The sequence below is a fragment of the Mycolicibacterium pyrenivorans genome (assembly GCF_025821625.1).
Taxonomy (GTDB): Bacteria; Actinomycetota; Actinomycetes; order Mycobacteriales; family Mycobacteriaceae; genus Mycobacterium; species Mycobacterium pyrenivorans.
Map to the genome: position 1 here is coordinate 1 of NZ_JACKSH010000248.1, position 47613 is coordinate 47613.

Consider the following 47613-nt stretch of genomic DNA (forward strand, 5'->3'; position numbering starts at 1 on the left):
CCATACCGCCACGGACCGGTGGTGTCGCCGTCGCAGCGGCGACCGCGAGCAACACGGGTGCAGCGGCCGACGCGCCCCCCCGCAGGCCCGCCCACAGTGCCGGCGGGCGCAGCCCCAGCGGGGCCCGGGCCAGCGCAGCCGCCGCGGTGCCGAACGCTGCGTGCGGCGCCGGGTGCCACCGCGACGGAATCCGAGGGGCCACCGCGCTCCATCCGACGAGCACACCGGCCAGCGTGACCGCGCGAAGTTTGTCGCGCACTATTGCGCGCCGTCGGCGGACGCGGTCTCCTCCAGGGCGACGCGGATCCGCTCGGTGTCGGACGCGGTCCACCCTTGCGGCGGGGCGACGCCCGCCCACCCGTCGAGGATGAAGTCGCCGTAGTTGTGTCCGTGCCCACCGGGCATCGTCGCGGCGTTGGTCAGGTCGGCGGCGACCTGCGCGAACGTGATGAACGGATACCACCGCATCGATGCGGTCCGGTCGCGCCCCGGTGGCTCGTCGAGCCAGTCCGGCCGGTTGAACAGCAGGTCCTGCGACCACCAGACGATCGGGTCCGACGAATGCTGCAGGAACAGCACCCTGGTGCCGTCCCACGGCGCTGCGGTATCCCTGGCGATCTGGGCCGCGTCGTTGCCCTGCGAGAACCGCACGGTGCGGCCGTTGTCATACCGCGGCTGGACCTCGGGGGTACCGGGGTCACGGCGCACCGTGATCGCGTGCCACAGCGGGCTGGGATTGGGCGGGCCGACCCACAGCACCGAGGAGAACCCCATCCTGGAGATGTCGGGCAACCAGTCGAAGGCACCCTGGCCGGCCATCGACCCGAGGCTCTCGCCGTAGAGCAGGAGCCGTGGACGCCGGTCGGCGGGCAACCGTGCCCACCGTTCGTGCACGGCGTCGATCATCATCCGGCCCGATTCCATCGACTTCTGCTGGTCGCCGAGAAACGAAATCCAGCTCGGCAGATACGAATACTGCGCTGCGACGATCGCCGTGTCGCCGTTGTACATCAGCTCCAGCGCTCTGGCCGCGATCGGGTTGACCCATCCTGTCCCGGTGGTCGGCGCGATGACGAGCACCTCGCGTTCGAAGGCGCCGGTGCGTTCCAGCTCGCTGAGCAGCACCGCCATTCGGGCTTCGTCGGTGTCGGCGGTCTGCAGACCCACGTAGGCGCGGATCGGCTCCTTGGCGGGTCGCCCGTTGATCCGGGTCAGTTCGTCGGCGTCCGGTCCACCTGCCACGAAGCTGCGCCCCTGGTATCCCAGCGAGTCCCAGTCGGCGAAAGAGTCTGGGCTGCCCGATCTTTCGGGTAGGTCAGGCTGGACCACCCCTTCGGCGGTCGTGGTGTTCTGCGGCTGGAACACCCGGTTGGCACCTGCCAGGAAGCCGCGCACCAATACGCCGTTGACCAGCGTGATCACCAGCACCACCACGATGGCGGTGCCGATGAAAAGCGCCACCTCGTCGGACAGTCGCCAACGGCGGATGAGGAAGCGGGCCATCGTCTTGATGATCTCCAGCAACACCCGCGCCACCGCCACGCAGATCGCACCGACCGTCACGGCGATGACGAGGGTGCGAAGATAACCCACCGTGCCGGGGCCCTGCATACCCATCAGCGCAGACACCTGGCGCTGCCACCCGGCGGCGGGGATCACCATCAGCACGCAGGCGGCGACCGAGATCGCGACGGTGGCCGCTTTCAGCGCGTAGGACGTGCGTGCCGCCGGCGGCCACCACCGTCGACCCTCCAGCACGAACCGCCGGATCATCTTGGCCACGAACACCCCGATGCCGTATCCGATGGCGGCGATGAGGCCGCCGATCAGGCCCTGGAACAGCCAATCCCTCGGAAGCAGCGAAGGGGTCATCGACAGGCAGAAGAACAGCGCGCCGAAGCCGATTCCGGTGAAGTCCAGGCGCAGCAGACTCCACGCCCAGAGATGGAGGCGGGGTGTCGGGGGCGCCTGCGAGGTCACCCGAACAACCCGGGAAGCACGCCCTCCGACGTGCGCCGCAACTCCTCCAGGGTCACCGTGAACAAGCCCTGCACCTCGACGGCCGCCGCGCCGCCCTCGGGCCCCTGATCGACGACGCCGATGCGGGCGGCGGGCAGGCCACGCGCCTGGCACATCGCGGTGAACCTGCTCTCCTCCGTCCGGGGCACCGCGACGAGCACCCGGCCCGACGACTCGCTGAACAAGAAGACAAACGGAGCCGTGCCTTCTTGCCACCCGTCGGGAAGCACGATGCGGCAACCGGTTTCGCCGGTCAGCGCGGCCTCGACGACCGCCTGGATCAGCCCGCCCTCGGACAGGTCGTGCGCGGCGGACACCAGGCCGTCGCGGGACGCGGCGGTGAGCACCTCGGCGAGAAGCCGTTCCCTCTCGAGGTCCACCGCGGGCGGCAGGCCGCCGAGGTGGTCGGCGGTGACCTGTGCCCAGATCGAGCCGTCGAACTCGTCGCGGGTGTCGCCGAGCAGGATCAGCGTCTCGCCGGGCTCCGAACCGAGTCCGGTGGGGATGCGCCGCTTGACGTCATCGATGACACCGAGCACGCCGACGACCGGTGTTGGCAGGATCGGCGTGGTCCCCGTCTGGTTGTAGAAGCTGACGTTTCCACCGGTGACCGGAATGCCAAGTGCCGCAGCACCGTCGGCGAGACCACGGACCGCCTGCGAGAACTGCCACATCACACCCGGGTCCTCTGGGGAGCCGAAGTTCAGACAGTTGGTCACCGCGACCGGGGTGGCTCCGGTGACGGCGACGTTGCGGTACGCCTCGGCCAGGGCAAGCTGGGCGCCTGCGTAGGGATCGAGCGCCGTGTAGCGGCCCGAGGCGTCGGTGGAGATGGCGATGCCGCGGCCCGATTCCTCGTCGACGCGCAGCACGCCGCCGTCGGCGTTCTCGGCCAGCACGGTGTTGCCGCGCACGTAGCGGTCGTACTGCTCGGTGATGAACGCGCGACTGCACAGATGCGGGCTGCCGACCATCGCGAGCAGCGTGGCGCGCAGCTCGTCCCCGCTCGACGGTCGAGGCAGCGACGCCGAGGTGTCCGCGTTGAGCGCATCCTGGGTGTCGGGTCGCTGCACGGGCCGTTCATAGACGGGACCCTCGTGCGCGACGGTGCGTGGCGGCACGTCGACGACGGTCTCGCCGTGCCAGGTGATCTCGAGGCGGTCGCCGTCGGTGACCTCACCGATGACGGTGGCCAGCACCTCCCACTTGCGGCACACCGCGAGGAAAGCCTCGACGTTTTCCGGGGTGACCACCGCGCACATGCGTTCCTGGGACTCGCTGGAGAGGATCTCGGCGGGCGTCATATTGGTCGCCCGCAGCGGCACCGTGTCCAACTCGACCCTCATGCCGCCGTCGCCAGCAGACGCGAGTTCGGAAGTGGCACAGGACAATCCAGCGCCCCCCAGATCTTGGATGCCGACCACGAGGTCGTTGGCGTACAACTCGAGGCAGCACTCGATGAGCACCTTCTCGGTGAACGGGTCACCGACCTGGACGCTGGGCAGCTTCTTGCGTCCGGCGCCGCTCTCGTCGCCGCCGAAGGTTTCCGACGCCAGCACCGACACGCCGCCGATCCCGTCGAGACCGGTGCGGGCACCGAACAGGATGATCTTGTTGCCGGTCCCGGACGCGAACGCCAGGTGCAGATCCTCTTTGCGCAGCACTCCGACGCACAGCGCGTTCACCAGCGGATTGCCCGCATAGCTGGCGTCGAACACCGTCTCACCGCCGATGTTCGGCAATCCCAGCGAGTTTCCGTAACCGCCGACGCCGCGCACCACACCGTCGAGGACTCGCCGGGTGTCGGGAGCGTCGGCGGCGCCGAACCGCAACTGGTCCATGACGGCGACCGGGCGGGCGCCCATCGCCATGATGTCGCGGACGATGCCGCCCACTCCGGTGGCGGCGCCCTGGTAGGGCTCGATGTAGGACGGGTGGTTGTGGGACTCCACCTTGAAGGTGGCCGCCCACCCGTCGCCGATGTCGACGACGCCGGCGTTCTCGCCGATACCGGCGAGCATCGCCTCGCGCATCTTCTCGGTGGTGGTCTCGCCGAAGTACCGCAGATGCACCTTCGAGGACTTGTAGGAGCAGTGTTCGCTCCACATCACCGAGTACATGGCCAACTCGGCGTCGGTGGGCCGACGACCGAGGATGTCGCGGATCCGCTCGTACTCGTCGTCCTTGAGCCCCAGCTCACGGAAGGGCTGGGGGTGGTCGGGAGTGGCGGCGGCGTGCTCTACGGTGTCTACCTCTTGGGTCAGCCCAGATGTCACGCAGACAGTTTACGGTTCGCGACCGGTCATCCCCCGGCGACGCAGAAGGCGTTGCCCTCGGGATCGGCCAGCACCACCCAGTCGAACTCCGGCCCGAAGCTGTGCCGCCCCGTCTCCCGAGCCCCGAGACCGACCAGGCGGGCCACCTCGGCGTCCTTGTCGGCGGAGTGGAAATCGAGGTGCACCTTGTTCTTCCCGGGCGTCGGGTCGGGAACCTTCTGGAACCCCAACGCCGGCCCGCCCTCCCGGGCGACCATCACGAAATCGCCTGGGGCAACCGCGTTCACCTCACCGCCGACGGCCTTTGACCACCAATCGGCCAGGCCGTCGGGATCGACACAATCGATGGTGATCATCGCTACATCAAGTGACATGCCCAGACCCTAAATCAGCCCGGTGACAGAAAGGCCGCGAGTGCGGCCGAATAGTCGGCGACATCGGCGGCGCCCATCACCTCGCGGGCGGAGTGCATCGCCAGTTGCGCCGCCCCGACGTCGACGGTGGGGATTCCGGTCCGCGCCGCGGTCATCGGCCCGACCGTCGATCCGCAGGGAAGGTCGGCGCGGTGCTCATAACGCTGCAGGGGCACCCCCGCCTGTGCGCAGGCCAGGGCGAACGCCGCCGCGGTCCGGCCGTCGGTGGCGTAGCGCAGATTGGGCTGCACTTTCAGCACCGGACCGCCGTTGACCTCGATCAGGTGTCCCGGCTCGTGGCGATCCGGGTAGTTCGGATGGGTGGCGTGGGCCATGTCACCGGAGGCGACCATCGACTCGGGCAGCCGGCGCAGGAAGTCCTCCCGCCCGCCCCCGGCAGCCAGCGTGATCCGCTCCAGCACCGTCAGCAGCAGCTCGGACTGGGCGCCGTGGTCGGACTGCGACCCGACCTCCTCGTGGTCGAAGAGCACCAGCACCGGGACCACGTCGGGTGCGGCTGCCGCCCCCAGGAACGCCTCCAACCCCGCGTAACACGTCGCCTGGTTGTCCAGCCGGGGCGCGCTGACCAGCTCGCCGTCGACGCCGGCCAGCCGCGACGGGTTGATGTCGTGCGTCATCAGGTCGAAGCCGAGCACATCGTCGGCACCGGCACCGGCGCGCGCCGCCACGTAGGCCAGGAAGGACCTCGCCTCGGTACCGACGCCCCAGACGGCGTTGACGTGCCGCTGCGGGTTCAGCTCGACGCCCTTGCGATCCTCGGCGAGGTGGATCGCCAGTTGGGGCACCCGCAGGATCGGCTCGTCGATCCTGATCAGGTGGTGCTCGACGGTGTTGCCGGTCCGGACCGAGAGCCTGCCGCTGAGCCCCAGGTCGCGGTCCAGCCAGGAGTTCAGCCAGGCCCCGCCGTAGGGCTGCAGCGCCACCACCTGCCATCCGGAGACGAACCGGTCCGGGTGCTGCTTGACCCTCAGGTTGGGGCTGTCGGTGTGGGCACCGACGATACGAAAGGGCCCAGGGGTTCCGGCGGGGTCGTCGGTCGACCGCCACGCGATCAGCGACCCGGACCGCACCGTGAAGTGGTCCCCCGAAGCGGGCCACGGGTCACTCTCGGACAGTTCGGTGAACCCCGCGGCGAGCAGTCTCGCCGCGGCTGTTTCACAGACGTGGAACGGCGACGGCGACGCGTCGATGAACTCGCAGAGGCCCAGCGGAGTCGCAGACATGGTTATCCATCTTCGTCGATCATCGTTGGTGATCTTGATCTAGGGTCAGACGGTGCCCGCACCTTCGCCCCAGCCGGTCCTCGCGCCGCTGACACCGGCGGCCATCTTCCTGGTGGCGACCATCGACGAGGGTGGCGAGCAGACCGTTCACGAGGCGCTCGGCGACATCTCCGGGCTGGTGCGGGCGATCGGCTTTCGAGATCCGACCAAGCGGCTGTCGGTGGTGACGTCGATCGGGTCCGAGGCCTGGGATCGGCTGTTCTCCGGACCCCGCCCCGCCGAGTTGCATCCGTTCATCGAGATCGACGGCGGCCGCCACCACGCCCCGTCGACGCCCGGGGACGTGCTGTTCCACATCCGCGCCGAGTCGATGGATGTCTGCTTCGAGCTGGCGACCAAGCTCGTCGACGCGATGGGCGCGATCACCGTGGTCGACGAGACGCACGGGTTCAAGTTCTTCGACAACCGCGACCTGCTCGGCTTCGTCGACGGCACGGAGAACCCCGATGGCCCGCTGGCCGACAGCGCCACCCAGATCGGTGACGAAGATCCCGACTTCGCGGGCGGCTGCTATGTGCACGTGCAGAAGTACGTGCACGACATGCCTTCCTGGAACTCGCTGTCGACCGAAGAACAGGAACGGGTGATCGGCCGCACCAAGCTCGACGACATCGAACTCGACGACGCCGAGCAGCCCGCGAATTCGCATGTGGCGCTGAACGTGATCACCGACGAGGATGGCAACGAGCTGAAGATCGTGCGGCACAACATGCCGTTCGGCGAGGTCGGCAAGGGTGAGTTCGGCACCTACTTCATCGGTTACTCGCGAACGGCCGCGGTCACCGAGCGGATGCTGCGCAACATGTTCATCGGCGACCCGCCCGGCAACACCGATCGGGTCCTTGACTTCTCCACCGCCGTCACCGGATCGATGTTCTTCACGCCGATCGCGGATTTCCTCGATGACCCACCGCCCCATCCGGATTCGGCCACCGAGGACGACGCACCGGCGATCACGGTGGCTCCCGTGAGCAGCAACGGATCGCTGGCGATAGGCAGCCTGAAAGGACAACCGCAATGAACAACCTGTACCGGGAACTGGCGCCGATCACCGACGTCGCGTGGGCGGAGATCGAGCAGGAGGCGACGCGCACGTTCAAGCGTCACATCGCCGGCCGCCGAGTGGTCGACGTCAGCGATCCGGGTGGGCCGGTGACCGCCGCGGTGAGCACGGGACACCTCGTCGATGTCGCGGCCCCCGGTGACGGTGTGGTGGCCCACCTGCGCGACGCCCGCCCGTTGGTGAGGCTGCGGGTGCCGTTCACCGTGAACCGGATCGACATCGACGACGTGGAACGTGGATCGCAGGATTCGGACTGGGATCCGGTCAAAGACGCGGCCAAGAAGCTGGCCTTCATCGAGGACCGGGCCATCTTCGAGGGTTACGATGCCGCCCACATCGGCGGCATCCGCAAGTGCAGTTCCAACACCGCACTCGCGCTTCCCGACGATCCCAGCGAGATCCCGGACGTGATCAGCCAGGCGCTGTCGGAGCTTCGACTGGCCGGTGTCGACGGGCCGTACAGCGTGCTGCTGTCGGCCGACATCTACACCCAGGTCAGCGAGTCCACCGCGCACGGTTATCCGATCCGCGAGCACATCAACCGACTGGTCGACGGTGACATCATCTGGGCGCCCGCCATCGACGGTGCTTTCGTGTTGTCCACCCGCGGAGGCGATTTCGACCTGCAACTGGGCACCGACGTGTCGATCGGCTATCTGTCCCACGATGCCGACGCCGTGCAGTTGTACCTCGAGGAGACGATGACGTTCCTGTGCTACACCGCCGAGGCCTCGGTCGCCCTGTCCGCCTAGTCATTCGCTCCGCGAGCTCGCGCGTTTGCACGCTGACACGCCGCATTCAATGGCATTTCGCGCATGCTCGCGGCTCGCGAGGGTGACGACCGTGACCAGAGCGATGACCGTGACGGAGGGCTCAGGACACCAAAACTGCGTCCAGCGCGGAGTAGAAGATCCCTAGGCCGTCGTCGGACGGGCCGGTCAGCGCCTCGGTGGCGTGCTCGGGGTGTGGCATCAGACCGACGACGCGGCCGTCAGCCGAGCTGATGCCCGCGATGTCCCGCATCGAGCCGTTGATGTTGTCGCGGTAGCGGAAGACCACCCGGCCCTCGCCCTCGAGTTCGTCGAGCACGTTCGCGCTCGCGACATAGCGGCCCTCGCCGGATTTCAGCGGCACCAGCAGGTCGGCCCCCTGCTCGTAGCGCGTCGTCCACGCCGAGGAGTTGGAGGCGACCTCGAGCCACACGTCGCGGCACACGAAGTGCAGGTTGGCGTTGCGGGTCAACGCGCCGGGAAGCAGACCGGCCTCGCAGAGCACCTGAAACCCGTTGCAGATCCCCAGCACCGGCATACCGCGGCCTGCGGCGGCGACGACCTCGCCCATCACCGGAGCGAACCGCGCGATCGCCCCGCAGCGCAGGTAGTCGCCGTAGGAGAAGCCGCCGGGAACCACCACCGCGTCGACGCCCTTGAGGTCGGCGTCGGCGTGCCAGAGGCTCACCGCTTCGGCGCCGGCCAGCCGCACGGCGCGCGCGGCGTCGATGTCGTCGAGCGTGCCCGGGAATGTGATGACCCCCACACGGGCGCTCACGCGTTCTCCTCCGAGGCTTCCCTGGTGACCGTCCAGTCCTCGATGACGGTGTTGGCGAGAAGCGATTCGGCGATCTCGGCGAGCTTGCCGTCGTCGATGTCGTCGGCGACTTCCAGCTCGAATCGCTTGCCCTGCCGCACATCTGAGATGCCGTCGAAGCCCAGCCGGCCGAGGGCGCCGACGATGGCCTGCCCCTGCGGGTCGAGGATCTCGGTCTTCGGCATGACGTGTACCACCACTTTTGCCACGACGATCACTCTACCTGCGGTGACTTCGTTGCCGTGTCACCGGCACGAGCCCAGGTAGGCGGCACACAGCGGGGCCGCCAGCGCGTCGAACACCTGCACGTCGGGAACCGCAGGCCATTCGACCAGCACGGGCACGGTCGCCCACAGCGCCAGTTCGACCACGGTGCTGCTGTTCGGATCGGCGAGCAGATAGGCGTGCATGACCCGCCCGCCCCCGTCGCTGATGACCGTCGCGAGCCGCTGTGCGTCGCTGGTGGTGATCGACGGCGAGATCCCGGCGGCGGTGTCCTGGCAGGTCCGCAGCGCGAGCCGGGCTTTCTCCAGCACCTCCAGGGCGGTGCGGCCCCCGGTCACGGTGTCACCGCGCCAGTGAATCACCTGCGCCCGCAGATTCCACTGGCCGGCCGGGCTCGGCACCACCGCCCGGGCCGCCACCGAATAGTCACGGGACTCGTCCGCGGCGGCCGGACCTGCGCACCACTCCTCGAACCCGAACCTCGGTGTCGTCGCGGTGACGGCCACCCCGGCCAGCCCCGGCCAGCGGTAGACCGGGAACAGCGGGATGGAGCTCGGCGCTATCCACGCCGAATCCGGGATCGCGTCGCAGATCGGCGGACAGTGTCCCGGCACCGGCCGGGCGACACCGGGCGTGACCACCAGTCCGCATACCGCCAGTGCCACCGCGAGCATCAATCGCACGTGTTCCTACCCCCTACGCGCCACAATATAGGGATGCAGCTCACACACTTCGGCCATTCATGCCTCCTGGCGAGCTTCAAGGGGCAATCCGATGACGGCTCGGGCGCAGAGACCACGGTGCTGTTCGACCCGGGCAACTTCTCCCACGGCTTCGAGGGCGTCACCGGCCTGTCGGCGATCCTGATCACCCATCAGCACCCCGATCACGCAGACACGGAGCGGTTGCCTGCGCTCATCGCCGCGAACCCGCAGGCCGCCCTGTACGCCGACCCGCAGACCGCCGCTCAGCTCGGAGCACCGTGGCAGGCGGTCCAGGTCGGCGACGAACTGTCCATCGGTCACCTGAAGGTACGGGGAGTCGGCGGCCAGCACGCGGTGATCCACCCGGAAATCCCTGTCATCGACAACATTTCGTACCTGATCGGGGACGGCGAGCACCCTGCGCGGCTGATGCATCCCGGAGACGCGCTGTTCGTTCCCGGTGAGCCGGTCGACGTGCTCGCCACACCGGCCGCGGCGCCGTGGCTGAAGATCTCGGAGGCGGTGGACTACCTGCGTGCGGTCGCGCCGACGCACGCGGTGCCGATCCACCAGGCGATCATCGACCCGATCGCGCGGCCCATCTTCTACGGCCGGCTCTCCGAGATGACCGACACCGACTTCCAGGTCCTCGAACCCGAGAGCGGCACCGAGTTCTGAGCTCCGCCTGTCAGCCGACGTCTCGTGCGGCGGCGCGACCCGCGGCGCGGCCGGAGAACACGCATCCGCCCAGGAACGTCCCCTCCAGCGAGCGGTAACCGTGCACCCCGCCACCGCCGAAGCCGGCGGCCTCCCCGGCGGCGTACAGGCCGGGGAACACGGAGCCGTCGCCGCGCAGCACGCGGGAGTCGAGGTCGGTTTCCAAGCCACCCAACGACTTCCGTGTCAAGATGTGCAGCTTGACCGCGATCAGCGGACCCGCCTTGGGGTCGGTCAGCCGGTGCGGGGCGACCACCCGGCTGACGCGGTCGGCCAGATAGGCGCGCGCGGCGCGAATCGCGGTGATCTGGCTGTCCTTGGTGTACCGGTTGGCCACCTCACGATCCCGCGCGGTGACCTCGGCCTCGACCACGCTGAACTCGAGCGGCTCGACGTCGGGCACCGCGTTCATCCGCGCCACCAGCTCCCGCAACGAGTCCGCGGTGACGAAGTCCACGCCCTTGTCGACGAACGCATGCACAGGTGCGGGTCCCTTCCGGGCCCTTTCCACCACACCACGCACGCTGCGACCCGTCAGGTCAGGGTTCTGCTCCTGCCCGGACAGGCCGAACTCCTTGTCGACGATGCGCGAATTGAGTACGAACCACGTGTAATCGTGCCCGGTCCCGGCGATGTACTCCAGCGTGCCCAGCGTGTCGAAGCCGGGATACAGCGGCGCGGGCAGGCGCTTACCGGTGGCATCCAGCCACAACGACGACGGTCCCGGTAGTATCCGGATGCCGTGGCGTGGCCAGATCGGGTCGTAGTTGGTGATGCCCTCGGTGTAGTGCCACATCCGGTCGCTGTTGATCACGCTGCCACCGACGGCCGCCGAGATCTCCAGCATCCTGCCGTCGACGTGGGCCGGCACCCCGCTGAGCAGCTGCTCGGGCACCCGGCCCATGCGCGCGGGCCAGTACTGGCGGACCAGGTCATGATTGCCGCCGATACCCCCGCTCGCGACGACCACCGCCTGTGCCCGGAACTCGAACTCGCCCTGAATGTTTCGCGACGAAGCGACACCGCGCGCCGCCGTCGACGGCTCCAGCACCGCACCGCGGACCCCCGCGACCGTCCCGTCCTCGACGATGAGTTCGTCGACTCGGTGCCGGTGTGCGAAGCGCATCCCGGTCAGCCGGCGCGCGAAGATGTCGACCAGCGCCGGGCCGGTCCCCCAGGTGATGTGGAATCGCGGTACCGAGTTGCCGTGCCCGCGGGCGTCGTAACCGCCCCGCTCGGCCCACCCCACCAACGGGAACGTCCGCAGCCCCCGGTCCCGCAGCCAACTCCGCTTCTCCCCCGCGGCGAAGTCGACGTAGGCGTGCGCCCACTGCCGGGGCCAGTGGTCCTCGGGTCGATCGAACCCGGCGGCGCCCAGCCAGTCCTGCAACGCCAGTTCGTGGCTGTCGCGGATGCCGAGGCGCCGTTGCTCGGGGCTGTCGACGAAGAAGAGCCCACCGAACGACCAGTACGCCTGGCCGCCGATGTTGGCCTCGTTCTCCTGGTCGACGATCAGGACTCGGCGACCGCGGTCGACGAGTTCGCAGGCCGCGACCAGCCCCGCCAGTCCGGCCCCCACGACGATGACATCAGCGTCAGCCATGGGCCCAATCTACGACCCACGGCGCTCAGGCAGCGGCAGACAGCGCAGGCCGGGCGTGCCAGTCGTAGACGGCGGGTACGCACGAGTGCATCAGCGCCAGATCGACGGCGTCGATCATCGCTTGCCTGGGGCCCGGACGGCGCAGGTGACGGGCGGCCACCGCCACCCGCACCACACCCGCACGCCGCGCGGTGCGCTCGGCGGACAGCACCACCGTGCGGCACCACCACGGCTCGGACAGGAAGCCCTCGCCGATTCCGAGTACCCGGGCCCGCACGGTTTCCCGACGCACCAGGTCGGTGATTCCGGCCAGTCCGGCGACCAGTCGAAACCCGTTGCGGGGCAGGGCGGTCATCGCCCCCTGCGAGATGTTCCACCCGGGCGCGGCGAACAGCCGGGTGCGCAGGCCGAGGTGTTCGAGAATCCGGTCGGCGGCCATCAACCGCAGGTTCGCCTCGTGCGCCTGCAGTGTCGCGAACTCTCCGCGGCGCGTCTTGGTGGCCGCTTCGTCGAAACCGTGCAGCACGATCGCGTCACCGTGGCCGCGGCGGCGGCGCAGCCAGTCCACCGTGGCGGCGTCTCGGTCGAGCCGGTAGCCGCCCTTGAGGCGCGGCGCCACGAGGAAGGACACGGGCACCCGACGTTCGTCGAGGCGAGCGCGGAACGCGATGACGTCGTCGAGTGTGCGGTCGCTGACACCGGAGATCGAGACGATCAGTTGTCCTGCCACAACCGCAGTGTGGCAACGTCAGGTGTCGGGACGGTGGCGAACACTGCGACTGCAGGTGTCCGTTCGGCTAGCGCGGCAAGACGGCTTCGATCGCCGAGATCACCTCGGGTGCGTCGGGCTCGGTGCGGGGCCGGAACCTCCTGACCTCGGTTCCACCCGGGGCCAGCAGGAACTTCTCGAAGTTCCACTGCACGTCACCCGCCTCGCCCTTGTCGTCGGCGGTCTTGGTGAGCTCGGCATACAGCGGGTGCCTGCCCGGTCCGTTGACCTCGGTCTTGGCGAGCAGCGGAAAGGTCACCCCGTAGGTCGTGGAGCAGAACGTCTGGATCTCCTCGGCGCTGCCGGGTTCCTGGCCCATGAACTGGTTGCACGGCACGCCGATCACCGTGAGGCCGCGGTCACCGTAGTCCTTGGCGAGCTTCTCGAGCGCGCTGTACTGCGGCGTCAGGCCGCACTTGGAGGCGACGTTCACCACCAGCGCCGCGCCGCCGGCCAGCTCGGCCAGCGTCGTGTCACTGCCGTCGAGTGTGGTCAGCGCGATCTCGGTCAAGGGTGTGTCGGTCATGGGCTCGACGGTACCCGCGGCTCACGCGGTGAACAGCATGCGGGCCACCCGCTGCGCGGTGGCCACCGGGTCGGAATCGGTGTCGATGGCCTGATTGAGCCAGAGCATCGCGAAACCGTGTACCAGCGACCAGGCGGCGAGTCCGGCCGCCTGCGGATCTTCCTTGGCGCGTGCGTCGTTCAACGTCCCGACGCCGGTCGCCAACTCCGCACCTGCGGCATCCTGGGCCGCGATCAGCTCGGCGTTGCCGGGGTCGACGAGTGAGCGGTCGAACATCACCTCGTAGTGACCGGGGTGGTCGAGCGCGAACGTGACGTAAGCCAGTGCGGCATCACCGAATTCGGGTCGGGCGTCGGCCAGCGCAGCCGCCAGCTTCCGCCAGCCCTGGGCTGCCAGCGCGGTGAACAGGCCTCGCCGGTCGACGAAGTGATGCGCCGGTGCGGCGTGCGAAACCCCTGCGGCGCGCGCCAATTCCCGCAACGAGACCCCGTCGGCCCCGCGCTCGGCCACCAGCTGTGCGGCCTGCCCGAGAATCACGGCCTTCAGGTCGCCATGGTGATACGTCCCCTTGGTCATGACACCATCGTAGCCTGCAATCTTGACACTGCCTAGATCATTGCCTAGCCTGCATCTTGACAACGACTAGATTGGAGCCCGACATGGTTGTCATCGCCACCCTCGTCCTGGGCACCCTCGGTGCCCGTCTGCTCGGCTGGTTCGGTCCCGACAGCTGGGTTTACATCGACAGCTGGCCCGACGCGGTGGCCGTCGGGTTGGCTGCCATGTTCCTGCTCACAGGGGTCGCACACTTCGTCGACCCCCTGCGGCGGGACATGCTGTCGATCGTGCCGCCCTGGCTGCCCGCCCCTGGGCTCCTGGTGACCATCACCGGCGGGCTCGAGCTGCTGGGCGCTGCCGGGCTGCTCTACCCGCCGACCCGCGTGGCCGCCGCCGGAGGTCTGTTCGTGCTGATGCTGGCGATGTTCCCGGCCAACGTCCACGCCTCACGGATGCCGAACCCGCCGAAGTCGATGACCACCCGGCTCGACGTCCGGACCGCCGAACAGGCGCTGTATCTAGCGGCCGCCGCCGTGGTGGTCGGCCTTGGCGGTGTTCAGTAGCCATGCGTACTGGAACGCCGCTTCCTTCCAGCGCTCGTAGCGCCCGCTGATTCCGCCGTGGCCGGCGTTCATCTCCGTCTTCAGCAACACCTTGGCGGCGTCGTTGGCGGGGTCGACCTGGGCGTGGCGCAGCGCCGCAACCCATTTCGCCGGCTCCACGTAGTACACCCTGGTGTCGTTCAGCGACGTCATCGCCAGGATCGCCGGGTAGCTCTTCGTCTCGACGTTCTCGTAGGGCGAGTAGGACTTCATGTAGCGGTACACTTCGGGGTCCTCCAGCGGGTTTCCCCATTCGTCCCACTCGGTGACCGTCAGCGGCAGCGACGGGTCGAGGATCGTGGTGAGCGGGTCGACGAAGGGCACAGAGGCCAGGATCCCGGCGAACAGATCGGGTGCCAGGTTGGCCACCGCCCCCATCAGCAGACCCCCGGCGCTGCCGCCGTAGGCCACCAGATTCTCCGGGCGGGTGACGTCGGTGCCGACGAGGTGTGCTGCCACGGAGATGAAGTCGGTGAAGGTGTTGCGCTTCTCCAGCATCTTGCCGTGCTCGTACCACGGCCTGCCGAGTTCACCCCCGCCGCGCACGTGGGCGATCGCGAACACCATCCCGCGATCCAGCAGCGACAGTCGCGCGATGGAGAACCTCGGGTCCTCGCAGGACTCGTAGGCACCGTAGCCGTACAGCAGCATCGGCGCCGGGTACCGCAGGCCGGCCCGGTGGATGATCGAGATCGGCACCCGGGCGCCGTCGGACGCGACCGCCCAGTCGCGTCGCTCGACGTAGTCCTCGGGCCGGTAGTCACCCAGCACGGGTTGCTCGCGCAGCAGCGTCCGCTCACCGGTGCCCAGATCGAGGTCGTAGATGCGTACCGGGGTGACGAACGACGTCGCGCCGATCCGCAGCTTCGGCGCACTCCAATTGGGATTGGCCGACAGCCCCACCGACATCAGCTCCGAATCGAAGGTGATGTCCTGGGCCTGCCCGTACCCGGCTTCCTCGATGGGCCACAACTGGATTCGCGGTAGCGCATCCTTGCGGTAGCTGACGACGAGGTGACCGCCGAACGCGTCGACGGAGTCGAGCCGCACGTCGCCGCGGTGTCCGATGAGGGTGCGGCATTGCGTGGGATCGCTGACCGGCGCCTCGACGAGGGTGAAGTTCTCGGCGCCGTCGTTGTGCAGGATGAGGAAACGATCCTGCCCGTCGACGACGGCGTGGTCGACGGAGTACTCGACGTTCTCGCGACGCGGCCAGACGGTGGCGAACTCGGCCTGCGGGTCGGTCGCATCGCCGTAACGCAATTCCGAGGTGACCGCACTGCCCGCAGCGATGATGACGTACTTGTTGCTGCGCGTTCGCCCGGCCGCGACCCAGAACCGCTCGTCGGGTTCGTGGTACACCCGCTCCGCGGGCAACCCGGCTCCCAGCCGGTGGCGCCACACGGTGTCCGGGCGCCAGGCGTCATCAACGGTGACGTAGTAGACGGTGTGGTTGTCCGCGGCCCAGGTGGCGCCCGCACCGATCCCGACGATCTCGTCGTCGTAACGCTCACCGGTACGTATGTCCTTGAACCGCAACGTGTAGCGCTCGTCGCCCTTGACGTCCACGGAGTAGGCCAGGGTGCTTCCGTCGATACTGACGGTGGCCGCACCCAGGGAGAAGAAGTCGTGCCCCTCCGCCTCGACGTTCTCGTCGAGCAACACCTGCTCGCCGGGTATCTCGGTGTTCTCGTCGAACTGCGGCGGCGTCCAGTCGTCGGGGTCGGCGACGGGGCAACGGCATTGCACGCCGTACTGCTTGCCCTGGAAACTGCGCCCGTAGTACCACCAGTCGCCGCGGCGGGTGGGCACCGACAGATCGGTCTCCTTGGTCCTGGCCTTGATCTCGTCGAAGATCTGCTGCCGCAAGTGCTCCAGATCCGCGGTAACACCCTCGGTGTAGGCGTTCTCCGCCTCGAGGTGATCGATGACCTCCTGGCTGGACTTGTCACGCAGCCACTCGTAGGGGTCGATGAAGACGTCGCCGTGGTGCTCACGGCGGTGCTCCGCCCGTTTCGCGATCGGTGGCTTCACGCGGGTGCTCCGATCCAGTCGTCGAACTTGAGGCCCGAAATCCGTTCGTAGGCTTCGATGTAGCGCGCCCTGGTCGCCTCGACGATCTCCGTGGGCAGCGGCGGCGGGGGTTCGTCGCCGTTGCGGTCCCAACCGGACTCCGGACTTGTCAGCCAGTTGCGGACGAACTGCTTGTCGAAGCTGTTCTGCACCACGCCCTCGGCGTAGTCGTCGGCCCGCCAGTAACGGGACGAGTCGGGGGTGAACACCTCGTCGGCCAGCTTGAGTTCGCCGTGCGCGTCGACGCCGAACTCGAACTTGGTGTCGGCGACGATGATGCCCTTGGTCAGGGCGTGCTCGGCGCCCTGGAGGTAGGTGCGCAGGGTGCGGTCGCGCAGCTGCTCGGCCCGCTGCGCGCCGACGAGGGCGACGACGTCATCGAAGGTGATGTTCTCGTCGTGCTGACCCAGCTCGGCCTTGCTCGCCGGTGTGAACAGCGGCTCGGCGAACTTGCTCGCCTCCACCAGCCCCGGTGGCAGGTAGATCCCGCAGACGGCGCCCGTCTTCTGGTAATCGATCAACCCGGAGCCGGTGAGGTAACCGCGGGCCACCGCTTCCACCGGGAGCATCTCCAGCTGCTCCACCACCAGCGCCCGCCCCAGCACTTCGGCCGGGATGCGCTCGTCGTCGGGTGGACCGGCCAGGTGGTTGGGCGCGTCCACATGATCGAAGAAGAACACGCTCATCGCGGTCAGGACGCGGCCCTTGTCGGGTATCTCCGAATCCAGGATGTGGTCGTAGGCCGAGATGCGGTCGGAGGCGACGAACAACAGGTGCCCGTCGTCGACGCGGTACAGCTCACGAACCTTGCCGCTGGCCAGATGCCGGTAGTCGGACAGAGCGGGACGCATCGGGCCAGCCTATCGGGCCGCGAAACAGGCTCTGTGTGCTGTGATCGAACACATGAAATCGCGGTGGGTTCCCTACGCCACAACGCCCGGGCGGCTGATGACGCAACTGTTCAGCGATGCGGTGGTGATCGCCTGGACGGCGATCTGGGTGTTCGTCGGCATCGCGGTGCACTCCGCGGTGGCCACGATCGCCGAGTTCGGCTACCGGGTGGAGAGCGGCGCCAACGGGGTGGCGGGCAATCTCGACTCGGCAGGCGAGAACGCCGGGGGCTTCCCGCTCATCGGCGACGATCTGGCCAAGCCGCTGACCGCGGCCGGTGACGCGGCCCGCGAGATCGCGGGCGCCGGGCAGACGCTGGGGGTCACGGCGGGGTGGCTGGCCTGGCTGCTCGCCCTTGCGGTGGCCGCACCACCGATCCTGGCGCTGATGATGCCGTGGCTGTTCCTGCGGGTGCGGTTCTTCCGGCGCAAGTGGACCGCCGTGACGCTGGCGTCCACGGCGGCGGGCGAGCAACTGCTGGCGCTGCGGGCGCTGGCCAACCGTCCGCTGACCAAGCTCGCGGCGATCAGCACCGATCCGGTGGGCGCGTGGCGGGATCAGGATCCCGTCGCCATCCGCGGGCTGGCCGCTCTCGAGTTGCGTGCGTCGGGCATCCGGGCCGCCGGCCTGAAACGGGCCCAGTAACCGCCGAAATGGCATTCCGGCAGGGCCCCTCTCGTACTTTCACTGCGTGGATGCAATCTCGGCGCGAACCAACTGGCTCACCGACCCCATCAGCTTTCCTCAGCTGAGTAATCGCCGCAGCGTGGTGCCCAACGGATGCCGCGCGGTCAGCGACCCGAACCGAACCCGGCCGGTGACCACGACGTGCAGCCGAGGCGACGGCGGGCTCGTCGCCACCTTGACGTCAGTGGACGACGCGAAATTGCCCACTCCGTTGATGTCGGCGGTCGCGCCGTCGGGAAGGATCAGCTCGGTGGAGCCGAAGTAGTCGTCGATCTCGATCTCCACGACCGGTCTCTGCAACACCGCGGAGGTGAAATCGAGGGTGGTCGAGCACATCCGGGTGACCAGCTTCAATCGCGGCGGCACGGTCCACTGTCCCTTGCGGGTGATGCTCGACATCCAACTGCGCAGCACGTCCTGCTGGACGAGGGCCGGTTCGCGGCGGACGTGCGGAAGGTCAGCGATGACGACGTCGAGTTCGCGACGGGTCCGCGCGGCCAGCACCACATCAACCCTCTCGGTGAACTCGTCGAGGGTCAACATGCCCTGGCCGACGGCCTGCTCGAGGATCTGGTTCACCGCGGCACGATCGGCGTCCGAGGCTCTGATGTCGCTCATCGCTTCAGCTCCACCACCAGGTGCCGGATCCCGGTGTGCCGATTGCTTCGTGCCCACTCCACCGGCTCGACGAGCTGCACCGACGCGAACCGGCCGAGCAGCTCCTCGAAAAGCACCCGCAGCTCCAGGCGGGCCAGATTCGCCCCGAGGCAGTAGTGCAAACCCTGACCGAAACCCAAGTGCGGGTTGGGTTTACGAGAGATGTCGAACCGATCCGGGTCGGTGAACGCGGCGGGGTCGCGGTTGGCCGAGCCCTCCCACACCAGCACCTTCTGACCCGGCTCCACGGCGTGTCCGCCCAGTGTGGCCGCGCGGGTCGCGGTGCGCCGCTTCGACGGCGACGGTGAGGTCCACCGCACCATCTCCTCGATGGCCGTCGGCAACAGCGCGGTGTCGGAACGCAGCGCCTCGAACGTCCCGGGATGTTCGGCCAGCGCGAGCAACCCGCCGGCGATCGAGTTGCGGGTGGTCTCGGCGCCCGCGCTGAACAGCAGGTTGAAGAACAGATAGCTCTCGATGTCCGACAGCGTGGGGTCCTCGGAGTTGACCACCAGCGACAGCATGTCGTCGGTGGGCTGTGCCCGTTTGGCGGCGATCAGCTCCTGGCCGTAGGCGTACATCCGCGAGCCGGCCTCCTCGACGGACAGCCGGGTGATGGACGCCTTGCGCGAGCCACCGAAGTCGAAGCTGGGCTCGATCGCCTCGAACAGCCAATGCCGTTCGGAATCAGGCACTCCCAGCAGGATGCAGATCATCTGCATCGGCACCTCGGCCGCGATGTCGGTGAGGAAATCAAAGGGCACGCCCGGTTCGACCTGGTCCAATAGCCGGCGGGCCCTGGAACGGAGGTCGTCTTCGACGCGGCGGATCATGCGTGGCGTCAGCCCCGAGCTGACCAGCCGGCGCACCGCGGAGTGTCGCGGGTCGTCCATCATGTTCAGCAGCTGACCCGCGATCGACAGGTCCTGCAGCAGCGTGCCCCCGAACGGCCGGTCACCGCCGGTCACCGACGAATAGGTCTCCGGATCCCGAAACACCGCAAGGGTTTCCGCGTGGGTCGCGACAGACCAGAAGCCCTCGCCGTCGGGTGTGTTCTCGGTGGGCTCGTGCCAGTAGACCGGTGCTTCGCGGCGGTGCACGGCGAACAGGTCGTGCGGGAAGCCGTTCGCGAAGTTGTCCAGATCGGTGAAGTCGATCCCGGCCAGCTCCACGGCAGCGCTCACAGGATCGCGTCCGACGTGTACTTGGCGGCTTCGGGATAGCGGCCGATCAGGTCGTCGACCGCCGCGGCCACCCGGTCGACCTGATCTCCCGCGGCGCCGCTGAACACTTGCTTGTCGGCGAGCGCGTCGTCGAGCGCCACCCGGTCGAGCGGCAGCCGGGGATCGGCGGCGAGCCGGTCCAGTAGATCGGGCTCCGCTCCGCGCTCGCGCATCGCCAGCGCGACCGCGACCGCGTGTTCCTTGATGACCTCGTGGGCGGTCTCCCTGCCCACTCCCGCCCGGACCGCGGCGATCAGGATGCGAGTGGTGGCCAGGAACGGCAGATAGCGGTCGAGCTCGCGCTGGATCACCGCGGGATAGGCGCCGAATTCGTCGAGCACCGTCAGGAAGGTCTCCGTCTGGCCGTCGAGCGCGAAGAACGCGTCGGGAAGCGCCACCCGGCGCACCACCGAGCAGAACACGTCACCTTCGTTCCATTGCGCGCCCGCGAGTTCGGCTGCCATCGAGGCATATCCGCGCAGCACCACCTGCAGCCCGTTGACGCGTTCGCAGCTGCGGGTGTTCATCTTGTGCGGCATCGCCGACGAGCCGACCTGCCCGGGGGCGAACCCCTCGGTCACCAGTTCGTGGCCGGCCATCAGCCGGATCGTGTGCGCCAGCGACGACGGGCCCGCGCCGAGCTGCACCAACGCCGACACCACGTCGTGGTCCAGCGAGCGGGGATAGACCTGTCCAACGCTGGTGAGGATCTCGGTGAAACCCAGGAACTGCGCGATGCGCCGTTCGAGGTCTGCCAGGCGCTCGGTGTCGCCGTCGAACAGGTCGAGCATGTCTTGGGCGGTGCCCATCGGGCCCTTGATGCCGCGCAACGGATAACGGTCGATGAGCTCGCTGATCCGCTGCAGGGCGATGAGCATCTCCTGGGCTGCGGAAGCGAAACGCTTGCCGAGGGTGGTGGCCTGCGCAGCGACGTTGTGGCTGCGACCGGCCATCACCAGGTCCCGGTAGAGCACCGCCCGCTCGGCGAGGCGGGCGACCACCGCGACGCCGTGGGCGTGCACGAGCTGCAGTGACCGGCGAATCTGCAGCTGCTCGACGTTCTCGGTGAGGTCGCGGCTGGTCATGCCCTTGTGCACGTGCTCGTGGCCGGCGAGCGCGTTGAACTCCTCGATGCGCGCCTTCACGTCGTGACGCAACACCCGTTCCCGGGCGGCGATCGACTCCAGGTCGACGTCGGTGAGGACCCGTTCGTAGTCGTCGATGACCGTCTCCGGGACAGAGATTCCCAGCTCGGCCTGAGCCCGCAACACGGCAAGCCATAACCGCCGCTCCGTGACGATCTTGGCCTGCGGCGACCAGATGTCCACCATCTCGTCACTGGCGTAACGAGTGGCCAATACGTTCGGGATGCTCACGAATACACAGCCTATCGGTCCGATGAAATACGACGGCGAGCCATCGATAAGGCACAGTTGCCCCATGTTCTTCGTCGGACTCGACCTGGCCTGGGGCCAGCGCAAGCCCACGGGCGTCGCCGCCGTCGACGATGCCGGACGGCTGGTGTACGCCGGATCGGCCACCGACGACACCAGCATCCGGGCGGCGTTGGCGCCGTACACCGAAGGTGACTGCCTGGTGGCCATCGACGCCCCGCTGATCGTCACCAACCCCACCGGCCAACGCCCCGCCGAGCGTGAGCTCAACGCCGACTTCGGCCGGTTCCAGGCCGGTGCGCACCCCTCCAACACCGGTAAACCCGAATTCGCCGACGTTCCACGGGGTGCGCGACTCGCGCGCGCGCTCGACCTCGACATGGACCCGCACTCGACGGCGCGGCGCCGGGCGATCGAGGTGTACCCGCATCCCGCGACGATCGCGCTGTTCCGGCTCGGCCGCACGCTGAAGTACAAGGCCAAGCCCGGCCGCAGCGTCGCGCAGCTACGCGCGGAGTTGCTGCGCCTGATGGAACACATCGAGGAGCTCACCCAGGGCGACCCGGCGCTGCGCCTCGCCGACAGCGAGAGCTGGACGCACCTGCGCGGCATGGCCGAACGCGCCGAACGCAAGAGCGAACTGCGTCGCGTCGAGGATCCCGTGGACGCGGTGATGTGTGCCTATGTGGCGATGTACGCCACCCACAGGCCGGCAGACGTGACCGTGTACGGCGACGGGGAGACCGGCTACATCGTCACACCGTCGTTGCCCGCCGACCTGGAGCCGGCACCGCCGGAGCCGACGCCCGGCGCGATCCACGACGCCATCGCGACCTATGCCCAGCGCCGAACATCGCTCACGGCTTCGACCGGCCACTACCTGACGGCGGTCACCGGCCTGCTCGACGACGCCGGCATCAACTACCTGAGTGTCACCGCGCGCACCAAGACCGTGGCGTCCTTCGCCGCGAAGGCGGACCGCACCGTCGACGGTCGCCGCCTCTACACCGATCCGCTCTCCGAGATCACCGACCAGATCGGCGTCCGGGTGATCACCTACCTGCGCGACGACGTCGCCGCGGTCGCCAACCTCCTCGGGGAGGAGATGCGGCTGCTCGACGACCGCGACATGGGGGTCGAGACGGCGAGCGAGGGCCGGTGGGGGTATGCCAGCAGGCACCTGCTGGTCGCCGTCGAAGGTGAACAGCAACCGGCCTCGGTTCAGGTCCGGACGATCCTGCAGCACGCATGGGCGGAGTTCGAGCACGATGTCCGGTACAAGGGTTCGGTTCCCGAGGAGGACGCACCCGACCTGGACCGGCGCTTCACGCTGGCCGCCGGCCTGCTCGAGTTGGCCGACCGCGAGTTCTCGGCGATCCGCGAACGTCTCCGGTCGACCGTGCCCTCGGAGCGCGCGCCGCAGACCACCAGTGATCCCAGGATCCCGACGCCGGTGCTGGCCACGTATCTGAGCAACCGCTTCCCCGACGCCGGTTGGTCACGCACCGAGCACTACGCCTGGATCGCCGGCCTGCTGCTCGAGCTCGGCATCGACTCCGTCGACGGCGTGGAGGCCGTCCTCAGCCGCATCGACACGACCGCGGTCAACGAGGCGATGGGTTACCGCTTCCCCGCGGGTGCGGTGCGCCGGCTCGACGACGTGCTGCTCGCGGCGTTCGGCACCCGGTATCTGCAGCTGGCAGGCAACGACGACCGTAGTGCCCTGTTGGACAACAGATTCCAGCGACTACAGCAGGCAATGCCCTAGTCCGGACCCGCCCCTAGATGCGTGGGATCGGTGATCCGGGCGTCGCGGATGCCCAATTGCCGGTTGATCAGCTGGGTGAGGAAGAACAACGCCACACCGATGACGACCAGACCGCCGGCCACGATGTACTGCTGAACGGGACGCCCCGACAGCGGGGTGACCAGGTACAGCGATGCCAGGAACCCGATGACCGGCAGCGCGGTCGGCGTCTTGAAGTGCCCGCCGGCCCGTACCACGTCGCGTCGCAGCGCGAGCACCGCGACGTTCACCACCGCGAACACTGCGAGCAGCAGCAGGGACGTGGTGCCGCCCAGCACCGCTATCGAGTCACTGCTGGCGAACGCCGACACGTAGATGATCAGGCCGAAGGCGATCAGCGTGGTGAAGACGATCGCCACCCACGGGGAACGGCGGGTGGGATGCACAGTGCCCAGCACCTGCGGCAGCACCCGCTGGCGGGCCATGCCGTAGATCAGCCGGCTGGCCATCAGCATGTTGATCAACGCCGTGTTCGACACCGCGAACATCGTCATGAACGGCAGGATGTCGTCGATCGGCAGTCCGGGGGCCCCTGCCTTGACGACCTCGACGAGCGGGGTGTCGCTGTCCTTGAGCTCGCCGACCGGGACCAGCGCCACCGCCACGATGGAGACCATGACGTAGACCACGCCGGCGATCGACAGCCCGCTCAGCAGGATCTTGGGGAACGTCTTGACGGGATCCTTGGTCTCCTCGGCCATGTTCACCGAGTCCTCGAAGCCGACCATCGCGAAGAATGCCAGCGACGTGGCCGCCGTGACCGCCATGAAGGTGCTCTTGTCCTCGCCCGTCTCGAACGCGACGATCCGGGAGAAGTCGACGTCCCCGCCGCCGGCGAAGCCGGTGAAGGCCCAGAAGCCGACCATGATGACGATCACCAGGCCGGTGATCTCCACGATGGTCAGGATCACGTTGAGCCGGACGCTCTCCCCGACTCCGCGGTAGTTGATCGCCGCCAGCGCGGCCATGAACGCCAAAGCCAGCAGCGCCACAACGAGTTTCGGCGCCTCGACGTCGACGCCTTCGAAGAAGTTCGCCGCGAATGCCCTGGAAGCCGTTGAGGCCGAGGTGATCCCGGAACACATCACGATGAACGCCACCAGGAACGTGATGAAGTGGATTCCGAAAGCCTTGTGCGCGTACAGTGCTGCGCCGGCCGCCTGCGGGTACTTGGTGACCAGCTCGAGATAGCTGAACGCGGTGATCGTGGCGATGGCGAATGCGATGAGGAACGGAAGCCACGCCGCCCCACCGACTTCGCCGGCCACGTCGCCGAGCAGCGCGTAGACGCCGGTGCCCAGGATGTCGCCGACCACGAACAGCAGGAGCAGGCCGGGGCCCATCACCCGCTTCAGCTCGGGCTGTTGGTCACTGACCGCCCCGCCGGCTGTGGCCTCCGTCATCGCGCCTCCCCTGAGTGATCGCTTGGAATCACCCATCATCGATCAGGCCGCGTGGCCGTGCAGGGTCAACCGGAAAACCTCGCCGAGGAAATTCACACGGCCGATCGTTGCGGCCCGTCGTCGAACGGCGCGAGGACGTCGAGCACGTCGATCAGGGTTGCTCTGGCGGTCGCGCGCGGACCGTCGCCGTCCCCGACCAGCGCGGCGACCACCGCGCCGTCGACCGCACACACCAGAGCGGTGAGCAGCTCGGCGCGGACCGTTCTGCCGGAACGTTCGACCACCTCGACGACGGCGTCGGTGCGCTGTTGCAGGAGGCGCCTCTGGATGTCGCGCAAGCCGGGTTGGCGCGCGCACGCGATGTACCGCTCGTACCGCGAGATGAGTTGTTCGGTCACGCGTTCCGGGCTCTCGCCGACGAGCAGATCGACCAGTACGTCGGCGATCGACTCCGCGCCGCGGCGACGGCGCGACAGCGTGGCGGCCCGGTCGCGCAGCTCCTCGGACTCGCGCGTCCCGACGTGTTCGACGGCCTTGGCGATGAGGTCTTCGAGCGACGAGAAGTAGTAGGTCGTCGACGCCAGCGGGAGGCCGGCGCGGCGTGCGACGGCACGGTGCCGCACAGCGTCGAAGCCGCCCTCGCACAGCAGGTCGGCGGCAGCGCTGACCAGCGCATACCGTCGACGTTCTCCCTTGGGAGTGACTGCTGCCGTCACCTATAGCATGGTGCCAGTCACGGGGTTTCGACATCGGGGTTTCGGCTAATCATCAGCCTTTACTCAGGCATTGCGATGGCATGATGGCGCGCATGTCAGCGATCAACCGCCGCGCCCTCCTGCACATCGGTCTGCGCACTGGCATCGCCGTCGCGGCCGGGGTCGCCGGAGCGTCCGCAGTGGGTGCCTCTGTGGCCGCAGCGGCACCGCCGGCACCGCTGGCACCACCTGTCCCGGCGCCGACATACACCACCGGCTCCTTCGCGTCTGCCGAACGCGGCGGCGCCGTGACGAACTGGATCATCGCGCGGCCGCCCGGCCAGACGGCGCCGCTACGGCCCGTGATCCTGCTGCACGGGAAGGACTCCAGCGCCCAGACCGTGATGTCGATGGGTGCCGAGCAGTTCCTGGCCGATGCGGTGCGGGCCGGCCTACCGCCGTTCGCACTCGCCGCGGTCGACGGAGGCAACGGGTACTGGCACCGCCGCGCCTCCGGTGACGACTCCGGCGCGATGGTGCTCGACGAGTTCCTCCCTGTCTTGAGCGAACAGGGATTGGACACGTCCAGGGTGGGATTTCTCGGTTGGTCGATGGGCGGCTATGGCGCCATGTTGCTGGGCTCACGGCTGGGCGCCGGACGCACCGCCGCGATCTGCGCCGTCAGCCCCGCCCTCTGGTCATCGGCGGGGGCGGCCGCGCCAGGCGCGTTCGACGGCGCCGACGATTACGCCGCCAACAGCGTGTGGGGTCTGCCGGAGCTCGGGGCGATCCCGCTGCGGATCGACTGCGGCAACGACGATCCGTTCTACGCGGCGACGCAGCAGTTCATCGCCCAGCTGCCCACCCCGCCGGCCGGCGGCTTCTCCCCCGGCGGGCACGACGCGTCGTTCTGGTCCACCCAGTTGAGTAACGAGCTGACCTGGGCGGCACCGCTGCTGACTGCCTAGAGGGAGATCCGGCCCTCCGCCGCCGCCAGGCCGATGTCGGTGCGGAAGTGGCTGCCCGGCAACCGAATCGAGCTGATCCGCCGATACGCGGCCTCGCGTGCGGCGGCCAGGTCGGAGCCGACGCCCACCACCGAGAGCACCCGGCCGCCCGAGGACACGACCGCGCCGTCCTCGCGGCGGGCGGTACCTGCGTGCAGCACACTGCTACCCGATTCGCCGCTCGGCTCCGGACCCACTTCCGCGCCATGGATCACGTCACCCACCCTGGGGCGGCCCGGGTAGTTCTCCGCGGCGATGACGACCGTGACGGCCGACCCGTCGCGCCACCGTAGCGGCGGCTGGTCGGCAAGCCGGCCGGTGGCGGCGGCCCGCAGCAGTTGGCCGATCGGGGATTCCAGGAGCGCGAGCACCGCCTGGGTCTCCGGATCGCCGAAACGACAGTTGAACTCGACCACCGCGGGTCCGTTCGACGTGATCGCCAGCCCGGCGTAGAGCAGACCCGAGAACGGGCTGCCCCGTGTGACGAGTTCGGCGGTAACGGGTTTCACGACCTCGTCGACGATCCGTCCGATCATCTCGTCGGGCAGCCACGGCAGGGGCGTGTAGGCGCCCATCCCGCCGGTGTTGGGCCCGCTGTCACCGTCACCGACGCGCTTGAAGTCCTGCGCAGGCAGCAGCGGAACCACGGTCTCTCCGTCGACCACGCAGAACAGGGACACCTCGGGGCCGTCGAGGAACGACTCGAGCAGCACCGGGTGGCCCGCGTCGAGCAGGCTCGCGGCGTGTGCGCGGGCGGCATCACGGTCGGCGGTGACCACCACGCCCTTGCCCGCCGCCAGCCCGTCGTCCTTGACCACCCATGCCGGGTCGCCGCCGGGGGGGCCGAACCGGTCCAGCGCCGCATCGAGATGGGCGGGGTTGTCGACGATCTCGCTGGAGGCGGTGCGAACTCCGGCGGCGGTCATCACGTCCTTGGCGAACGACTTCGAGCCCTCGATGCGCGAGGCGTCCTTCGTCGGCCCGAAGCAGGCGATGCCGGCGTCCCGTACGGCATCGGCGACGCCGAGCACCAGCGGCACCTCGGGCCCGATGACCACGAGGTCGGCTCCGATGCGCCGCGCCAGGGCGGTGACGGCCTCGCCAGAGGTGACGTCGAGTTCGTACTGATCGGCGATGGCCGAAGTCCCCGCATTGCCGGGCGCGACCGCGAGCGCCTCGACCTCGGGGTCTCGGCGCAGCGCGAGCAGCAGCGCGTGTTCACGGGCTCCGGATCCGACCACCAGGACGTGCACAGATGCCCACCCTAATGGCACCGCGTTCGACCGGTGCCACATCCTCGGCCATACACTTCGGCAAGGAGGTGTATGGTCGAGGGAAAGTGCTTCACGTCACACAGGAGTGAAACGACATGACCACAACAACGGACGGGCGCCGGAGCTGCCCCTTCTTGCCCGCCGGCTATGACTTCACCGACCCGGACGTCCTGCTCAAGGGCATTCCCGTCACCGAGTTCGCCGAGCTGCGCAAGACCGCGCCGGTGTGGTGGAACGAGCAGGACGAGTCGTCGATCTTCGGCGACGGCGGCTACTGGGTCATCTCCCGGCACGCGGACATCAAGGCGATCTCGCGCGATGGCGCGCTGTGGTCCACCAACCGCAAGGGCGCGGTGATGCGCCTGCCGGACGGGGTCACCGCCGACCAACTCGACCTCACCAAGGCCCTGCTGATCAACCACGACGCCCCCGAGCACACCCGGCTGCGCAAGATCGTCTCGCGGCTCTTCACTCCGCGGGCCATCGCCACGCTGGAGGAGAAGCTGGCCGTCGCCGCGCACGACATCGTGGCGGCCGCGTCCGGGAAGGACACCGGCAACTTCGTGGACGACGTCGCGATGAGCCTGCCCCTGCAGGCGATCGCCGACCTGATCGGCGTTCCCGAGGGCGACCGCGAGAAGCTGTTCCACTGGACCAACGCGATCATGAACACCGACGATCCCGACTTCGACTCCGACCCGACGACGGCAAACGCCGAACTGATGGGCTACGCGTACAACATGGCCGAGGAGCGTCGCCGCTGCCCCGCCGACGACATCGTCACGCGGTTGATCCAGGCGGACTTGGGACAAGAAGGCGGTGAGACCAATGAACCCTTGGGTGACGTCGAGTTCGCGTTCTTCGTGATCCTGCTCGCGGTGGCCGGCAACGAGACCACCCGCAACGCGATGACCCACGGCATGAACGCGTTCTTCGACAACCCCGAGCAGTGGGAGCTGTTCAAACGGGAGCGGCCCGAGACCGCGGTCGACGAGATCATCCGCTGGGCCACCCCCGTGCACTGCTTCCAGCGCACCGCCCTCGCCGACGTCGAGATCGGAAACGTGACGATCGCCGAGGGGCAGCGGGTGGGGCTGTTCTACAGTTCCGCCAACTTCGACGAGGACGTCTTCGAGCGGCCCTTCGAGTTCGACATCCTGCGTAATCCCAATCCGCACTTGGCCTTCGGCGGGAACGGCGCCCACTTCTGCATCGGCGCCAACCTCGCGCGGATGGAGATCAAGCTGATGTTCAACGAGATCGCCGACCAGATCCCCGACATCTCGAAGCTGGCCGAACCGCAGCGCCTGCGGTCGGGCTGGATCAACGGGATCAAGGACCTGCAGGTTGCCTACCGGTAGCTGTCCCGATGGGTGGCCTTAGAGTTCCTTCGTGCGCACCCACGGTTGGTCCGGGGCCAAGCCGGCCTCGGACGAGGAAGCGATCGCCCGGATCCTCGACGCTGCAGGCAAGGCGATCGAGGATCACGGTGCCGACTTCAGCATCTCCGATGTGGCGCGCACCGTGGGGGTCACCCGTCAGACGGTGTACCGCTACTTCTCCAGCACCGAGGCGTTGCTCGTCGCCGCGGCGGTCCATGCCGTCGACGGCTTCCTCGACCGACTGACCGCACATCTGGCCGGCATCCACGATCCGGCGGAGGCGGTCACCGAAGCCGTCGCAACGGCATTGGAGTGGCTACCGCGGGAGAAGTACATCGGGCTACTGATGGTCCCCGGCGGCGCGACGCACGTCGAATCCGTCACCTCGGACATCGCGCTGCGGTTCGGCCGGGACATGGTGGGGCGCCTCGACGTCGACTGGGCGGCAGCGGGGTTCCGCGATGCGGATCTCGACGAACTCGCCGAGCACCTGCTGCGCATCATCCAGTCGTTCGTCGTCGACCCGGGCCGCCCACCACGCCGTGGCGACGCGTTGCGCAGCTACCTTCGCCGGTGGGTCGGAAACGCGCTACTCCCCCGGCAGTAGGTGCGCCGAACGTCTAGACCACGGTCAGCGGCAACGACTTCCGTTCCTCGAACACCCAGGACGCGCCGCCGCTGAACTTGGTCACCTCGACCTCGGACAGTTCCTTTGCGGCGGTGTCGGTCTCGATGACACGCACGGTCCAGTCGGATTCGGTGCCGGAGACCTCGGCGCGCAGATGCGGATCGACCGCGGCCACGATGGCCTGAAGGGGCAGGTCCGCCACGGGCGACACCAGCGAGATCCACGACCCGTCCTCGAAAGCGGGCGACCGCCGGACGTGAATGAAGTCGGGGTCGACGTCGGCGTACACGTAGGCGGCCGGATTCAGCAGCGGATGCAGCTCGAGAACCCGCAGCGCGCCCTTGACGCCGCCGGGAAGCTTCAGCGCCTTGTGGATTCGCTCGGCGGCCACGCCCGCGATGCCGATCAGCTGCTTGGTGCGGATCGACCGCTCCAGCGCCGGGTCGTCTTTGGTCCGAGCCCGCACCGCGAGACTGAACGACAGCACCAGCAGGTGCATCTGCAGGCAGACCTCGTCGGCGATGCGGACCAGGGCCGAATGCGAGAACGCACCGAAGTCGACGTCGGACAACAGTGGCCCCGAATAGTCGGCGTTGCCTTCGTCATTCGGGTCGATCGGGTCGAGTTCGGTGTGATAGGCGTGGCTGGCGCCGACGATGTCCATCGCCGGGATGAAGTCGACCTCCGGGTAGGACTCATCGATGATCACCGTCCACCGGCAGTGCGGGTGCTGGTCGGCCGATGCCCTGGGCGGCCGGTGGATGGGACGCACCTGTGTCTTGCGGTTGGTGGCCAGCGCCGTCGCATCGAACGTCGGATCCTCGATGTCGTGGCACATACCTTTGACGTAGTCCTCGCCCATCGGCTCGACGTCCATCAAGGCGCCACAATGGTCGAGGTAGAACTCCCCGTGCCAGCGGTCGTGCACGACGTAGCGGAAGTCCATGAACTGCGGCGGGGCGCCGATGTCGAGCTGTAGCCCCTTGAAGATCGTGACGACGTCGACACCCTCGTACTTCAGCGCCTTCTGCATCCGCTTGGTGTAGAGCGGGCTGGAAGCCGCCCACTCCTCGATGGCGATCTGCAGCATCTCCTCGCGACCGAAACTGGAGATGCACCAAGCCATTCCGGAGCGGTCGATGAGCTGGCCGATCAACAGCAACTCGGGCACCAAGGTGGCGAGTTCGTCGCGCGACAGCGCGGCATACCTACTCATCATCGATCTTGGTCATCATCGAGCTTGCTTCCCGAGTGCATGTTCAACGCCGCGTTGACGTTGGCCCGCTTGTCCTCGCCCGCACCCTTCTCGGCGTCCTTCTTGCGCTTGCCCGCCACCTTGGTGACCACACCGTCGAGCTTGGACCCGAGCGGGAAGCCGAGGTAGTGGGTGAGGAAGATCGCCATCTCCTTGAGCTCTTCCACGGTGAGTTCGCCGTTGTTCAGCGCCGCGTTGACCTGGATCTCGGCCAGATCCGTGATGCCGAGCGCGGTGACGCACGTGAGCGTCATCATCCGCTTCTCCCGCATCGACAGGCCGGGCCTGGTCCAGATGGTGCCGAAGAGATGATCGGCGGTGAGAGCGAAGTAGTCGCCCGGCATGTCGGGCATCTCCCAGCCGTAGACCTCGTTCATCTTCTCGAGGCCCTTGCGGCGCAACTCATCCATCTTGACTCGATTCCCTTCTTAGCCCTCGTCGCCGTGTGAGGTCGTGTGCGGCACACCGAGTCCGGCGGCCAGGTCGCGCAACGCAATCTCCGCCAGAGGCAGCTCGACTCCAGTCGCCTCGCCGAGTCCCAGCGCCAGCCGCAGGTCCTTCTCGGCCAGACCGCGGGTGTGGACGAACATGTCGTAGAGGAAGTGGTCGGGCTGCAGCGGTTTGGTGTCGTCGCGGGCCATGATCGCGCCGGGTCCACCGCTCTGTGCGTCGCTGTGCCGTACCACCCGTCCCAGCTTCTGCAGGTCGATCCCTGCTGCCTCGGCTAGCTTCTGCGCCTCACACGCTGCCGCGAAACCGATGAACGTCAGCATGTTTCGGGCCAGCTTCATCCGGGTCCCCGCGCCCGGCTCGCCGGCACGGACCACCATCGAGGCCCACTTCTTGAACACCGGTTTGACCAAGGCGTAGGCATCCTCGTCGGCGCCGACCATCACGGCCAGCTCACCCTTGTCGGCCGCTCCCGCCCCGCCGCTGACCGGAGCGTCGACGATGCGAACCCCCTTGGGCCGCAGCTGCTCGGCAAGCTCGCCCGCCGTACCGGGCTCGATCGTGGAATGGATCGCGATGACGGTGCCCTGGTCGGCGTGTGCGGCGAGTTCACCGACCACGTCGCGCACCTGCTCGTCGGTGAGGACGGTGACGCTGATGACGTCGGCTTCGGCAACGTCGGCGACGCTGTCGGCCAGCGTCGCTCCCAGTTCCGCCAGCGGAGTCATCGCGTCGGTGCGAACGTCGAAGACGATCAGGCCGCCGGGCCAGTCGACGAGCCGCTTGGCCATCGGCAACCCCTGGTTACCCAGCCCGATGTACCCCAGCTTCAGCTCGGTGCCGGTCTGTTCCTCGCGCGAGCGCTCGTCGGTCATCTGATGATCTGTCCGCCGTCGACATTGAAGATCTGGCCGGTGATCCACTTCGCCTGATCCGACAGCAGGAACAGCAGCATGCCGACGAGGTCCTCGGGCTGACCCATACGGGACAGCGGGATCCCCTTCACGATGTCGGCGACCATCTCCTGCGGCGTGGTGGTGCGGTTGGCCTCGGTGTCGATGGGCCCAGGCGCGATCGCGTTGACGCGGATGTTCTGGCCGCCGAGTTCGGTGGCCAACTGCTGGGTCAGGCCGTTGATGCCGACCTTGGCCAGCCCGTAGAAGTTCGAATACAACCAGGCCGCCGTCGAGGACTGGTTGACGATCGCGCCGCCGCCCCGCTTGGCCATCTTGCGGTACACCGCCCGCGTGCAGACCAGCGCGCCGTCCATGTTCACGCTCATGAACTTCTTGTAGTAGTCCCAGTCGACGGTGATGAGGAAGTCGAGCTTCATCCCACCGAAGATCGCGGCGTTGTTCACCAGGTAGTCGATGCCGCCGAACTCCGAGAGCGTCTGCGCCGCCATCTCCTTGGCCGAATCCGGGTCGGACACGTCGACGCGCACGGCCAGCGCGTTGCCGCCCTCGCCTTTGACACCGTCGGCGACCTTCTGCGCACCCTCGGTGTTGATGTCGGCGACCACCACCGCGGCGCCCTCACGGGCGAGCGCCTCCGCATAGGCCTGGCCGATGCCGCCCCCTGCGCCGGTGACGATGGCCACCTTCTCCTTGAACTGATCACCATAAAGACCCATACCGATCCCTCTCTATCCGCCGAATGTTGGATTTGTGCACGGTGTTGCGGCTACGGCGCGCCTCAACCCAACACTCGTCACCATGTCTAGTTCGCTGCCGTGGCAATCGCTTTGATCTCGAGGTACTCCTCGAAACCCGCGAGCCCCATCTCCCGGCCGATCCCGGATTGCTTGTAACCGCCGAACGGCATGTCCGCCGAATACCAGACGCCGCCGTTGATGTTCACCGTGCCGACCCGCAACCGCGCGGCCACCGCGTTGGCCCGCTCGAGGTCGGGCGAGAACACGGTGCCCGACAGACCGTACGGCGAGTCGTTGGCGATCCGGACCGCGTCGTCGTCGCCGTCGTGGGCGATCACCGTCAGCACCGGGCCGAAGATCTCCTCGCGGGCCACCTTCGCGTTGTTGTCCAGTCCGGCGATCACCGTGGGCTCGATGAAGAAGCCGGTGTCGCGGTCTGCGGGGCGGCCACCGCCACAGGCGAACCGGCCGCCCTCAGCGATGGCGGAGTCCAGGTAGCCCTGGATGCGGTCACGCTGACGGGCCGAGATCACCGGCCCGCAGATCGTGCCCGGCTTGGTCGGGTCGCCCGGCTTGAGCCCGCCCATCGTCGCCGCGGCGGCCTCGACCGCCTCGTCGTACCGAGCCCGGGGCACGAGCAGACGGGTGGTGATCGCGCAGCCCTGGCCGGCGTGCATCGACGCGGTGAACGCCGCCATCGAGCAGGCGCCCGCCAGGTCGGCGTCGTCGAGGACCAGGAACGCCGACTTGCCGCCGAGTTCCAGGAACACCTTCTTCAGCGTGGCGGCCCCTTCGGACATCACCGCCCGGCCGGTCGCGGTCGACCCGGTGAACGAAACCATGTCCACCCGAGGATCTTTCGACAGCAGCGCGCCGACGCCGTGATCGCTGGAAGTGACGATGTTGAGCACCCCCGCGGGGATGTCGGTGTGCTCGGTGACGAGGTCGCCGAGCACCGCGGCACACCATGGGGTGTCCGGCGCGGGCTTGAGGACGACGGTGTTACCCGCGGCCAGCGCAGGCCCGATCTTGGCGAGGTTGATCTGATGGGGGAAGTTCCACGGGGTGATCGCTCCGACGACGCCGATGGCCTCGCGGGCGATGGTGCGCTGGCTCTTGATGCCCATCGGCGATGCGATACCGAGATCGGTTCGCCACTGGTAGTTCTCGGCGGTATCGGCCGAGAACGACAGATCGGCGACCGGCCCTTCCAGCTGAGCGGCCGACGTGAGCATCCTCGGAGCGCCCACTTCGGCGATGGTCAGCTCCCGCAGCTCTTCGGTGTGCTTGGTCAGCGCTTCCTGGAGCTGACGGATGCAGCGCACCCGCAACTCGGTGTTGGTCGACCAGTCCGTCTCGTCGAAGGCCCGCCGCGCCGCGCCGATCGCCGTGCTCATGTCCTCGACGCTCGCGTCGGCGGCGACACCGAGCGTCTCCTCGGTCGCGGGGTTGACGGTGGGGAACGTGCCCGAGCTGCCTGCGACGAGCTTGCCGTCGATGAGCAGCCGGCTCTCGCGATCGGCCAGGATTGCCATCCGACCTCCTGTCTGTGATGCCTGGACAACTGTCCGGCTGATTTCTTTCGAACGATAGCCCCAGATCGCCGCACGAGGCAAGGTCCGGGTCGGATAGCCGCCCATTTATCCGGCTTAACCTGCGGTTTGAATGTTTCACTTGCCTGCGGACCGCTGTTTCCGATAACTTGGACATGTGTCCAGTGATGCTGTTGCCGCGATCGCAGATCAACCGCGGCAAACGCCTCGTAACCGACGGCAGGAAGAGACCTTTCGTAAAGTCCTCACCGCCGGCATCGAGATGCTGCGCGAGTCGTCCTACGCCGACCTGACGGTGCGCGCGGTCGCCGCGCGGGCCAAGGTGGCGCCCGCGACCGCGTACACCTACTTCTCGTCGAAGAACCACCTGATCGCAGAGGTCTATCTCGATCTCATGCAGCAGGTGGAGTACTTCACCGACGTCAACGACAGCAGGACCAGCCGCGTCGAGAAGACCCTGCGCGCAATGACGCTGACCCTCGCCGACGAACCCGAGGTGGCCGCCGCGTGCACCACGGCGCTGCTGTCGGGCAACGACGCCGCCGTGCGCGCGGTGCGCGAGCGCATCGGCAGCGAGATCCATCGACGTATCCGCGCGGCCGTCGGCCCCGACGCGGATCCACGGACGCTGGCCGCCCTGGAGATGACGTTCTTCGGCGCGCTGGTCAACGCCGGCAGCGGCGCATTCACCTATCACCAGATCGCCGACCGCTTGAGCTACGTGGTCGGCCTCATCGTCGGGGAGGACCGATGACCACCAACAGCGGCGCGATGAGCGACGTCATCCTCGACCCGTACGACTACGACTTCCACGAGGATCCGTACCCCTACTACCAACGGCTGCGCGACGAGGCCCCGCTGTACCGCAATTCCGAACTCGGCTTCTGGGCGCTGTCCCGGCACCGGGACGTGCTGCAGGGCTTCCGCAACAGCACCACGCTGTCCAACCGTGAGGGTGTCTCGCTCGACCCGGTGTCCCGCGGACCCCACGCGTCGAAGACCATGTCCTTCCTGGCGATGGACGATCCCGACCACCTGCGGCTGCGGACGTTGGTGTCGAAGGGCTTCACCCCCCGTCGGATCCGTGAGCTGGAGCCCAGGGTCACCGAGATCGCGGTGCAGCATCTCGACGTGATGCTCGAGAGAGCGGCCGTCGGCTCGACCGTTGACTACGTGGCCGAATTCGCGGGCAAGCTCCCGATGGACGTCATCTCCGAACTGATGGGCGTGCCGGTGGCCGACCGCGACCAGGTGCGGGCCTGGGCCGACGGGGTCATGCACCGCGAGGACGGGGTCAACGACGTGCCCGCCGCGGCGATCGAGGCGTCTCTGAACCTGATCGTGTACTACCAGGACATGGTCGCCGAGAGACGCAAGAAGCTCACCGACGATCTGACGTCGGCGCTGCTGGAGGCCGAGATCGACGGCGACCGGCTGACCGACGAGGAAATCATCGGCTTCATGTTCCTCATGGTGATCGCAGGCAACGAGACCACCACCAAACTCCTTGCCAATGCCGCATTCTGGGGGCACAAGAACCCCGGCCAGCTCAGCCCGATCTACGAGGATCTGAGCCGTGTCCCCTTGTGGGTCGAGGAGACCCTGCGCTACGACACCTCCAGCCAGATCCTGGCCCGGATGGTGTCCGGCGAGCTCACGTTGTACGACACCACGATCCCCGAAGGCGATGTGGTGCTTCTACTTCCGGGTTCGGCGCACCGCGACGAGCGGGTCTTCGAGAACCCGAACGACTACCTCATCGGACGGGACATCGGTTCCAAGCTCATGAGTTTCGGCAGTGGCGCCCACTTCTGCCTCGGCGCGCACCTCGCGCGGATGGAGGCGCGGGTGGCGCTGGCCGAGTTGTTCAAGCGGATCCGTGGATACGAGGTCGACGAGGCCAACGCCGTCCGCGTCCACTCCAGCAATGTGCGCGGATTCGCCCATCTTCCGATTACCGTCACGGCCCGCTAGAACGGCCCGAAAGGTCTGCGATGCCTCGTTTTGAACCTTTACCCGACCGCCGACCGGCGCTGGTGGCCGGCGCCTCCTCCGGGATCGGCGCCGCGACGGCCATAGACCTTGCCGCCCATGGTTTTCCGGTGGCGCTGGGGGCGCGCCGGGTGGAGAAGTGCCAGGAGCTGGTCGACCAGATCCGCGCCGACGGCGGTGAAGCCATCGCGGTGCACCTCGACGTCACCGACCCCGACTCGGTCAAGGCCTGTGTCGAGCAGACGACATCCGAGCTCGGCGAGATCGAGGTGCTTGTCGCCGGCGCGGGCGATACGTACTTCGGCAAGCTGGACTCCATCAGCACCGAGCAGTTCGAGTCGCAGATCCAGATCCACCTGATCGGCGCCAACCGGGTGGCCGGTGCGGTGCTTCCCGGCATGATCGAACGCCAGCGTGGCGATCTGATCTTCGTGGGTTCCGATGTCGCACTGCGTCAGCGGCCACACATGGGCGCCTACGGGGCGGCCAAGGCGGCACTGGTCGCGATGGTCACCAATTTCCAGATGGAACTCGAGGGCACCGGCGTGCGCGCGTCGATCGTGCATCCCGGCCCGACCAAGACCTCGATGGGCTGGAGCCTGCCCGCCGAGCTGATCGGTCCCGCGCTCGAGGATTGGGCCAAGTGGGGTCAGGCCCGCCACGACTATTTCCTTCGGGCGGCCGACCTCGCGAGGGCCATCACGTTCGTCGCCGAGACCCCACGGGGCGGCTTCATCGCGAATATGGAGCTTCAGCCCGAAGCCCCGTTGGCGACGAACAAGGATCGCCAGAAACTGAAAGTCGACGAGGAAGCATTCCCTGGGGGTAGGAGCGAAGCGACCGGGGGAAAGGAACAGGACTCATGACCACTGCGATAGTGCCCCGTGTCTCCGGTGGCGAAGAGGAACACGGCCACCTCGAGGAGTTCCGGACCGACCCGATCGGCCTGATGAAGCGCATCCGCGAGGAGTGCGGGGACGTCGGCTGGTTCCAGCTCGCCGACAAGCAGGTGGTGCTGTTGTCCGGCGCGGAGGCCAACGAGTTCTTCTTCCGCTCCAGCGACAGCGAGCTCAACCAGGCCGAGGCCTACCCGTTCATGACGCCGATCTTCGGCGAGGGCGTGGTGTTCGACGCCGACCCCGAGCGCCGGGCCGAGATGCTGCACAACACCGCGCTGCGCGGCGAGCAGATGAAGGGCCATGCCGCCACGATCGAGGCCGAGGTCCGCAGGATGATCGCCGGCTGGGGCGACGAAGGCGAGATCGAGCTGCTGGACTTCTTCTCCGAGCTGACGATCTACACCTCGACGGCGTGCCTGATCGGGCTGAAGTTCCGCAACCAGCTCGACCACCGGTTCGCCGAGTACTACCACCTGCTCGAGCGCGGCACCGATCCGCTCTGCTACGTCGATCCGTACCTGCCGATCGAGAGCTTCCGCATCCGCGACGAGGCCCGGGCCAACCTGGTCGAGTTGGTGCAGGAGGTCATGCACGGCCGAATCGCCAACCCGCCCAAGGACAAGAGCGATCGCGACCTGCTCGACGTGCTGGTCTCGATCAAGGACGAGGACGGCAACCCCCGCTTCTCGGCCAACGAGGTCACCGGCATGTTCATCTCGCTGATGTTCGCCGGGCACCACACCAGTTCCGGGACCTCGTCGTGGACGCTGATCGAAATGCTGCGCCACCCCGACTTCTACGCTCAGGTCCAGCAGGAGCTCGACGACCTCTACGCCGACGGTCAGGAGGTGAGTTTCCATGCGCTGCGCCAGATTCCGAAGTTGGACAATGCTCTCAAGGAGACCCTGCGGCTGCATCCGCCGCTGATCATCCTGATGCGGGTGGCCCAGGACGAGTTCGAGGTGGCGGGCCATCCGATCCACAAGGGCCAGATGGTCGCCGCCTCACCGGCGATCTCCAACCGGATCCCCGAAGACTTCCCGGACCCCGACGCTTTCGACCCCGACCGCTACGAGAAGCCGAGGCAGGAAGACCTGATCAATCGCTGGACCTGGATCCCGTTCGGCGCAGGCAAACACCGTTGCGTGGGCGCCGCGTTCGCCCAGATGCAGATCAAGGCGATCTTCTCGGTGTTGCTGCGCGAGTACGAGTTCGAGATGGCTCAGCCGCCGGAGAGCTACCGCAACGATCACTCCAAGATGGTCGTGCAGCTGGCCAGGCCGGCGAAGGTGCGCTACCGCAGGCGCGTGAAGGGCTGAGTTCGAAGGAGGCTGCTGTGGGATCTTATCGAGTCGAGGTCGACGCCGACCTGTGCCAGGGCCACGCCATGTGTGAACTGGAAGCCCCCGATGTCTTCAGCGTGCCCAAGCGCGGGATCGTCGAGATCACCGACCCGGAACCACCCGACGACCTCCGTGAGGACGTCGAACGAGCCGTCGAGATGTGCCCGACCCGGGCACTGACCATCGTGGAGAAGAAGGAGCAATGACAATGGCGTCACGTGAAGAACTGGAGAACTGGACCGACCGCTGGCTCAAGGCCAACCAGGACGCCGAGAAGGTCGGCGACTGGAAGCCGTTGGCCGACTTCTACACCGACGACGCCACCTACGGCTGGAACATCGGCCCCAAGGAAGACGTCATGTGCGTCGGCAAAGAAGAAATAGCCGAGATCGCATTGGGCCTGGAGATGGAAGGCCTGGAGAACTGGGTCTACGAGTACCAGAAGGTGCTGATCGACGAGAAGCAGAACGAGATCGTCGGCTTCTGGAAGCAGATCGCCAACAGGAGCGACGGCACCCGCGACGAGATCTACGGCATCGGCGGCAGCTGGTTCCGCCTCAACGATCAGCTGCTGATCGAGTGGCAACGGGACTTCTTCGACTTCGGTCACGTGGCGAAGGGGTACGCCAAACTCATCGAGTCCGGCGACCTGACCCCGACCATGCAGAAGCGCATCGAGCGCTCCCTGGCCGGCGAGAAGCTGCCCGGGTATTACCCGCTCGGCGAGGCGCCGACCCCGATCTGGTAGCTCCCACCCAAGCGGTTGCTTGGGGGGACCGTGATATGGCTAACTAGAGCCTCTAGTCTTGAGCTACGGGCTCTAGTCGAAAGCAGGAGATATGAAGACCAAAGGCGCTCTGATCTGGGATTTCAACCAGCCGTGGTCGATCGAGGAGATCGAGATCGGTGACCCCGTCAAGGACGAGGTCAAGATCCAGATGGAAGCCTCGGGCATGTGTCACTCCGACCATCACCTGGTCACCGGTGACATCCCGATGGCCGGTTTCCCGGTACTGGGCGGACACGAGGGCGCGGGCGTCGTGACCGAGGTCGGGCCGGGCGTGGAGAACGTCGCCCCCGGAGATCACGTGGTGCTGTCGTTCATCCCGTCGTGCGGTGAGTGCCCGACGTGTCAGAGCGGCAAGCGCAACCTGTGCGACCTGGGTGCCCTGCTGCTCACCGGTACCGCCGTCTCGGACGGAACCCACCGCGTGACCGCCAACGGAAAGCCCGTCATCCCGATGACGCTGCTGGGCACCTTCAGCCCGTACATGGTCGTCCACAAGAGCTCGGTCGTGAAGATCGACCCGTCCGTCCCGTTCGAGGTGGCCTGCCTGGTCGGCTGCGGCGTGACCACCGGTTACGGCTCGGCGGTCCGCAGCGCGGACGTCCGCCCGGGTGACGACGTGGCCATCGCCGGGATCGGCGGCGTCGGCATGGGCGCCCTGCAGGGCGCGGTGATCGCCGGCGCCCGCAACGTCTTCGCGATCGACCCGGTCGAGTGGAAGCGCGATCAGGCGCTCAAGTTCGGCGCGACACACGTCTACCCCGACCTCGCCACCGCGATGATGGGTATCGCCGAGGTCACCCACGGTCAGATGGCCGGTAAGACGATCATCACCACCGGTGAGCTCAAGGGCGAGGACATCGACCACTACCTCAACCTGACCGCGAAGGGCGGCACCTGCGTCGTCACCGCCGTGGCCAACATGATGGAGTCGACGGTCACGTTGAACCTGGCGATGCTGACCCTGCTGCAGAAGAACCTGCAGGGCACCATCTTCGGTGGCGGCAACCCGCACCACGACATCCCGCAGCTGCTGTCGATGTACAAGGCCGGGCGGCTCAACCTCGACGACATGGTCACCCGGCAGTACAAGCTGGAGCAGATCAACGAGGGCTACAAGGACATGCTCGAGGGCAGGAACATCCGCGGCGTCATCCGCTACACCGACGCCGATCGGTAACCCCACCCTCCCGCGGAATTGCATTCCAGCAGCCAGAGTTCGAGCGGATCCCTGCTGGAATGCAATTCCGGCGAAAGAAGGAGTGACATGACTGACACCGCCGAACTGTCGCCGGTGGTCGCGGCATCGCGGAACTCGTGGCGATGCGTGCAGTCCGGTGACAGGGAGGGCTGGCTCGCGCTGATGTCCGAGGACGTCGTCGTCGAGGATCCGATCGGCGAGGCCGTCACCAACCCCGACGGCACGGGCGTGCGCGGGAAGGCGGCGCTGGCCGCCTTCTACGACGCGAACATCGGCCCCAACCAGCTGCGGATCACGTGCGAGGAGACGTTCCCGTCGAGCAGCCCGACGGAGATCGCCTACATCCTGGTGCTGGAGACCACGTTCCCCAATGGTTTCGTGGCGACGGTGCGGGGGGTGTTCACCTACCGCGTCGACGATGCCGGGCTCATCACCAACCTGCGCGGCTACTGGAACATGGACGCAATGACGTTCACCCAAACGGAGACGCAGGATTAGCGCAGCATCCTCTGAGATTCTCGCGGGCCGTGGCGCGGTCGTCGTCGGCGGCACCCGCGGGGTCGGTTTCGCGGTCGCCGAGCTGCTGGCCGCTCACGGCGCCGGAGTCGTGATCAACGGACGGGACGGGGCGGCGGCCACGCAAGCGGCCCGACGCGTTCCCCGAGCCGTTGCGCATCCCGGCTCGGCCGCAGTCGCGGCAGTCGCCGATGCGCTGGTCGACACGTGTGTTCACCACTTCGGCCGCATCGACATCCTGATCAACTGCGCGGGCACCGCCGAGCCGGTCGGATCCTCGATCCTCAACATCACGACCGAGCAGTTCCACCAACTGCTCGACGCCCACCTGGGCACCACGTTCCAGATGTGCCGTGCGGCGGCGCCCCGCATGGTGGCCCAGGGTGGCGGCGCGATCGTCAACACCAGCTCTTTCGCCTTCCTCGGCGATTACGGTGGCACCGGCTATCCGGCGGGCAAGGGCGCGGTCAACGGCCTGACGCTGGCGATCGCCGCCGAGCTCAAGGAGCACGGCGTGCGGGCGAACGTGGTGTGCCCCGGTGCGAAGACCAGGCTGTCGACCGGGCCGGACTACGAGGCACACATCGCCGAACTCAACCGGCGGGGCCTGCTGGACGAGGTCAGCATGCAGGGTGCGCTCGACGCGGCACCGCCGGAGTACGTCGCACCCACCTACGCCTACCTCGCCAGTGATCTCGCAAAGGACGTGACGGGCCAGATCTTCATCGCCGCAGGCGGTTTCGTCGGGCGGTTCGACCGGCCGACACCCGCGATCCTGGCCTATCGGGATCACCACAGCTCACCGCCGTGGTCGATCGAGGAGATCTCGGAGACCCTGAAGAGAACCGCCGAGGTCAGGCCACCTGGGGTTTGATCTCCTCGATCACCCACTGCGCGTAGTCGAGGTACTCGTCGACGCCGCTGACCGGCGGGATCGGCACCGCACTGACGGTCACGCCCTGTGCGCCGAGCCAATTCAGGCGGTCGACGATCTCTGTCGCGCTCATCCCGGGACGACCGTGCGGGTCCTCTCGGACCGTGTGGCCCTCGCCCACTCGGGTCGTGCCGAGTCCGTGCACGACGTCGAAGGGCCGGCCGTCGTAGTGGGACTGGGATTTGATGAAGTCCACACGCTCGGCGATCTTCTCCGGCGGGGTGAGGAATGACCACCATCCCGAGGCGAACTTTGCGGCCCGCCGTAGCGCCGCATCGGCGTCCCCTCCTATCCAGATCGGCAGATGCGGTTTCTGGACCGGCTTGGGCTCGAAGGCGACCTCCTCGAAGGAAACGTACTTCCCGTCGAACCGGGGAGTGTCGCTGGTCCACAACTCCTTGATCACCGCGAGGTACTCGTCAGCCATGCGCCCGCGTTCGCGGAACGGGACGCCGAGCGCCTCGAATTCACCCTCAAGCCAACCCACTCCGAAGGTCACCATCATCCTGCCGCTGCTCATCCAGTCGGCGGTCGCCAGCGCCTTTGCCAGAACGATCGGATGTTGCAGCGGCAACACGGTGATACAGGAGTTGAGCCGGATCCGTTCGGTCGCGCCCGCGAGGTACGCCTGAGCCACGGTGGACTGCAGATAGTGCGGACCCGACAACTCCACGTGCTGCTTCGGGATCACGAAATGCTCCGGCACGGCGATCATGTCGTAGCCCCACGCATCTGCGCACTTCGCCATCCGGGTCTGGTCGGCGCCGGTCACCGATTGCTCCCACGGTTGCGACATCGCCTTGAGCCGCAGCATGTGGGGAAGGTTGAACACAAGTTGCATGGTGACTTTCGAAAGGGCTGCGGAGGCCGCTATTTCAGCATGCTGCCCGCGTCGACGGTGAGGGGCAGACCGGTGATGTACCGTGCTTCGTCTGACGCCAGGAACAGCACGGCATTGCTGATGTCGACCGGCTCCACCCATCCGACCGGGAGGACGTGCATGAACTGCGCCGCGACGGCGAGGTCGTCCGGACCGGGATTCTCGAGGTCCGGTCGGAACAGCTTCATCGTTCCCTCGTTCATGAACAGCGGCGTGTTCACGTTGGTCGGGCAGACGGCGTTCACGCGGATCGAATGCTGTCCCAGTTCGACGGCGAAGGTACGCATCAATCCGATCACCCCGTGCTTGGCGGCGATGTAGTGACCGGTGTGCGGGTAGGGCTTGAGACCACCCACCGAGCTGGTGAGGATGACGGAGCCGCCGCGTCCACCCGACAACAGATGCGGGACAGCGGCTTTGACAGTCTTCCAGACGCCCGACAGGTTGACGTCGATCATGTCACCCCAGTCGGCTTCACTGGTCTTGTCGAGGGTCTGCCCACCGTTGCCGATGCCGGCGTTGGCGACGACGATGTCCAGACGGCCCAACTGCTCCACACCGGAGTCCACGATGGCCTTCACCGCGGCGTAGTCGCGCACGTCGACCTCCGCGGTGACGATCCGGCGATTCAGCCCCTTGACCAGATCCGCGGTCTCGGCCAGGTCGTCGGGTGTCGCGGGCGGGATGTCGGTGTGGCTGCTGACCGGCCCGCAGATGTCGACGGCGATGATGTCGGCACCCTCCTCTGCGAGGCGCACCGCGTGACTGCGGCCCTGTCCCCGAGCCGCGCCGCTGATGAACGCAACCTTGCCCTCGACCCGACCACCCATGTGCCCACCTCGATTTCGATCCGCTGACCAATCTTTGTCGACCGATCAGGATCGTGACATCGATGGCCGCCGGTGTCAACCACCTGTTGTGGTGACCAGCAGCGCCAACATGCGGTCGACGTAGGCACGCATCTCGTCGTGCCCCAGGGTGACCCCGACTGCGCTCTCGTTGCACAGACTCCGCGCGATCTGGGCGATCAGCATCGAGACCACCACCGGGGGATGGACGTCGAGGTCGACACCGTTCGCGCGGAGGGCGACCGTGACCGCCGCGGTCTCGATATCGCGGACCCGTTCCGCGTAGGCCCTCAGTTCCGCGCGAATCGCCTTGCGGTGATTGGCCAGCGCCATGAACTCGGTGTTCAAACCGGTCATTCGCAAGTCGGAGTTGATCATCCACAATGTCCGCAGCGGATCCTCGTCGGTGAGCGCGGTCCGCATGCGCTCCAGTGAGGTCTCCGCACCTGTTCGCAGCACCTCCACGTAGAGGTCGTCCATCGTCGGAAAGTAGTAGTAGACCAGCGCCTGCTTGACTCCGGCCGCTGCGGCCACCCGCCGGGAGGTCGCAGCGGCATAACCCTCGTCCGCCATGATCTTTGCCGTCGCCTCGATCAGCCGCTGGCGCGCGCCGGCGTCACGGGCCTTGGGCGGGGACGCCATTCAGTGGCCCTCCGCACGGTCGTTGCTTGACCGTGCCTCGAAAACCGTGGTAGGCATGGCGCATTCTAGCATTCTGATCGATCGACCAGTTCACTGAAAGGATGGCCGTCCATGACCGATCTCGCATCAGTGGACTACTTCTCCGACCAAGCCATCAGCCAGGACCCCTATGAGTACTGGGACCACCTGCGCGAACAGGGCCCGGTGACCCGGGAGCCGCATTACGGTGTCGTCGCAGTGACCGGCTACCAGGAAGTGCTGGCGGCGTTCAAGGACCATGATTCGTTCTCGGCCGTGAACGCCATCGGCGGGCCTTTCCCGCCGTTGCCGTTCGTGCCCGACGGCGACGACATCACTGAGCAGATCGAGGCGCACCGCCATCTGTTCCCGATCTACGAGCACATGGTCGTCATGGATCCCCCCGCGCACGAGCGGGCACGGTCACTGCTGAACAAGCTGCTGACGCCCCGCCGCCTCCGGGAGAACGAGGCCTACATGTGGCAGCTGGTCGACGCCCAGATCGATCAGTTCATCGCCAACGGCAGGTGCGAGTTCCTCTCTGAATACGCCAAACCCTTTGCCACATCGGCGATCATCGACCTGCTCGGCGTTCCGGAGGAGGATCGGCCCGAGTTCCTGGCCGCTTTGGGCGCCGAGCGTCCGGGGGGCACCCGAGTGGGCGCCCTCGACGGCGAGCCGGTCGGTCTCGACCCCCTGCAGTATCTCGACGACAAGTTCACCGGGTACCTGGCCGAGCGGCGCCGGGCACCGCGTGGCGATGTGCTGTCCGGCATGGCCACCGCGGCATACCCCGACGGCTCGACCCCGGAGCTCATCGAGGTGGCAAAGCCGGCGACTTTTCTGTTCGCGGCGGGCCAGGAAACCGTCACCAAGCTGCTCAGCGCGGCCGTCCAGACCCTGGGCGACCGCCCTGACTACCAACAGCTTCTCCGCGAAAGTCCAGAACGCATAACGACATTCATCGAGGAGTCACTGCGGATGCACTCTCCGACCAAGGTCGACTTCCGGCTTGTCCGCAAGACCACCACGCTCGGCGGTGTACACCTGCCGGCCGGGACGATCGTGATGCTGTGCCTGGGCGCCGCGAACCGGGACCCGCGCAAGTTCGACAACCCGCACGAGTTCCAGCCGGAGCGCAAGAACGTCCGCGAGCACATCGCCTTCGGCCGCGGTATCCACACCTGTGCCGGCGCCCCTCTGGCAAGGGTCGAGGGACAGATCACCGTTCGGCGGCTGCTGGACCGGATGAGTGACATCAGAATCGACGAGTCGGTCCACGGCCCCGCCGACCGCCGGCATTACGCCTATGAACCCACGTTCCTGCTGCGCGGCCTCACCGAGTTGCACATCGAGTTCACGGAAGCCGGTGGTCGCGGTACTGCTCACGCAGTTTGAGCTTGACCACCTTGCCGGTGGCGGTATGCGGCAGTTCGTCGACGAACACCACGTCGTCGGGGAGCCACCACTTGGCGACATGGCCCGACAGATACTCCAGCACTTCCTCCCGGGTCGCGCTGCACCCCTTGCGCAGGACGGCGATCAACACCGGCCGTTCCTGCCATTTCGGATGTGGCACCCCGATGACGGCGGCCTCGGCGACCGCAGGGTGACCCATCGCGGCGTTCTCCAGGTCGATCGAACTCACCCATTCCCCACCGGACTTGATGACATCCTTGGCGCGGTCGACGAGCTGCAGGTAGCCATCGGGGTCGATGGTCGCGACGTCGCCGGTGGGAAAGAAACCCTCGGCGTCGAGCTTCTCGCCACCCTCCCCCTTGAAGTAGCCGCTGGCGATCCACGGCCCCCGCACCCAGACCTCGCCGAATGCCTTTCCGTCCCAGGGAAGTCGGTTGCCGTCGTCGTCGACGATCTTGAGGTCCACGCCCCAGATACCACGGCCCTGTTTCAGCCTGATCTGGGTGCGCTCCTCGTCGGAGAGTCCCTCGTGCTTGGGAAGCAGCCGACCGATCACACACAGCGGGCTCGTCTCGGTCATCCCCCAGCCCTGCATCGACTCGGCCCCGAAATCCCTGGCGAACCTCTCGATCATCGACTGGGGCAATGCCGCCCCGCCGGTGCCCGCCACGCATAGGCCGAGTTCGTGCGGGTCGATCTCTGGATGCTCGTCGAGGTAGGAGAAGAGCATCATCCACACCGTCGGCACACCCTGGCTCTGGTTGACGCCTTCGGACTTCATGAGGTTGTAGACGGATTCGCCGTCGAGGTGCGGTCCCGGCATCACGAGCGTGGCGCCGACCATCGCCGCAGTATACGGCGTGCCCCACGCATTGGCGTGGAACATCGGCACCACCAACAGGATTCGGGATCCGCTGTGGATGTCGATGGCGTCGCGGGCCGCGATCATCAGGGTGTGCAGCATCGTCGACCGGTGCGAGTAGAGAACACCCTTGGGGTTTCCGGTGGTGCCCGAGGTGTAGCACAGCGACGACGCGCTGCGCTCGTCGAACTCGGGCCACTCAAAGTGGGTGGACTGCCCGCCGATGAATTCCTCCCAGGACCGCAGACGGCCCTCGGGTATTCCCGGGATGTCGGGCATGTGCTCGCGGTCGGCCATCACGACGTAGGTCTCGACGGAGCTCAGTTCGGGAGCCAGCTGACCCACCAGTTGCGCAAAGGTGGTGTCGAAGAACAGCACCCGGTCCTCGGCGTGGTTGATGATGTAGACGATCTGCTCGGCGAACAGCCGTGGGTTGACGGTGTGCATGACGGCACCCGCGCCCGAGACGCCGAAGTACAGCGCGAGGTGACGATCGCTGTTCCAGGCCAGCGTCGCGATCCGGTCCCCGGGTTCGATGCCGAGTTCGGCGAGCGCGTTGGCGACCTGCTTCGACTGGTCCCTCACCAGCGACCAGGTGGTGCGCCGAACGTGCCCTTCGGGAAGCCGCGACACGATCTCGGTGTCGGCGTGGAACGTCGCCGCGTGGTCGATCAGCGACGAGATCAGCAGTGGCCGGTCCTGCATCAAACCCAGCATTCGGCCAGGCTATCCAGGGGGTGTCGGCGTGTTGGCGGGCTTGGGCATAATCGAACACGTGTGCGACTCCTCACCTTGTTGTGGGGAGTTTCGGGCTGATTCCGCCGAGCATGAGGTAGATCATCGAGGTCAGTGATTTGGCGGTGTGATGGCCGT

Annotated in this window: 47 protein-coding genes and 1 pseudogene; 19 read left to right on the top strand and 29 right to left on the bottom strand. The window is 67.4% G+C overall.

The window, feature by feature from the left end:
- The 5 genes and pseudogenes from H7I57_RS26630 to H7I57_RS26650 form a co-directional block, all read right to left on the bottom strand.
- A pseudogene (locus H7I57_RS26630) lies at positions 1-259 on the bottom strand (Rv0804 family intramembrane glutamic endopeptidase); the annotation flags it as partial.
- Complete coding sequence (locus H7I57_RS26635) at positions 259-1980, bottom strand: alpha/beta hydrolase (RefSeq protein ID WP_443678343.1); 1722 nt, start codon at positions 1978-1980, stop codon at positions 259-261. The pseudogene H7I57_RS26630 and the gene H7I57_RS26635, both read right to left, overlap by 1 nt.
- Positions 1977-4295 carry a phosphoribosylformylglycinamidine synthase subunit PurL gene (gene purL, locus H7I57_RS26640; RefSeq protein WP_308204406.1) on the bottom strand — a complete coding sequence of 773 codons (2319 nt, stop codon included), beginning with the start codon at positions 4293-4295 and terminating at the stop codon, positions 1977-1979. The genes H7I57_RS26635 and purL overlap by 4 nt, the downstream gene beginning before the upstream one ends.
- 26 nt (positions 4296-4321) lie before the next feature.
- Complete coding sequence (locus tag H7I57_RS26645) at positions 4322-4669, bottom strand: VOC family protein (protein WP_264027286.1); 348 nt, start codon at positions 4667-4669, stop codon at positions 4322-4324.
- A 14-nt stretch (positions 4670-4683) separates the two neighbouring features.
- The gene (locus H7I57_RS26650) at positions 4684-5952 is read right to left on the bottom strand and encodes a M18 family aminopeptidase (protein WP_264027287.1); all 1269 of its coding nucleotides are present in this window, start codon (positions 5950-5952) and stop codon (positions 4684-4686) included.
- 52 nt (positions 5953-6004) lie between these two features.
- On the opposite strand from H7I57_RS26650, the gene H7I57_RS26655 reads away from it, so the two are divergent.
- Entirely contained in the window at positions 6005-7033 is a 1029-nt protein-coding gene (locus H7I57_RS26655; RefSeq protein ID WP_264027288.1) for a Dyp-type peroxidase, read from the top strand.
- The gene (locus H7I57_RS26660; RefSeq protein ID WP_264027289.1) at positions 7030-7827 is read left to right on the top strand and encodes a family 1 encapsulin nanocompartment shell protein; all 798 of its coding nucleotides are present in this window, start codon (positions 7030-7032) and stop codon (positions 7825-7827) included. Before H7I57_RS26655 ends, H7I57_RS26660 begins: the two co-directional genes overlap by 4 nt.
- 121 nt (positions 7828-7948) lie before the next feature.
- Here H7I57_RS26660 and purQ read toward each other — a convergent pair whose 3' ends face one another.
- The 3 genes from purQ to H7I57_RS26675 are packed head-to-tail and all read right to left on the bottom strand — an operon-like array spanning position 7949 to position 9570.
- Positions 7949-8623: a phosphoribosylformylglycinamidine synthase subunit PurQ gene (gene purQ, locus H7I57_RS26665; protein WP_264027291.1), complete on the bottom strand. Its 675-nt coding sequence runs from the start codon at positions 8621-8623 to the stop codon at positions 7949-7951.
- The gene (gene purS, locus H7I57_RS26670; protein WP_264027293.1) at positions 8620-8871 is read right to left on the bottom strand and encodes a phosphoribosylformylglycinamidine synthase subunit PurS; all 252 of its coding nucleotides are present in this window, start codon (positions 8869-8871) and stop codon (positions 8620-8622) included. Before purS ends, purQ begins: the two co-directional genes overlap by 4 nt.
- 36 nt (positions 8872-8907) lie before the next feature.
- A complete protein-coding gene (locus H7I57_RS26675; protein ID WP_264027296.1) occupies positions 8908-9570 on the bottom strand; it encodes an ATPase in 663 nt (220 codons plus the stop codon).
- A gap of 33 nt (positions 9571-9603) precedes the next feature.
- On the opposite strand from H7I57_RS26675, the gene H7I57_RS26680 reads away from it, so the two are divergent.
- A complete protein-coding gene (locus tag H7I57_RS26680) occupies positions 9604-10269 on the top strand; it encodes an MBL fold metallo-hydrolase (protein WP_264027298.1) in 666 nt (221 codons plus the stop codon).
- Positions 10270-10279: 10 nt separating this feature from the next.
- Here the strand turns inward: H7I57_RS26680 and H7I57_RS26685 are convergent, their stop codons facing one another.
- The 4 genes from H7I57_RS26685 to H7I57_RS26700 form a co-directional block, all read right to left on the bottom strand.
- Entirely contained in the window at positions 10280-11911 is a 1632-nt protein-coding gene (locus tag H7I57_RS26685; protein WP_264027299.1) for an FAD-binding dehydrogenase, read from the bottom strand.
- A 25-nt stretch (positions 11912-11936) separates the two neighbouring features.
- Positions 11937-12641 carry a DUF2334 domain-containing protein gene (locus tag H7I57_RS26690; RefSeq protein ID WP_264027301.1) on the bottom strand — a complete coding sequence of 235 codons (705 nt, stop codon included), beginning with the start codon at positions 12639-12641 and terminating at the stop codon, positions 11937-11939.
- Between the two features lie 67 nt (positions 12642-12708).
- Positions 12709-13206, bottom strand: a complete 498-nt coding sequence (locus H7I57_RS26695; protein WP_264027302.1) for a glutathione peroxidase — start codon at positions 13204-13206, stop codon at positions 12709-12711.
- Between the two features lie 21 nt (positions 13207-13227).
- Positions 13228-13782 (bottom strand): TetR/AcrR family transcriptional regulator, encoded by a 555-nt coding sequence (locus tag H7I57_RS26700; protein ID WP_264027304.1) that lies wholly within the window; start codon positions 13780-13782, stop codon positions 13228-13230.
- Between the two features lie 83 nt (positions 13783-13865).
- Here H7I57_RS26700 and H7I57_RS26705 point away from each other — a divergent pair, with 83 nt between their 5' ends.
- On the top strand, positions 13866-14327 hold the full coding sequence (locus H7I57_RS26705; RefSeq protein ID WP_264027307.1) for a DoxX family protein: 462 nt from the start codon (positions 13866-13868) through the stop codon (positions 14325-14327).
- On the opposite strand, the gene H7I57_RS26710 is transcribed toward H7I57_RS26705, so the two are convergent.
- Together H7I57_RS26710 and H7I57_RS26715 are read right to left on the bottom strand one after the other, a co-directional pair.
- Positions 14283-16400, bottom strand: a complete 2118-nt coding sequence (locus tag H7I57_RS26710) for a S9 family peptidase (protein ID WP_264027308.1) — start codon at positions 16398-16400, stop codon at positions 14283-14285. The two genes, H7I57_RS26705 and H7I57_RS26710, sit on opposite strands and share 45 nt — an antisense overlap.
- Positions 16397-17290 carry a phosphoribosylaminoimidazolesuccinocarboxamide synthase gene (locus tag H7I57_RS26715; RefSeq protein WP_264027309.1) on the bottom strand — a complete coding sequence of 298 codons (894 nt, stop codon included), beginning with the start codon at positions 17288-17290 and terminating at the stop codon, positions 16397-16399. The genes H7I57_RS26710 and H7I57_RS26715 overlap by 4 nt, the downstream gene beginning before the upstream one ends.
- Positions 17291-17342: 52 nt before the next feature.
- Between H7I57_RS26715 and H7I57_RS26720 the strand changes: the two genes are divergently transcribed.
- Complete coding sequence (locus H7I57_RS26720) at positions 17343-17975, top strand: hypothetical protein (protein WP_264027311.1); 633 nt, start codon at positions 17343-17345, stop codon at positions 17973-17975.
- A gap of 99 nt (positions 17976-18074) precedes the next feature.
- Here H7I57_RS26720 and H7I57_RS26725 read toward each other — a convergent pair whose 3' ends face one another.
- The 3 genes from H7I57_RS26725 to purB are packed head-to-tail and all read right to left on the bottom strand — an operon-like array spanning position 18075 to position 21273.
- Positions 18075-18635 (bottom strand): DUF1707 SHOCT-like domain-containing protein, encoded by a 561-nt coding sequence (locus H7I57_RS26725; protein ID WP_264027312.1) that lies wholly within the window; start codon positions 18633-18635, stop codon positions 18075-18077.
- Positions 18632-19858, bottom strand: a complete 1227-nt coding sequence (locus H7I57_RS26730) for a cytochrome P450 (RefSeq protein ID WP_264027313.1) — start codon at positions 19856-19858, stop codon at positions 18632-18634. Before H7I57_RS26730 ends, H7I57_RS26725 begins: the two co-directional genes overlap by 4 nt.
- Positions 19855-21273 (bottom strand): adenylosuccinate lyase, encoded by a 1419-nt coding sequence (purB, locus tag H7I57_RS26735; RefSeq protein WP_264027314.1) that lies wholly within the window; start codon positions 21271-21273, stop codon positions 19855-19857. Before purB ends, H7I57_RS26730 begins: the two co-directional genes overlap by 4 nt.
- A gap of 64 nt (positions 21274-21337) precedes the next feature.
- On the opposite strand from purB, the gene relZ reads away from it, so the two are divergent.
- Complete coding sequence (gene relZ / locus H7I57_RS26740; RefSeq protein WP_264027315.1) at positions 21338-23059, top strand: bifunctional ribonuclease/(p)ppGpp synthase; 1722 nt, start codon at positions 21338-21340, stop codon at positions 23057-23059.
- On the opposite strand, the gene H7I57_RS26745 is transcribed toward relZ, so the two are convergent.
- Positions 23056-24501 (bottom strand): APC family permease, encoded by a 1446-nt coding sequence (locus tag H7I57_RS26745; RefSeq protein WP_264027317.1) that lies wholly within the window; start codon positions 24499-24501, stop codon positions 23056-23058. The genes relZ and H7I57_RS26745 overlap by 4 nt on opposite strands.
- A 92-nt stretch (positions 24502-24593) precedes the next feature.
- Positions 24594-25217: a TetR/AcrR family transcriptional regulator gene (locus tag H7I57_RS26750; RefSeq protein ID WP_264027318.1), complete on the bottom strand. Its 624-nt coding sequence runs from the start codon at positions 25215-25217 to the stop codon at positions 24594-24596.
- Between the two features lie 83 nt (positions 25218-25300).
- On the opposite strand from H7I57_RS26750, the gene H7I57_RS26755 reads away from it, so the two are divergent.
- Positions 25301-26164 (top strand): alpha/beta hydrolase, encoded by an 864-nt coding sequence (locus tag H7I57_RS26755; RefSeq protein ID WP_275081760.1) that lies wholly within the window; start codon positions 25301-25303, stop codon positions 26162-26164.
- Here the strand turns inward: H7I57_RS26755 and purD are convergent.
- Positions 26161-27456, bottom strand: a complete 1296-nt coding sequence (gene purD / locus H7I57_RS26760; protein WP_264027323.1) for a phosphoribosylamine--glycine ligase — start codon at positions 27454-27456, stop codon at positions 26161-26163. The two genes, H7I57_RS26755 and purD, sit on opposite strands and share 4 nt — an antisense overlap.
- A 116-nt stretch (positions 27457-27572) precedes the next feature.
- On the opposite strand from purD, the gene H7I57_RS26765 reads away from it, so the two are divergent.
- Positions 27573-28838 (top strand): cytochrome P450, encoded by a 1266-nt coding sequence (locus H7I57_RS26765; RefSeq protein WP_264027324.1) that lies wholly within the window; start codon positions 27573-27575, stop codon positions 28836-28838.
- A 31-nt stretch (positions 28839-28869) separates the two neighbouring features.
- Positions 28870-29466, top strand: a complete 597-nt coding sequence (locus tag H7I57_RS26770) for a TetR/AcrR family transcriptional regulator (protein WP_264027325.1) — start codon at positions 28870-28872, stop codon at positions 29464-29466.
- 13 nt (positions 29467-29479) lie between these two features.
- On the opposite strand, the gene H7I57_RS26775 is transcribed toward H7I57_RS26770, so the two are convergent.
- From H7I57_RS26775 to H7I57_RS26795, 5 genes are all read right to left on the bottom strand, one after another.
- Positions 29480-30706 (bottom strand): hypothetical protein, encoded by a 1227-nt coding sequence (locus tag H7I57_RS26775; protein WP_264027327.1) that lies wholly within the window; start codon positions 30704-30706, stop codon positions 29480-29482.
- Positions 30703-31152, bottom strand: a complete 450-nt coding sequence (locus H7I57_RS26780; RefSeq protein ID WP_264027328.1) for a carboxymuconolactone decarboxylase family protein — start codon at positions 31150-31152, stop codon at positions 30703-30705. Before H7I57_RS26780 ends, H7I57_RS26775 begins: the two co-directional genes overlap by 4 nt.
- 18 nt (positions 31153-31170) lie before the next feature.
- On the bottom strand, positions 31171-32067 hold the full coding sequence (locus H7I57_RS26785; RefSeq protein WP_264027330.1) for an NAD(P)-dependent oxidoreductase: 897 nt from the start codon (positions 32065-32067) through the stop codon (positions 31171-31173).
- Entirely contained in the window at positions 32064-32825 is a 762-nt protein-coding gene (locus H7I57_RS26790) for an SDR family oxidoreductase (RefSeq protein ID WP_264027331.1), read from the bottom strand. Before H7I57_RS26790 ends, H7I57_RS26785 begins: the two co-directional genes overlap by 4 nt.
- 86 nt (positions 32826-32911) lie before the next feature.
- Positions 32912-34381, bottom strand: coding sequence for an aldehyde dehydrogenase (locus H7I57_RS26795; RefSeq protein ID WP_264027332.1), 1470 nt, complete (start codon positions 34379-34381; stop codon positions 32912-32914).
- 175 nt (positions 34382-34556) lie between these two features.
- On the opposite strand from H7I57_RS26795, the gene H7I57_RS26800 reads away from it, so the two are divergent.
- The 9 genes from H7I57_RS26800 to H7I57_RS26840 all read left to right on the top strand — a co-directional run bounded on the left by H7I57_RS26800 (position 34557) and on the right by H7I57_RS26840 (position 42011).
- Positions 34557-35153, top strand: coding sequence for a TetR/AcrR family transcriptional regulator (locus H7I57_RS26800; RefSeq protein WP_264027335.1), 597 nt, complete (start codon positions 34557-34559; stop codon positions 35151-35153).
- Positions 35150-36373: a cytochrome P450 gene (locus H7I57_RS26805; RefSeq protein ID WP_264027337.1), complete on the top strand. Its 1224-nt coding sequence runs from the start codon at positions 35150-35152 to the stop codon at positions 36371-36373. The genes H7I57_RS26800 and H7I57_RS26805 overlap by 4 nt, the downstream gene beginning before the upstream one ends.
- Positions 36374-36393: 20 nt before the next feature.
- On the top strand, positions 36394-37257 hold the full coding sequence (locus H7I57_RS26810; RefSeq protein WP_264027338.1) for an SDR family oxidoreductase: 864 nt from the start codon (positions 36394-36396) through the stop codon (positions 37255-37257).
- On the top strand, positions 37254-38609 hold the full coding sequence (cyp51, locus tag H7I57_RS26815) for a lanosterol 14-alpha demethylase (protein ID WP_264027339.1): 1356 nt from the start codon (positions 37254-37256) through the stop codon (positions 38607-38609). Before H7I57_RS26810 ends, cyp51 begins: the two co-directional genes overlap by 4 nt.
- Positions 38610-38626: 17 nt before the next feature.
- Entirely contained in the window at positions 38627-38839 is a 213-nt protein-coding gene (locus H7I57_RS26820) for a ferredoxin (protein WP_264027340.1), read from the top strand.
- 2 nt (positions 38840-38841) lie between these two features.
- Complete coding sequence (locus tag H7I57_RS26825) at positions 38842-39381, top strand: nuclear transport factor 2-like protein (protein WP_372510446.1); 540 nt, start codon at positions 38842-38844, stop codon at positions 39379-39381.
- Between the two features lie 91 nt (positions 39382-39472).
- Positions 39473-40600 (top strand): NDMA-dependent alcohol dehydrogenase, encoded by a 1128-nt coding sequence (locus tag H7I57_RS26830; protein WP_264027342.1) that lies wholly within the window; start codon positions 39473-39475, stop codon positions 40598-40600.
- An 87-nt stretch (positions 40601-40687) separates the two neighbouring features.
- Complete coding sequence (locus H7I57_RS26835; RefSeq protein ID WP_264027343.1) at positions 40688-41119, top strand: nuclear transport factor 2 family protein; 432 nt, start codon at positions 40688-40690, stop codon at positions 41117-41119.
- A gap of 16 nt (positions 41120-41135) precedes the next feature.
- Positions 41136-42011, top strand: coding sequence for an SDR family NAD(P)-dependent oxidoreductase (locus tag H7I57_RS26840; RefSeq protein ID WP_264027355.1), 876 nt, complete (start codon positions 41136-41138; stop codon positions 42009-42011).
- Here the strand turns inward: H7I57_RS26840 and H7I57_RS26845 are convergent.
- From H7I57_RS26845 to H7I57_RS26855, 3 genes are all read right to left on the bottom strand, one after another.
- Positions 41992-42912, bottom strand: coding sequence for a TIGR03619 family F420-dependent LLM class oxidoreductase (locus tag H7I57_RS26845; RefSeq protein WP_264027345.1), 921 nt, complete (start codon positions 42910-42912; stop codon positions 41992-41994). The two genes, H7I57_RS26840 and H7I57_RS26845, sit on opposite strands and share 20 nt — an antisense overlap.
- Positions 42913-42941: 29 nt before the next feature.
- Positions 42942-43781: a mycofactocin-coupled SDR family oxidoreductase gene (locus H7I57_RS26850; protein WP_264027347.1), complete on the bottom strand. Its 840-nt coding sequence runs from the start codon at positions 43779-43781 to the stop codon at positions 42942-42944.
- 75 nt (positions 43782-43856) lie between these two features.
- Positions 43857-44441, bottom strand: coding sequence for a TetR/AcrR family transcriptional regulator (locus H7I57_RS26855; protein WP_264027348.1), 585 nt, complete (start codon positions 44439-44441; stop codon positions 43857-43859).
- A 111-nt stretch (positions 44442-44552) separates the two neighbouring features.
- On the opposite strand from H7I57_RS26855, the gene H7I57_RS26860 reads away from it, so the two are divergent.
- The gene (locus H7I57_RS26860) at positions 44553-45857 is read left to right on the top strand and encodes a cytochrome P450 (RefSeq protein ID WP_264027350.1); all 1305 of its coding nucleotides are present in this window, start codon (positions 44553-44555) and stop codon (positions 45855-45857) included.
- Here the strand turns inward: H7I57_RS26860 and H7I57_RS26865 are convergent.
- On the bottom strand, positions 45817-47457 hold the full coding sequence (locus H7I57_RS26865) for a long-chain-fatty-acid--CoA ligase (protein WP_264027352.1): 1641 nt from the start codon (positions 47455-47457) through the stop codon (positions 45817-45819). The two genes, H7I57_RS26860 and H7I57_RS26865, sit on opposite strands and share 41 nt — an antisense overlap.
- Positions 47458-47613 lie beyond the last annotated feature (156 nt).

Coding starts and splice junctions, on each gene's coding strand:
- H7I57_RS26645 (WP_264027286.1), bottom strand. CDS start 4,669: ATGTCACTTGATGTAGCGATGATCACCATCGATTGTGTCGATCCCGAC.
- H7I57_RS26650 (WP_264027287.1), bottom strand. CDS start 5,952: ATGTCTGCGACTCCGCTGGGCCTCTGCGAGTTCATCGACGCGTCGCCG.
- H7I57_RS26660 (WP_264027289.1), top strand. CDS start 7,030: ATGAACAACCTGTACCGGGAACTGGCGCCGATCACCGACGTCGCGTGG.
- H7I57_RS26680 (WP_264027298.1), top strand. CDS start 9,604: ATGCAGCTCACACACTTCGGCCATTCATGCCTCCTGGCGAGCTTCAAG.
- H7I57_RS26685 (WP_264027299.1), bottom strand. CDS start 11,911: ATGGCTGACGCTGATGTCATCGTCGTGGGGGCCGGACTGGCGGGGCTG.
- H7I57_RS26695 (WP_264027302.1), bottom strand. CDS start 13,206: ATGACCGACACACCCTTGACCGAGATCGCGCTGACCACACTCGACGGC.
- H7I57_RS26700 (WP_264027304.1), bottom strand. CDS start 13,782: ATGACCAAGGGGACGTATCACCATGGCGACCTGAAGGCCGTGATTCTC.
- H7I57_RS26705 (WP_264027307.1), top strand. CDS start 13,866: ATGGTTGTCATCGCCACCCTCGTCCTGGGCACCCTCGGTGCCCGTCTG.
- H7I57_RS26715 (WP_264027309.1), bottom strand. CDS start 17,290: ATGCGTCCCGCTCTGTCCGACTACCGGCATCTGGCCAGCGGCAAGGTT.
- H7I57_RS26720 (WP_264027311.1), top strand. CDS start 17,343: ATGAAATCGCGGTGGGTTCCCTACGCCACAACGCCCGGGCGGCTGATG.
- H7I57_RS26725 (WP_264027312.1), bottom strand. CDS start 18,635: ATGAGCGACATCAGAGCCTCGGACGCCGATCGTGCCGCGGTGAACCAG.
- relZ (WP_264027315.1), top strand. CDS start 21,338: ATGTTCTTCGTCGGACTCGACCTGGCCTGGGGCCAGCGCAAGCCCACG.
- H7I57_RS26745 (WP_264027317.1), bottom strand. CDS start 24,501: ATGACGGAGGCCACAGCCGGCGGGGCGGTCAGTGACCAACAGCCCGAG.
- H7I57_RS26755 (WP_275081760.1), top strand. CDS start 25,301: ATGGCGCGCATGTCAGCGATCAACCGCCGCGCCCTCCTGCACATCGGT.
- H7I57_RS26765 (WP_264027324.1), top strand. CDS start 27,573: ATGACCACAACAACGGACGGGCGCCGGAGCTGCCCCTTCTTGCCCGCC.
- H7I57_RS26775 (WP_264027327.1), bottom strand. CDS start 30,706: ATGATGAGTAGGTATGCCGCGCTGTCGCGCGACGAACTCGCCACCTTG.
- H7I57_RS26780 (WP_264027328.1), bottom strand. CDS start 31,152: ATGGATGAGTTGCGCCGCAAGGGCCTCGAGAAGATGAACGAGGTCTAC.
- H7I57_RS26785 (WP_264027330.1), bottom strand. CDS start 32,067: ATGACCGACGAGCGCTCGCGCGAGGAACAGACCGGCACCGAGCTGAAG.
- H7I57_RS26790 (WP_264027331.1), bottom strand. CDS start 32,825: ATGGGTCTTTATGGTGATCAGTTCAAGGAGAAGGTGGCCATCGTCACC.
- H7I57_RS26795 (WP_264027332.1), bottom strand. CDS start 34,381: ATGGCAATCCTGGCCGATCGCGAGAGCCGGCTGCTCATCGACGGCAAG.
- H7I57_RS26805 (WP_264027337.1), top strand. CDS start 35,150: ATGACCACCAACAGCGGCGCGATGAGCGACGTCATCCTCGACCCGTAC.
- H7I57_RS26810 (WP_264027338.1), top strand. CDS start 36,394: ATGCCTCGTTTTGAACCTTTACCCGACCGCCGACCGGCGCTGGTGGCC.
- cyp51 (WP_264027339.1), top strand. CDS start 37,254: ATGACCACTGCGATAGTGCCCCGTGTCTCCGGTGGCGAAGAGGAACAC.
- H7I57_RS26825 (WP_372510446.1), top strand. CDS start 38,842: ATGGCGTCACGTGAAGAACTGGAGAACTGGACCGACCGCTGGCTCAAG.
- H7I57_RS26830 (WP_264027342.1), top strand. CDS start 39,473: ATGAAGACCAAAGGCGCTCTGATCTGGGATTTCAACCAGCCGTGGTCG.
- H7I57_RS26835 (WP_264027343.1), top strand. CDS start 40,688: ATGACTGACACCGCCGAACTGTCGCCGGTGGTCGCGGCATCGCGGAAC.
- H7I57_RS26845 (WP_264027345.1), bottom strand. CDS start 42,912: ATGCAACTTGTGTTCAACCTTCCCCACATGCTGCGGCTCAAGGCGATG.
- H7I57_RS26850 (WP_264027347.1), bottom strand. CDS start 43,781: ATGGGTGGTCGGGTCGAGGGCAAGGTTGCGTTCATCAGCGGCGCGGCT.
- H7I57_RS26855 (WP_264027348.1), bottom strand. CDS start 44,441: ATGGCGTCCCCGCCCAAGGCCCGTGACGCCGGCGCGCGCCAGCGGCTG.
- H7I57_RS26860 (WP_264027350.1), top strand. CDS start 44,553: ATGACCGATCTCGCATCAGTGGACTACTTCTCCGACCAAGCCATCAGC.
- H7I57_RS26865 (WP_264027352.1), bottom strand. CDS start 47,457: ATGCTGGGTTTGATGCAGGACCGGCCACTGCTGATCTCGTCGCTGATC.